This is a genomic window from Pseudomonas sp. JE3303 (assembly GCF_056312565.1).
Window position 1 is genome coordinate 675,422 of the sequence record NZ_JBWGIF010000001.1, and the last position, 55,860, is coordinate 731,281.

Consider the following 55,860-nt stretch of genomic DNA (forward strand, 5'->3'; position numbering starts at 1 on the left):
TCGCAAGCGCAAGGGCAAGGCCAACGGCATGGTGGGCCTGGGCGCCTGTAGTGAAACAGCCGGAGGGGAAGTTGTACTGGTCATGAGCTGCGTCGCGGCCGACGCGCCCGAGTCGGAAAACGATCTCCTTGGGATCGAGTGGACCATCACCTCATCCGAGTTCTATACCGGCACAGCCGTGCTGTCCTTCAACAAGGCTCTCTACGAGCGTGTGCGCGAAACGGTGGAAAGCAAGCTTGAGGATCGCAGTGTCAGCAACGTACTGGAGTACGAAATCTGACCGGCGAGCGGGCGGCGCACTGCCGCCCGGTTTTCTTTCCTTTCAGTCGATGAGATTACAATCATGGATAACCGAGAATGCCGCGTAAGACTGGTGGCCGGCAGCGTGCTGCTGACAGACGAAACGCTTGCCCAATCGCAATATCAGGACATTGCCGACTCACTGCTGTACGCCCAACTACGGGCTGACAAGATCGCCTCCTCCCGGTTCGAAGACTATTCCCTGTGGTACAAGTCCTACCGCGAATCCCTTTCTGGTCTTGGCTGGATGGCGGTTCGTCAGTTCAACGAGGCCAAGCCCGCAGCCGATATCAGCTACCTGGAGGCTTCTCAGCCGCTGCGGGCGTGGCTGGGGCAGCGCGAACCGGATGCCGACGATCTGCTGACGTATGCCCTCGATGCGGTGCGTGCCGACGCAAACGCGAAGAGCCATCTCAGCGGGTTTACCCAACGCACGAACGACGGGGTAACCCAGGTCACGGTCGAAATGGGCATCGTCAGGTCTGGACCTGAGATCGACCTGTGCAGCATTGCATTTCGTACCCGCCAGCGTTCATCCCAATGGTTGATGGAGACGGTTCTGGAAGGGCACCAGTTCGAGGGCGACGTGGAGGTCAGGGGGCTGTCCCTGGTACTGAACGAGGCCTTCTACGAGGGTCAGCGCGCCACTTTGCAGGCCCTGATGCTCAAGAAAGACCGCGAGGGCCAGTACAGTCTCGAAGTTGCACACTGCCATCAGGAGGTGAGCAATGCATAAGCCACAGGCTGTCGTACTTGGCGCGAGCCTTTTGAGCTTCTTGCCAGACGTGCCCCGTCAGCAACGTGAGTCAGTCAAACTGGCGGTGGCGCTGGCCGAGCGTGCTACCCGCAACGCCTACACGGATGGGCTGATCGAGGATTGGCTCAGCTATTACCGCAATCAGCTGCGGTTCTACGGCTGGGATGCAGTGCAGCCCGGCGATGTGCATCGGCCAGACGGTGAGCGCCTGAAGCTCGTCGACAAAGCCCTGAACACAATCGCCGAGACGGGAGGGCCGCATTTCGCAGACGGTTCGCGCGTGGCGCTGCAACGGCTGGCCGCGGACACGGGCAGCCTGTTGCGGTTCGAGGACCATGCCCGTACCCATGGGCATTTCCAGCTTCTGCCGTGCGCGTCTTCTGGAGGCAACCGGATCGACATGGTGATCTATCACGAGAGTGGCGCCAGCTCGTCGTTTTCCTCGGGGTTTCTTTCCTTTGATCGGGACAAAGTAGACGTCCGTGCCGAGTTGGTGCGCTTCAACACCCTGATCTTCGACCAGGAATATCGGCCACGGGTGCAGCAATCGCTGGTGGAGGTGGCCTTGCGCAACCTCACCGAATACGAGCTCTAGCGACTATCGGGGGCCGTGCAGGGCGGCGGGCTCGCGCTGGGCCGCCCAATACTGGATCAGCTCGCGCAGCTGTGAAAGCTCCACCGGCTTGGCCATATGCCCGTCCATGCCAGCCACGCGCGCGCGTTCCTTGTGCTCGGCCAGGATGTGCGCGGTCAGCGCCACCACCGGCGTGCGCGGCCGCTGGGTAGCGGTCTCCCACGCGCGTAGCTGCTCGGTGGCCGAAAAGCCGTCCAGCACGGGCATTTCACAATCCATGAGCACCAGGTCGTAACGCAGGCGTTTCATGGCCTGCAGAGCTTCTTCGCCGTTGCTGGCGGTGTCAGGCTCCAGGTCGAGCTTGCCGAGCATGCCGCGAATCACCTTGGTCGAGATATTGTTGTCTTCGGCCACGAGAATGCGAAAGTCCGCAGGCAGGTCCAGCGGTTGGGCAATGCCGGGCAGGGCTGTAGGCGCTGAGGAAACCTTGCCACGCTGGGTCAGCTCTTCGGCGAGGGTCGTCTTGAGGGTATAGCCGGCAACCGGCTTGGCGAGAATTCGCTTGATTCCGGCGTTGCGCGCGATGATCTTGCTCGGCGCGTTGCTGATGCCGGTGAGCATGATCACCAGGATGTCATGGTTCAGGCTCGGGTCTTCCTTGATCTTGGCCGCCAACTGCATGCCGGTCATGCCTGGCATGTTCTGGTCCAGCAACACTGCATCGAAGTAGTCACGCAGGTGCGCCTTGGTGCGCAGCAAGGCCAGGGCTTCCTTGCCCGAGGGTACCGCGCTGACGTTCATGCCCCAGGCACTGCATTGCTGCACCAGGACCTTGCGGCAGGTGTCGTTGTCATCCACCACCAGCACCCTGGCGTCGCGCAGGGGGCCGTCGAGGTCGGCAGGAGGCTGCTCCAGGCGTTGTGGATCAAGCGGCAGGGTCAGCCACAAGGTGTTGCCCATGGTATTGCTGGTCTTGATGCCGAACTCGCCTTGCATCAAGCCGATCAGTTGCTTGGCGATTACCAGCCCCAGATGCCCGCCAAGCTTGTTGCTGGAGAGAAAATGACGGCTGTGCAGCTCAGCCTGCAGCAGCGCTTCTCGCTCGCCGAGCGGCATCGGATCGCCGCTGTCTTGCACGGCGATGCGCAGGCGCGGTGCTTCGCCCCGCTGGTCGAGGGCCACCACCAGCAGGATCTCGCCTTGCTCGGTGTTCTTCAGCGCATTGTCGAGCAGGCTCGACAGCGCTTGGCGCAGGCGTGTGGGATCGCCGCTGATGACCCGTGGCACCTGTGGCTGGGTAAAGCTGATCAGCTCGATGTTCTGCTGCTCGGCCTTTGCACGGAAGATGTTGAGGCAGTCCTCGATCAGCGCGTTGAGATCGAACTGCACGTCATCCAGTTCTATCTGCCGGGATTCGAGCTTGGAGATGTCGAGTATCTCGTTGATCAGGGTGAGCAGCTCGTTGCCGGCGCTGTGGATGGTCTGCACGTAGTCTCGCTGCTTGACCGACAGCGGCGTGCCGAGCAGCAGCTCGGTCATGCCCAGTACGCCGTTCATGGGCGTGCGGATCTCGTGGCTGATCTTGGCCAGGAACTCGGCCTTTGCATTGATCTCGGCATCGGCAGCGGCCAGCTCCCGGCTGGCGCTGAAGCGTTCCTCGCTCATCATGCGCAGGCGCGCGCTGACCGCAAGGTTGAGCAGCAAGCCACTGACCGCCGTCAGGCCCAGCAGAATGCACAGCAGCCATGGCGTGGGCGTGCGGGTCAGGCCGAGCAGGGCCGGCAGCAGCACCAGCCCGCCAAGGTTGAATGCCAGCATGGCCAGGGTGAACAGGCGCGCCGGGCGGTAACCCTTGTAGCTATGGCAGATGCCCACCACCAGCATGCTCACGCTGCCAAGGGCCAGCAAGACGTAGGTCGTCAGGTTCAGCGGCAGGGTGTCGACGAACAGCAGCAGCAGGGCGCTCAGGCCCACCACCAGCATCTCGATCTGTAGCAGGCGGTTTAGCCTTGGCTGCCGGCACGGCGCGAAGAAGTGCTGGGTGAAATACAGGCCGGCAAGGCCCGCCATCAAGAGCGTCAGGTAGGCCGCGGGGGTTTGCGCGGTGTGCCAGAGGTGCCACCAGGGACCTGTGAGGTTGAGCAGGATCAGGGCGCTGAGCAGCATCAGGCTGTGATAGAGAGCCAGGACCAGGCAGGTGCTGGAGCGGGAATATAGAAAGCGGATCAGGTTGTGCAGGATCAGCATCAGCAGGCAGCCAAACAGCAGCCCGAACAGCAGTGGCTGGGTCTGGTCAGCGGCAGAGGTGGCGGCCGGCTCCAGGCTGATGGCCGGGCGCAACTGGTGCTCCGAGACCAGGCGCACATAGATGTCCAGGGGCTTTGCGCTGCTCGGCAGCGGCAGCAAGTGGTCACTGCTGCGCAAGGTTGGGCTGCTATTGTCGCGCTGGCGGCCGTGGTGCATCTGGCGTACGAGCTGCCCACCGTCCAGTGCGTACAGGTCAAGGCGTGACAGGTCGGGGGCGAAGATGCGCAGCAGTTGCTCTTGCTGGCCGGGTGCCAGGCGGTAGTGCAGCCACAGCGCCTGATCGGGCATGGCGGCGTCGAGCTCGTTCAGGCGCAGAGGACTGAACTGGTTGCGGTAGCGCTCGGAGCGCACGTCGCTCAATTGCAGGCTGGCCTGTTCGTCGAGCAACACTGTCCAGCCGCCCTCGTCGGCCGATGCGGGCAGAAGGCAGAGCAAGGTCAGCAGGCTGACGGTCAGAGCAATGGCAATCCGAAGCCGACGCAAGACGAAATCCCTTCTTAGCAAAATGCCGAATCGTAACTATGCGCGGCGCGCCAAGGCCAAGGCAAGGCCCAAGCCGGGCGCTGTCGACGAGCCGCAAGCCGTGAGCACATGGCATCACGGCGTTCGGGGGCACGCTTACTGCTGGTCTTCACCGCGCTCGCGGGCAATGGCGCGATAGCCAATGTCGTTGCGGTAGAAGCTGCCGTCCCAGCTGACCTGCCCGGCCAGGCGGTAGGCCTGCTGCTGGGCGGCTTCGACGGTTTCGCCCAGTGCGGTGGCGCACAGCACGCGGCCGCCGCTGGCAACCACCTGGCCCTCGCTGAGGGCGGTCCCGGCATGGAAAACCTTGCCGGTCAGCTGGGCGGCGGCGTCCAGACCGTTGATCGCAGCGCCTTTGCTGTAGTCGCCCGGGTAGCCGCCCGCAGCCAGCACAACGCCCAGGCTCGGGCGTGGGTTCCACTGGGCTTCGACCTTGTCCAGCGCCTTGGCGAAGGCCGCCTCGATCAGCAGCACCAGGCTCGACTCCAGACGCATCATGATGGGCTGGGTTTCCGGGTCGCCGAAACGGCAGTTGAACTCGATGACCTTGGGGTTGCCCGCCTTGTCGATCATCAGGCCGGCATACAGGAAGCCTGTATAGACATTGCCTTCCTCGGCCATGCCGCGCACGGTCGGCCAGATCACCTGGTCCATGACGCGCTGGTGTACCTCGGCAGTGACTACCGGGGCAGGGGAGTAGGCGCCCATGCCGCCTGTGTTCGGGCCGCTGTCGCCGTCGCCGACGCGCTTGTGGTCCTGGCTCGTGGCCATCGGCAGCACGTTGTGGCCGTCGACCATGACGATGAAGCTGGCCTCCTCGCCGTCGAGAAACTCCTCGATAACCACGCGCGAACCGGCTTCGCCAAAGGCATTGCCCGCAAGCATGTCACGCACGGCGTCTTCCGCTTCGAGCAGGGTCATCGCAACGATCACGCCCTTGCCCGCGGCCAGGCCGTCGGCCTTGATCACGATCGGCGCGCCTTTTTCCTGCAGGTAGGCGAGGGCCGGCTCGATCTCGGTGAAGTTCTGGTAGTCGGCGGTCGGGATCTTGTGGCGCGCCAGGAAGTCCTTGGTGAAGGCCTTGGAGCCTTCGAGCTGCGCCGCCCCTTTGGTTGGGCCGAAGCAGTCGAGGTTGCGGCTGCGGAAAAGATCGACAACGCCTGCGACGAGCGGCGCTTCCGGGCCGACGATGGTCAGGTCGACGTTCTTCTCGGCGAAGTCGGCCAGTTGCTCCAGGGCAGTGACCTGGATGTCGACGTTTTCGCACTTGGCTTCAGTGGCGGTGCCGGCGTTGCCGGGGGCGACGAAGACTTTCTCGACCCGTGGGTCCTGGGCGACTTTCCAGGCCAGGGCGTGTTCACGACCGCCATTGCCGATGATCAAAACTTTCATGTCAAACCTCGATGTTCTTTAGAGCGGAAGGCGAAGCCTCCCGCGCTCTGTTCGCGGTAGGAGGTCGCAATGAAGCAGGTAGATGCAAGGCGGGGCCGGTTTCGATGAGCGCAGTTGCCGTCTGGCAATGAGCATCAGCGGAACCGGCCCCAACACAGCAGATGCCTGCTTCAGTGCGGCCGTTTGCCTATCAGTGGCGGAAGTGGCGCATTCCGGTGAATACCATCGCGATGCCTGCCTCGTCGGCAGCAGCGATGACTTCGGCATCACGCATCGAGCCGCCCGGCTGGATGACAGCAGTGATACCCACCTTGGCGGCATTGTCGATGCCATCACGGAACGGGAAGAACGCATCCGACGCCATGACCGCACCCGCAACCTGCAGGCCCGCATGCTCAGCCTTGATCGCGGCGATGCGCGCGGAGTTGACGCGGCTCATCTGGCCAGCGCCGACACCGATGGTCTGGCGGTTCTTGGCGTAGACGATCGCGTTGGACTTGACGAACTTGGCCACCTTCCAGGCAAAGATCAGGTCGTGGATCTCTTGCTCGCTCGGTGCACGCTGAGTCACGACCTTGAGGTCTTCGGCACGGATCATGCCGTTGTCGCGGCTCTGTACCAGCAGGCCGCCGTTGACGCGCTTGTAATCCCAGGCAGCGGCGCGCTCGGCCGACCACTCGCCGCAGACCAGCAGGCGTACGTTGGCCTTGGCGGCCACCACGGCGCGGGCTTCTTCACTGACGCTTGGGGCAATGATCACTTCGACGAACTGACGCTCGACGATGGCCTTGGCGGTTTGGGCGTCCAGTTCGCGGTTGAAGGCGATGATGCCGCCAAACGCCGACTCGGTGTCGGTGGCGTAGGCCAGGTCGTAGGCTTTGGCGATCCCGCCTTCTTCATCAGGGCAAACGGCGACGCCGCATGGATTGGCGTGCTTGACGATGACACAGGCTGGCTTGGTGAAGCTCTTCACGCACTCGAGCGCGGCGTCGGTGTCGGCCACGTTGTTGTACGACAGCTCCTTGCCTTGCAACTGCTTGGCAGTGGCAATACCCACCTCGGCAGGCTTGGCTTCGACATAGAACGCCGCGCTCTGGTGCGGGTTCTCGCCGTAGCGCATTTCCTGGGCTTTGACGAACTGGCTGTTGAAGGTGCGGGGGAATTCACTGCGGCCTTCGGTTTCCAGGGTTTCGCGAGCCTGGTCGATGGTGCCCATGTAGTTGGCGATCATGCCGTCGTAGGCAGCGGTATGCTCGAACGCCTTGAGCATCAGGTCGAAGCGCTGGGCGTAAGTCAGGCCACCGGACTTGAGGTTCTCGAGTACGCCGGCGTAGTCGCTGGCGTTGACCACGATGGCCACGTCCTTGTGGTTCTTCGCGGCCGAACGGACCATGGTCGGGCCGCCGATGTCGATGTTCTCGACCGCAGTCGGCAGGTCACAGCCAGGCTTGGCGATGGTCGCCTCGAACGGGTACAGGTTGACGGCGACCAGGTCGATCGGCTTGATGCCGTGCTCGTTCATGATGGCGTCGTCGGTACCGCGGCGGCCAAGGATGCCACCATGGATCTTCGGATGCAGGGTCTTGACCCGGCCGTCCATCATTTCGGCGAAGCCGGTGTAGTCGGCCACTTCCACCGCGGCGACACCGTTGTCCTTGAGCAGCTTGTAGGTACCACCGGTGGACAGGATCTCGACACCGAGCTGCTGCAGCTCACGGGCGAATTCGAGGATCCCGGTCTTGTCGGAGACGCTGATCAAGGCGCGGCGGATCGGCAGGCGGGTAGTCTGGTCGGTCATTTCAGATTCCATAACGCGGTGGAGTCAGCAAAAAAGGCGACCTCATCGAATGGGAGCCGCCTTTTCTGGTTTGGGTTCTGGTTACAACAGATCGTACTGCTTGAGTTTCTTGCGCAGGGTGCCTCGGTTGAGCCCGAGCATCTCGCTGGCCTTGGTCTGGTTGCCCTTGACGTGGTTCATCACGCTTTCGAGCAGGGGTGCTTCGACTTCAGAAAGCACCAGGTTGTACACGTCCGTGACGGTGGCCCCCTCGAGGTGGGCAAAATAATTGTGCAGCGCCTTTTCGACACTGCCGCGAAGGGTCTGACCCTCTTCGCTCGGCGTGTTCAGGTGCTGTTTGAGGTTGACGTTGTCGCTCACGGGCGTTGTTCCACTCACTAAAGTCTCGGTCATCATCGTCATGCGGCCACCCCTTGTCCGTCCTCTGTCTCAAGGCTCTGTCGACGTTCGCGGAAAAACTCGCGGACGTTGGCGCACTGCGCTTGCGTATCTTCCAAAGCGTTGAACCGGGCACGAAACTCCCTGCCGCCCGGTCGTGTTGCCAGGTACCAGCCCACATGCTTGCGGGCGATACGCACACCCATCACATCGCCATAGAAGGCGTGCAGCGCGGCCAGGTGCTCCAGCAGAATCTGTTCAACTTCATCCAGTCCAGGCTCCGGCAATTGCTCGCCGGTGCGCAGGTAGTGCTCGACCTCGCGAAAGATCCACGGCCGCCCCTGGGCCGCACGGCCGATCAGCAGGCCGTCGACGCCCGTGGCATCCAGTACGGCCCGGGCCTTTTGCGGCGAAGTGATGTCGCCATTGGCGAAAACCGGGATCGACACCGCCTGCTTGATGGCAGCGATGGTGTCGTATTCGGCTTCGCCCGTGTACAAGTCGGCGCGTGTGCGGCCATGCACCGCCAGCGCCTGGATGCCGGCCTGCTCGGCAATCCTTGCCACAATCAGGCCGTTCTTGCTCGCCCGGTCCCAGCCGGTGCGTATCTTCAGGGTCACCGGGACATCCACCGCGCCGACTACGGCATGGAGGATCTCGGTAACCAGAGCTTCATCTTTCAATAAAGCAGAGCCTGCGGCCTTGTTGCACACTTTTTTCGCCGGACAGCCCATGTTGATATCGATGATCTGCGCGCCGGCTTCGACGTTGGCACGGGCCGCCGCCGCCAGCATCTGTGCGTCACCACCGGCGATCTGGACCGAGCGCGGCTCGGGATCACCTTCGTGGATGCGGCGCAGACGCGACTTGCGGCTGTTCCAGAGGCTCATTTCGCTGGACACCATTTCGGACACCACCATGCCCGCACCCAGGCGTTGGCACAGCAGCCGGAAAGGCTGGTCCGTGACCCCGGCCATGGGCGCGAGGATCAGGTTGTTCTGCAGTGTGTAAGGGCCGATGCGTACCGCCGACATAGGAATTCCCTGTTGTGGGGCCGGATCATTGGAGTTCGAAAAAGGGATGGCATGATACCCGCTCTCGGTGACCGGATAAAGATGGATTTGGATAAAATCTGAACAGCTCGGGGCTTATTACCGAAAGCTTCAAGCGGCAGGTTTCAAGCTGCAAGAAAAGGCGGATCGGCATGCAGCCTGGCTTTTCTTGCCACTTGAAGCTTGAAGCTTGCGGCTGTCCTTACTCCGGTGAGCGGAAGCTCAGGCTGTAGTTGACCGCCTTGGGGCCTGGATCAAGGATATCCAGTGCGATGTGGATCGGGGTCTGGCTTGGCATTTCGCCGCGTCCGGCAAGTTCGCCGCTGAGATACTCGGCGGGCTTGAAGCGCCGGCTGGCGATCAACTGACCGTTGAGATCGGAAAAACGCAGTTCGAGCAAAGGGAAGGGCTGGGCAAAGGGCGCACGGTTGTAGATGATCGCGTCGACGATCAGCGCACCCTTGAAGTCCGGATGACTGCGCACCACCAGGTTGCTGCTCTTGATCCGGGCGATGTCCACGCGGGTCGGCACCGTGCAGCCTACCGCCGGGCACAGTTGCTGGAACCACGGCCGGTAGCGGTCATGGCGGGCCAGTTCGTCGAAATGGAACCACAGGTACTGGAACCCCAGGAGACCTGCCGCCAGGAGTACCAGCGCGCCCCAGATCAGCCGCTTGCGCCAGTCGGTCTTGGGTTTCTGCCAGTCCAGTTGCAGCGGGTCATCGACCAGGTCGATGAGTGGCTCCTTGCGCCCCGGGCGTTCGACATGGGCGACCAGGCCGGGCTCAAGGCGATCTCCTGGTTCATCGAGCAGGGCGTCGTGGCCGTCGCGTGCCGACAGGTGCTCCCCTGCCTCTTCGTCGTCATGGGCTGACAATCGGTCGCGCGACCGCTCGTCGTCCGAGGGCTCGGACAGCTCGAAGGTCTCAGTAAAGCCGGTGGTATCTCGTTGGCCGGCCTGGGGCTCATCATCCGCATCGAGCTCAAGGCTGCTCAGCGAGGGCTCCGTGCGATCACCGGCTTCCTGCTCCGGCTCGTCCGCCTGCTCCACGATGAGCGGCGGCGCCGGCTCTTCGGGCAGGTCTGGTTCTGACTGTGCATCGCGGGCATTGCCGAACGGGGTGTTGGCATCATCGGGCTCGTCCATGCCTGGCTCGTCGCGCCGGGCATGCAGGCGTTCGTCGGCCGCCTCGGAGCGGCGGTCGCGAACGCCGCCACGGCGCTCGAGACGGGCCAGTTCCTGGTCAAGGTCGAGATCTTCCAGCGACTGCTCTGTACTTTCCCGGTGCGGTGGATGCGGTTGCTGCTGCGCATGTGAATCCGCAATGGGCGCGAGCGCTGCTCCGGACGCTGGCTCAGCGTTCGCAGCGCCGCTCTGCTCGAGCAGCTGCTTGGCGGCATTGAATACCTGCAGGCACGCGCCGCAGCGCACCACACCCCGGGCCAGGCTCAGCTGGTGATGCGTGACGCGAAAACTGGTCTGGCAATGGGGGCACTGGGTGACGAAACTGTCAGTCATGCGGCGGTCCGGGGGTTATGCAGCGATTTATTCCAGGCCAGCCTGACGGCGGCGACCACTGATGCGCACCCAGCCGTCGCGCACGACAATCGGGTCCAGTTCGAAGGTGGCAGCGTAGGCGGCAGCCACTTCCTCGCCCTGCTCGGCGAGGATGCCCGACAGTGCCAGCAGGCCGCCCGGACGCACCAGCGTGGACAGTTGCGGTGCCAGCGAGACCAGCGGCCCGGCAAGAATGTTGGCGACCAGCACATCGGCTTGCATGGCCGGCATCTGCTCGGGCAGATACAAGGCCAGGCGGGCTTCGGCGATGCCATTGCGACCGGCATTGTCACGCGATGCTTCAAGCGCTTGAACATCGATGTCGGTGCCGACCGCTTCGCGGGCGCCGAGCAGCAGCGAGGCAATCGCCAGGATCCCTGAGCCGCAGCCGAAATCCAGTACCTGGACGCCCTCGAGCTGCTGGCCGTCAAGCCATTCCAGGCACAGCGCGGTGGTCGGATGGGTGCCAGTGCCAAAGGCGAGGCCCGGGTCGAGCAGCAGGTTGACCGCCTCGGCGTCCGGAGCTTCATGCCAGCTCGGTACGATCCACAGGCGACGGCCGAAGCGCATCGGCTTGAAGTTGTCCATCCAGCTGCGTTCCCAGTCCTGGTCCTCGATCACCTCGGCCTGGTGCTGAGGGAGTTCGGTATCGGTCAGCAGGCGCAGGTGGGCGAACACTGCCTCGGGCTCGGCATCGGCCTCGAACAGCGCCAGCAGGTGGGTATTGGACCACAGCGGGGTGGTGTTGAGATCCGGTTCGAAGATCGGCTGGTCCTCGGCATCCATGAAGGTCACGGAAACGGCGCCGACTTCGAGCAGGGCGTCTTCGTAGGTTTCGGCTTGTTCCGGGCTGATGGCCAGACGTACTTGCAGCCAGGGCATGGCGGGCACCTTTGATAAATCGTGAGGGGCAGCTCGAGGCTGCACGTAGCCCGGCAGTTTACTGCAGCGCCGCCGCCGTGTCGCGACCCCTGTGGAGACGCTGGTGGTGATCATGGCTCGGTGAAGGCAAAAAAAACCCCGGCACCAGGCCGGGGGTTTTTCATGCTCGCACCAGAATCACTCCTGGTTGGCCAGCTTGTGCTCGAGATAGTGAATGTTCACGCCACCCTTGCAGAAACCTTCATCACGCACCAGGTCGCGGTGCAGCGGGATGTTGGTCTTGATCCCGTCGACAATGATCTCGTCCAGGGCATTGCGCATGCGCGCCATGGCTTCGTCACGATCCTTGCCGTAGGTGATCAGCTTGCCGATCAGCGAGTCATAGTTCGGCGGAACCGCATAGCCGCTGTACAGGTGCGAATCAACCCGCACGCCGTTGCCGCCCGGGGCATGGAAGTGCTTCACCGTGCCTGGGCTCGGGATGAACTTGCGCGGGTCTTCGGCGTTGATCCGGCACTCCAGCGAGTGACCACGGATCACCACGTCTTCCTGGCGGAACGACAGCTTGTTGCCAGCGGCGATGCTGAGCATCTCCTTGACGATGTCGATGCCGGTGACCATCTCGGAAACCGGGTGCTCCACCTGAACACGGGTGTTCATTTCGATGAAGTAGAAGCTGCCGTTCTCGTAGAGGAACTCGAACGTGCCCGCACCGCGGTAGCCGATTTCGATGCACGCATCGACGCAACGCTTGAACACTTCCTGACGGGCCTTCTCGTCGATGCCCGGTGCCGGCGCTTCTTCCAGTACCTTCTGGTGGCGGCGCTGCAGCGAGCAGTCGCGGTCACCCAGGTGAATGGCGTTGCCCTGGCCGTCGGACAGCACCTGGACTTCCACGTGGCGTGGGTTGGTCAGGAACTTCTCGAGGTAGACCATCGGGTTGCCGAACGCAGCACCGGCTTCGGTACGGGTCAGCTTGGCCGAGGAGATCAGGTCTTCTTCCTTGTGCACTACGCGCATGCCGCGACCACCACCGCCACCGGCGGCCTTGATGATCACCGGATAGCCGACCTTGCGGGCGATCGCCAGTGCGGTTTCTTCGTCTTCAGGCAGTGGGCCCTCGGATCCCGGTACGGTCGGCACGCCGGTCTTGATCATCGCGTCCTTGGCCGAAACCTTGTCGCCCATCAGGCGAATGGTGTCAGCCTTGGGGCCGATGAAGGCGAAACCGGATTTTTCCACCTGCTCGGCAAAGTCGGCGTTTTCCGCCAGGAAGCCATAGCCAGGGTGGATCGCGGTGGCGCCTGTCACTTCGGCAGCGGCGATGATCGCCGGGATGTGCAGGTAGGAATCCTTGGATGCCGCAGGGCCGATGCAAACCGACTCGTCTGCCAGGCCCAGGTGCATCAGTTCGCGGTCAGCCGTGGAGTGCACGGCGACGGTCTTGATGCCCAGCTCTTTGCAGGCACGCAGGATCCGCAGGGCAATTTCCCCGCGGTTGGCGATCAGGACTTTTTCCAGCTTCGCAGACATCGAAGGTTCTCCCTGGGTCAAACGATGGTGAACAGCGGCTGGTCGAACTCAACCGGCTGACCGTCTTCTACCAGGATGGACTCGATCACACCGCTGGCTTCGGCTTCGATGTGGTTCATCATCTTCATCGCTTCGACGATGCAAAGGGTGTCGCCCTTCTTCACGGTCTGGCCGACTTCAGCGAAGTTTGGCGAGGCTGGCGAAGGCTTGCGGTAGAAGGTGCCGACCATTGGCGAGCGGACCACGGTACCGTTGAGCTTTGGCGCCGCTGGGGCTGCATCGGCGGCCGGTGCGGCGACAGGGGCTGCAGCGGCGACCGGAGCGGCCATCGGCGCCGGGGCGAAGTATTGCTGGGCGGCCGGAGTCTTGCTGTGACGGCTGATACGTACCGACTCTTCGCCTTCCTTGATTTCCAGCTCGTCGATGCCAGATTCTTCCAGCAGTTCGATCAGTTTCTTGACTTTACGGATATCCATTAATCATCAACTCCCAAGGTTCGGGTCAAAGGCGTAATTGAAAACGTATTGAAAAACGTTTCTTGTGAGCCCGGCCATGGTGGGCCGTGGTCTCGTCATCAGGGCTTCGCGTTGGCAGCCAGGTGTTCCAGGGCGGACTCCAGGGCCAGCCGGTAACCGCTGGCGCCCAGGCCGCAAATCACCCCTACCGCGACATCGGAAAAGTAGGAGTGATGGCGAAAAGGTTCACGCTTGTGCACGTTGGACAGATGCACTTCGATGAATGGGATGCTCACCGCCAGCAACGCGTCACGTAATGCGACGCTGGTGTGGGTAAAAGCCGCCGGATTGATCAGGATGAAGTCGACGCCTTCGTTGCGCGCGGCGTGAATGCGGTCGATCAACTCGTACTCGGCGTTGCTTTGCAGATACTGCAGATGGTGGCCGGCAGCCCGGGCGCGCTGTTCCAGGTCCTGGTTGATCTGGGACAGGGTCACGGCGCCATAGACACCAGGCTCGCGAGTACCCAGCAGGTTCAGATTGGGGCCGTGCAGGACCAGTAGGGTTGCCATCTGCGGATTCCTTGGATTTCATAGGGCAAGTTAACTAGCGCGGCGACTATGCCGCAAGCCGTCGCGAGTGTCCAGTTCCCGGCAGTAGTCAGCACGATTCCCGAGATTCGCGCAAAGTATGTGACCGTCTTTCAAGATTTGGTCACTGTTGGCGAGAATCTGCAGCCACGGGAAGTTATAGACCCAGATTTGCGCGCACGCGCGAGAGATGTTCGGCGAATTCCTCGGCGTTGACCTCGCCCACTACCCTATCGGCGCGCTGTTCGCCGCCGTTTCCCGCGAAGAACAGCAGTGCAGGGGGGCCGAACAGCTGATAACGGTCGAGCAAGGCACGTTGTTCGGCGTTGCTTTCGGTGATGTCGAAACGCAACAGCCGAAGGCCATTCAGCTTCGACTTGACCTGGGGAGCCTGCAGAACCTCGCGTTCTATCACCTTGCAGCTGATGCACCAGTCGGCATACCAGTCCAGCACCACGGGCTGGCCTGCCGCCTTGGCGTCGGCCAGGGCAGCGTCGAGCGCGGCGGACGTGGAAAGGGTCTGCCAGTCATCGGCTGTCTTGCCGGGGGAGGCCACGGTGGCGCTGGCGAGGTTGGCCTGGGGCAGCGGACGCAGCGGGTCACCCTGACCGCTGAGGGCGCCATACCAGCAGGCCAGGCCGTAGCATAGCAGCGCCAGGCCGAGCAGCTGCGCCAGGCGTTGGCGTGGCGTCCTGACGGTGAACTCCAGGGCGCCGAGAAACAGCGCGACCCCCACAGACAGGAGGCCCACCAGCAGCAGAGTCACCGGCCCAGGCAGCACCCGGCTGAGCAGGCCGATGGCCAAGGCCAGCAGTAGTACGCCAATGGCATTCTTGACGGTCTCCATCCACGGACCGCTCTTTGGCAGCCAGGCGGCGCCTCCCGTGGCGACGAGCAACAAGGGTGCGCCCATCCCCAGCCCCAGGGCGAACAGCTTGAGTGCACCGCCCACGGCATCGCCGCTGGCACTGATATACAGCAAGGCTCCGGCCAGCGGCGCCGATACGCAGGGCGATACCAGCAGGCTGGAAAGCACCCCCAGTACCGCCGCTCCCAGCAGCGAGCCGCCTTTGGTCTTCCCGGCCACCCGGTCCAGGCGGCTGCTCAGCGCCTGCGGCAGCTTGAGCTCGAACAGGCCGAACATGGCCAGGGCGAACAGCACGAAAAACAGCGAGAAGGGCACCAGCACCAAGGCCGATTGCAAACGTGCCTGCAGGTTGAGCCCGGCACCGAACACGCCCATCAGCGCGCCGAGCAGGGCAAAGCAGGCGGCCATCGGCAGCACGTAGGCCAGCGACAGACTAAGTGCGCGCCAGCCGCCGACTTGGCCGCGCAGCACCACGCCGGTGAGAATCGGCAGCATCGGCAGCACGCAGGGGGTGAAGGTCAGGCCCAGGCCCGCCAGGAAAAACAGCAGCAGCGATTGCCAGGTCCAGCCGGCGCTGGCCGTGGTGGCTGCCCCGCCTTGGCCATCGATGCTCAGGCGCTGGGTCTCGGGTGGGTAGCACAGGCCCTTGTCGGCGCAGCCCTGGTAGGTGACCAGCAGGGTAAACCCACGTTGTTCGGCGGCCGGGCGGGGCAGCTCGATATCCAGAACGCCGTGGTAGACCTCGACATCGCCGAAGAACTCATCGTGCTTGGCCTCGCCTGGCGGGATCTGCGGCGTGCCCAGCGCGACGTCGGCTGGCTCGCTGCGGAACTGGAAGCGGTGACGGTAGAGGTAATAGCCGTCGGCGGCGACGAAGCGCAGCTTGAGTGTCTGGGCATCGCCCTCTACCAGGCTCAGCTTGAAAGCTTCGCGCACCGGGAGAAAGTCGGCGCTGTTGTTCAGCGACGCGGCGCCCAGGGTGGCGCTGGGGCGGGTGTCCAGCAGGCCTGAGGCCAGGGCGGGTGTAGCCACAAGCAGGAACAGCAGGAAAAACAGGCGGCGCATGGCGGTCTCGCGAGGGTAAAACGTGCGGGCATGATAGCGGAGTTGCACTTGAATGGGGCCGCACCGCTTATCCCTATCCCCACGCTTGCTTTATAGTGCCTGATGCGCGCTTGCCGCGGCACCCTCGCCGACGACTGCGGTCCAAGCTCCTGAACCGACGTGACTCACAAGGACAATGCCATGCTGGACTGGAAAAACCGTACCGGAAAAGCCGACGCGCGCGAGCGCGCCGACACTCGCACCACCGCGACCCGCAGCTACTTCGGCGGCTTGTTCAGCCGGGCATTGGGCACCCTGATCGGCCTGTACCTCCTGGTGTGTATCGGCCTCGGCTGGTACTGGAGCCAGGAACCGGACCTGTTCCCGGTTCAGCAGACCGCGCAGTCGGAGGCGCAGCGCAGCAATCAGCAGATGGTCATTGGCTACACCACCATCGAGACCCTGAAGACCGTCGCTGGCACCCTGCTGCAAAAGCCGGGCGGCTACATTTCCAACGACCGCTTCCCGCCTGGCCTGTGGATGGACAACATGCCCAGCTGGGAATACGGCGTGCTGGTGCAAGTGCGTGACCTGAGCCGCGCCTTGCGCAAAGACTTCGCCCGCTCCCAGTCGCAGTCCACGGAAGACGCGGACCTTGCCAGGGCCGAGCCGCGCTTCAACTTCGACAACAAGAGCTGGATCCTGCCGTCGAGCGAATCGGAGTTCCAGGAAGGCATCAACTCCCTGAGCCGCTACCAGGGGCGCCTTGCATCCGGTGACAACAATGCGATCTTCTATACCCGTGCCGACAACCTGAACAACTGGCTCGGCGATGTCGCCACCCGTCTGGGGTCCTTGTCCCAGCGGCTTTCGGCCAGCGTCGGCCGGGTCAAGCTCAACAGCACCCTGAAGACCGAGACCGTGGTCGCAGGCCAAGCGCCGCAGCTCGACGAGGAAGTGGTCGAGACGCCATGGATGCAGATCGACAACGTGTTCTATGAAGCCCGTGGCCAGGCCTGGGCGCTGTCGCACCTGCTGCGCGCCATCGAAGTCGACTTCGCTGACGTCCTGGCCAAGAAGAACGCCACGGTCAGCGTTCGTCAGATCATCCGCGAGCTCGAAGCTTCCCAGGAGCCCCTGTGGAGCCCGATGGTGCTGAACGGCAGCGGCTTCGGCATGTGGGCCAACCACTCGCTGGTGATGGCCAACTACATCTCTCGTGCCAATGCCGCAGTGATCGACCTGCGTCAGCTGCTGTCCCAAGGCTGAGGCCGGTGAACCCTGGAGAGGCCGCACACCGTGCGGCTTCGGACGCCGAGCTGATCGCCTGGGTGGACGAGCTCGACAGGCCCCTGGGGGCCTTGCCACGTGCGCAGTTGCGCGAGCGGGGCCTGATCGGACGCGGCACTTATATCCTGTTGTTCAACAGCGCCGGTGAGTTGTGTGTGCACCGGCGCACCCTGAGCAAGGCGATCTACCCGGGTTACTGGGACGTCGCCGCAGGCGGCATGGTGACGGGCGACGAAACCTACGCCGAGTCGGCTGCCCGTGAGCTTGAGGAAGAGCTGGGCGTCTCCGGCGTCGAGCTGCGTTTTCACGAGAAATTCTTCTTCGATCAACCGGGCAACCGGTTATGGTGCGCAGTGTTCTCGGCCGTCTCCGATGGGCCTTTGCACCTGCAACCAGAAGAGGTGATGGAAGCACGTTTCCTGAGCCTGGCGCAGGCTCTCGCGGATAGCCGGCAACGGCCGTACTGCCCTGATTCCCTGTCGGCGCTGCAACGTTATCTCGACCGTCGGGCATGACGTCGCGAAAGCTGCGAAAAATGGCGCAATCCAGGACTTAGCAGACGGCGGATTTCTCGTTACACTGCGCGGCCTTTTCGGGCTGCCGCAACATTTTCGGCAGTAGCGCTGCCCCTGCCAGAGTGGGGCTTCGCGGTCGGTCTCAACTGTGAACCGGCCGGTTTTTTGTCCTCAAGCAAGAGGAACAAAAGTGGCCAAGAAAGCCTCATCCTTTTCCGCCCTTGGCGGCCTCGTGTTTTCCACCGACGCTGGCCGGCACTGTCCGGACTGCAGCAAGCCCGTGGATGACTGCATCTGCAGACAGACGCTCATTCCCGAAGGGGATGGCATTGCCCGTGTGCGCCGCGAAAGCAAAGGCCGCGGCGGCAAGACCGTGACCACCATCAGCGGTGTCCCGCTGCCCCTCGAGCCTCTCAAGGCGCTTGCCGCTACGCTCAAGCGCCGTTGTGGCACAGGCGGCGCTTTGAAAGACGGGGTCATCGAGATCCAGGGTGACCATGTCGAGTTGCTGATCGCCGAGCTGATCAAGCAGGGCTTCAAGGCGAAGAAGTCCGGCGGCTGAGGCCGTTGCGCGACTTTTTAACCAACGCTTTCTAAACTCGTTCCGTCAGCATGGGTCTACCCCTGGGCACGGATCGATCGTCATTTTCAGCTTTTACACCGCTCAGGCCTTCAGGCCAGGCAGTGTCCGACTTTTCAGATAGGGGACTTGAATGTCCGTACGACGCACACGCAAAGATGATGGCAGCCAGTGGACCGTGGCCGACAGCCGCAGTGTTTACGGAATCCGCCATTGGGGCGCCGGTTACTTTGCCATCAATGAGGCCGGACGCGTCGAAGTGCGCCCGAATGGCCCGGATAGCTCGCCGATCGACCTGTTCGAGCAGGTCGACGAACTGCGCCAGAGCGGCCTTTCGCTGCCGCTGCTGGTACGCTTCCCTGACATCCTGCAAGACCGCGTGCGTCAGCTGACCGGCGCTTTCGATGCCAACATCGCGCGCCTGGACTACCAGAGCCAGTACACCGCGCTCTACCCGATCAAGGTCAACCAGCAAGAAGCGGTCGTCGAGAACATCATCGCCACGCAAGACGTGTCCATCGGTCTTGAAGCCGGCTCCAAGCCCGAGCTGCTGGCAGTTCTGGCGTTGGCGCCCAAGGGCGGCACCATCGTCTGCAACGGCTACAAGGACCGCGAGTTCATTCGTCTGGCACTGATTGGCCAGAAGCTCGGCCACAACGTGTTCATCGTCATCGAGAAAGAATCCGAGGTCGCCCTGGTGATCGAGGAGGCCGCCGAGCTCAAGGTCAAGCCACAGGTCGGCCTGCGCGTGCGCCTGTCGTCCCTGGCCTCCAGCAAGTGGGCCGACACCGGTGGCGAGAAGTCCAAGTTCGGTCTGTCGGCCGCGCAGCTGCTCTCTGTGGTCCAGCGCTTCCGCGATGCCGGTCTTGACCAGGGCATCCGCCTGCTGCACTTCCACATGGGATCGCAGATCGCCAACCTGGCTGACTACCAGCACGGTTTCAAGGAAGCGATCCGTTACTACGGCGAACTGCGCGCCCTGGGCCTGCCGGTCGATCATATCGACGTCGGCGGCGGCCTGGGTGTCGACTACGACGGCACCCATTCGCGCAACGCCAGCTCGATCAACTACGACATCGACGACTACGCGGCGGTGGTGGTCGGGATGCTCAAGGAGTTCTGCGACGCCCAGGGTCTGCCGCATCCGCACATCTTCTCCGAGAGCGGCCGCGCCCTCACAGCGCACCACGCGATGCTGGTAGTGCAGGTGACCGACGTCGAGAAACACAACGACGAAGTGCCGCTGATCGAGAACAAGGAGAGCCTGCCCGAGACCGTGCAATGGCTGGTCGACCTGCTGGGTCCGACCGACATCGAGATGGTCACCGAAACCTACTGGCGCGCCACCCACTACATGGGCGATGTGGCGGCCCAGTATGCCGACGGCAAGCTGACCCTGGCAGAGAAGGCACTTGCCGAGCAGTGCTACTTCGCCGTCTGCCGGCGCCTGCACAACTCGCTCAAGGCCCGTCAGCGCTCGCACCGCCAGGTGCTCGACGAGCTCAATGACAAGCTTGCGGACAAGTACATCTGCAACTTCTCGGTGTTCCAGAGCCTGCCCGATACCTGGGCGATCGGCCAGGTGCTGCCAATCCTGCCGCTGCATCGCCTCGATGAAGAGCCGCTTCGCCGCGCCGTGCTGCAGGACCTGACCTGTGACTCCGACGGCAAGATCAACCAGTACGTCGACGAGCAGAGCATCGAGACCAGCCTGCCGGTGCATTCGATCAACGAAGGGGAGGACTACCTGCTGGGGATCTTCCTGGTCGGCGCCTACCAGGAAATCCTGGGTGACATGCACAACCTGTTCGGCGATACCGACTCGGTGAACATCTACCAGAATGCCGACGGCAGCGTGTACCACGCCGGGATCGAGACCCACGACACCATCGAAGACATGCTGCGCTACGTGCACCTGTCGCCTGAAGAACTGATGACGCACTACCGCGACAAGGTCGCCAGTGCGAAGATCACTACGCGCGAGCGCACGCAGTTCCTCGATGCGTTGCGGTTGGGGCTGACTCGGTCGTCTTACCTGTCGTCCTGATAGGGACTGGGGGCCCCTTCGCAATGAAGGGGCCCGTCCAGGCAACCTCTAGATCCAGGCCCCGCGCTGCTGCAATCTCCACCCCATCCATCCCAGGGTCAGCGCCCGCAACCCCATGAAGCCCAGAAACGCCAGCCACAACCCATGATTCCCCAGCCCGCTCGCCATCCAGGCGAACGGCAGCGCAATCACCACGCTCACCAGCATTGCATTGCGCATCTCCCGCGCACGGGTTGCGCCAATGAACAGCCCATCCAGCAAGTAGCTCCACACAGCAATCAGTGGCAGCAGCGCCAGGTACGGCAGGTACGGATAAGCTGCCTCGCGAACACTGTCGATGTCGGTCTGCAGATCGATGAACAGATGCCCACCCACCAGAAACAACCCGGCAAACCCGACACTCACCAGCAATGACCAGCCACAGGCAACTACCAGCGCGCGGCGCAGGGCATGGCGGTCGTGGGCGCCGATGGCGTGGCCGCAAAGTGCCTCGACGGCGTGCGCCAGGCCGTCGAGGGCATACGCGGTGAGCATCAGGCCGTTGAGCAGCAGGGCATTGGCGGCAACCGTCGATTCACCCAGGCGCGCGCCCTGGATGGCGATCAGCAGGAACACCAGTTGCAGCGCCAGGCTGCGCAGGAAGATGTCCCGGTTGACCGCCAGCAGTGGGCGCCAGGCCTGCCAGCGCTTGAGCGCCGCCCAGGCAATATGCCCCGGATAGGCGCGCAGCGCCGGGCGGGTGAGGGCCAGGCCAAGCAGGGCGGCGCTCCATTCGGCAATCACCGAGGCGCGCGCCGAGCCGACCACGCCCCAGTCGAGTCCGAGCACGAACCACAGGTTGAGCGCGATATTGAGCAGGTTGGTGGTTAGCAGGATGGCCAACGGCGCGCGGGCATTCTGGGTGCCGAGAAACCAGCCGACCAAGGCGTAGCTCGCCAGCGCGGCGGGCAGGCCCAGCAGTCGGGTGTGGAAAAAGTCCTCGGTCGATCGATGCAGCGCCGCGCTGGGGTCCATCAGTTGCAGGGCCAGCTGGCTGAAGGGCAGGGCGACCAGCCCCAGCACGATCGCGAATACCATCGCCAGCAGCAGGCCTTGCACCAGCACCTGGCGCAGCGCCGCGCCATCGGCACGCCCGGCGGCCTGGGCAGCGAAGCCGGTGGAGCCCATGCGAAGGAAACCCATCATCCCCATCATGAAGGTAAAAAGCGTGGCACCCACGGCCACGGCGCCCAGTTGATGGGCGTGGGGCAGGTGACCGATCACGGTGCTGTCGACCAGCGCCACCAGCGGCACGGAAATGTTGGACAGGATCATCGGCGCCGCCAGGCCCCACACCTTGCGGTGGGTGGCCCGGTCGCTCCAGTCATTGGAAACTCGAATCATGCGGACTCCTTGAGGGCCCGCATTGTAGCGCCACAGGCACCCGACGGCGCGAACCCGAGCTCGGTTGTCGCCTGCCAGGCGGTACGGCATTGCTTCGGTACGCTATAGTTGCTGCCCTCACGAACACGCTGCCAAAGAGTTTCCCATGCTCGACAAAGGATTGTTGCTGGCCTGCGCGCTGGCCTTGCTCAGTGCCTGCGATTCATCGTCGCCTGACAGAACCGCGCCCGTTGAAAAGCCCATCGCCAGTGCGGCCCAGGCCGAGGCGCCCAAGCGCGAGGACCAGGCGCTCCTGGCCAAGCGCTACGCCGACCGCGAGCTGAGCGTGCTGGACGTCTCCGAGGTGCAGCTCGATGGGGCCAGCACCTTGTCGATCAGCTTCTCGGTACCGCTCGATCCACAGCAGGATTTCGCCGGTAGAGTACACCTTGTCGACACGCTCAAGGGCAAGGTCGACGGCGCGTGGGAGCTTTCCGATAACCAGATGGAGCTGCGCCTGCGCCACCTGGAGCCGCAGCGCAAACTGGTGCTGACGGTCGATGCCAGCGTCCTGGACGTCAATGGCAAGCGCTTGGCCAGCGAGTCTGTCAGCCGCCTGGAAACCCGCGACATGCAATCCACTGTGGGTTTCGCGAGCCGCGGCTCGCTGCTGCCGACGCGCCTGGCGGAGGGCCTGCCTGTCATCGCCCTGAACGTCGACAAGGTCGATGTAGAGTTTTTCCGCGTCAAGCCCGAAGCGCTCTCGACCTTCCTTGCCAGCTGGGGCCGCAACAGCAGCCTGTACGCCTACCAGTCAAAGGAAACACTGGACATGGCCGACCTGGTCTACAGCGGCCGCTTCGACCTGAATCCTGCGCGCAATACCCGCGAGACCGTGCTGCTGCCGATTGCGGGGATCAAACCGCTGCAGGAGCCGGGCGTATACCTTGCGGTCATGCGCGCCTCGGGCACCTATGACTACTCGCAGCCTGCGACCCTGTTTACCTTGAGTGACATCGGCGTGTCGGCGCATCGCTACCGTGACCGCCTCGATGTGTTCACCCAAGCCCTCGAGGGTGGCAAGGCGATGGGCGATGTTGCGCTCCAACTGCAGGACGCCCAAGGCAAGCTGCTGGCCCAGGCGACAACCGACGGCGGCGGCCACGCGCAGCTGCCGATGCCGCCCAAGGCAGAAGTGCTGATCGCCCACCAGGGTGTGCATACCACCCTGCTGCGCCTGAACACGGCGGCGCTGGACCTGGCCGAGTTCGACATCACCGGCCCGCAGTCCAATCCGCTGCAGTTCTTTGTGTTCGGCCCGCGCGACCTGTATCGCCCTGGCGAAACCGTGCTGCTCAACGGCCTGCTGCGCGACCAGGACGGCAACCCCGTCAAGTCCCAGCCGGTCACCGTCGAGGTGCGCCGGCCCGATGAACAGGTCAGCCGCAAGTTCGTATGGCAAGCCGACGCGAACGGACTGTTCCAGTACCAGCTGCAACTGGCCAGCGAAGCCCCGACCGGACGCTGGCAGCTGCTGCTGGACCTGGGCGGCGGGCGCAAGCAGGTGCATGAGATTCTGGTCGAGGACTTTCTCCCTGAGCGGCTGGCGCTCGAACTCAAGGGTAGCAGTACGCCGTTGCGCCCGGACCAGCAGGCAAGCGTGGAGGTGAACGGGCGCTATCTGTATGGCGCGCCGGCCGCGGGCAATCGCTTGAGTGGGCAAGCCTATGTGCGGCCGCTGCGCGAGGCGGTCCCGGCCTTGCCCGGCTACCAGTTCGGCTCGGTCACCGAGACCGGGTTGAGCCAGGATCTGGAGCTTGAGGAAGTCACCCTCGACAATGCTGGCAAGGCCACGCTGGATATCGAGAACCGCTGGGGCGAGGCCCGTTCGCCGTTGCAGCTGACCGTCCAGGCAAGCCTCCAGGAGTCCGGCGGCCGGCCGATCACTCGCCGCCTTGAACAGCCTATCTGGCCCGCCGAGCGGCTGCCGGGCTTGCGCGGGCTGTTCGATGGCGAGGAAACCGACAGTGACGGCCCGGTCGAATTCGAAGTGCTGGTCGCTGACCGCGAAGGCCGCAAGCTGGCCGCCGACGACCTCAAGGTGCGCCTGGTGCGCGAGCGTCGCGACTACTACTGGAACTACTCCCAGAGCGATGGCTGGAGCTACAACTTCAACGAGAAGTTCCTGACCCAGAGCGAGGAAACCGTCAGCATCAAGGCCGGATCCACCGCCAAGCTGAGCTTCCAGGTCGAGTGGGGCCCGTACCGCGTCGAGGTCGAAGACCCGCAGACCGGCCTGGTCAGCAGCGAGCGGTTCTGGGCAGGCTACCGGGCCCAGGACAACGCCGAGGGCGGCGCGGTGCGGCCGGATCAGGTCAAGCTGGCGCTGGACAAGCCCGCCTATGCCGACGGGGCAATCGCCAAGGTCACCGTGACACCGCCTGCGGCGGGCAGCGGTTACCTGATGGTCGAGTCCAGCGACGGGCCGTTGTGGTGGCAGCAGATCGACGTGCCCGCCGAGGGCAAGACATTCGATGTGCAACTGGATGAAAAGTGGGCCCGCCATGACCTGTACATCAGCGCCCTGGTGATTCGCCCAGGCGAGCGCAAGGTAAATGCCACGCCCAAGCGCGCTGTCGGCGTCCTGCACCTGCCCCTGCAGCGGGCCGGGCGCAAGCTGGCGCTTACCCTGCAAGCCCCGGAGAAGATGCGTCCCGGACAACCGCTCACCGTCAGGTTCAAGGCTGCCAATGCCGACGGCAGCGTGCCCGGACAGGTGCATGTGCTGTTGTCGGCCGTGGACGTGGGCATTCTCAACATCACCGACTTCAAGACCCCCGATCCCTTCGCCAGCCTGTTCGGACGCAAGGCCTACGGCGCCGACCAGCTGGACATCTACGGCCAGCTGATCGAAGCCGGCCAGGGCCGCCTGGCAAGCCTGGCCTTCGGTGGCGACGCGGCCATGGCCAAGGGCGGCAAGCGGCCGAACACCACGGTGACCATCGTCGCCCAGCAAAGTGTGCCGGTGACGCTCGATGAACAGGGAGAAGGCCAGGCGACGGTGGAGATTCCCGATTTCAACGGTGAGTTGCGCTTGATGGCCCAGGCCTGGAGCGATGATCGTTTCGGCATGGCCGAAGGCAAGACGGTGGTGGCGGCCCCGCTGATTGCCGAACCGTCGGCGCCGCGTTTTCTGGCCGGGGGCGACCGCACTGATCTTGCGTTGGATCTCTCCAACCTTTCAGGAAAACCCCAGCAATTGAGTGTGCGAGTGATCAGCGAAGGTCAGCTCAGCCTGCTCGCCGCTGGCCAGCAGGACCTCAGCCTTGCCGAGGGCCAGCGCACCACCTTGAAGATCCCGGTCCAGGCCCAGGGTGGCCTGGGGCAGGGCAAGGTGCGGGTGCAGGTGAGCGGGCTGCAGCTGCCGGGCGAGACGGCCGCCGTGTTCGAGCGCGAATGGACGCTGGGCGTGCGCCCGCCTTATCCGGCCGTTCTGTCGCATTATCGCGTGGCCCTCAAGGACCAGTCCTGGACCCTGCCGCCAGCTGATCTGGAGGCATATGAAGCGGCTGGGCTCGAGGGCAGCCTGGCGCTCTCGAGCCGGCCACCACTGAACCTTGCCGAGCAGATCCGCGCCCTCGAAGCCTACCCCTACGGCTGCCTGGAGCAAACCGCCAGCGGCCTCTATCCCTCCCTCTACGCGGATGCCGATAGCCTCAAGCGCCTTGGCATCAAGGGCGAACCGGCCGAGGTGCGCAAGCGCAAGATCGAGATGGGCATCGAGCACCTGCTCGGCATGCAGCGCTATAACGGCAGTTTCGGCCTCTGGGGTCCGGATGACGAGGAGGAGTTCTGGCTGACCGCTTATGTCACCGACTTCCTGCTGCGTGCTCGCGAGCAGGGTTTTGGTGTGCCGGCCGAGGCGGTGAAAAGGGCCAGCGAGCGACTGCTGCGGTATGTGCAGGAGCGCAACCTGATCGAGGTCAATTACAGCCAGGACGATGCGCACACCCGCTTTGCCGTGCAGACGTATGCGGCGCTGGTGCTCGCGCGTAGCCAGCAGGCGCCGCTGGGTGCCTTGCGTAGCCTGTTCGAGCGGCGCAGCGATGCACGCTCGGGCCTGCCGCTGGTCCAGCTGGCCATTGCCCTCGACAGGATGGGCGACAGGCCTCGCGCCCAACAGGCGCTGCAGGCTGGCCTGGCCGCCGGGCGCAAGGACGGCTGGATGGCTGATTACGGCAGCGCGCTGCGGGACCAGGCGCTGATTCTTGCGCTATTGCAGGAAAACAGCATGGCCAGCGATCAGGTCGACTCGCGTCTGTTCGCGTTGTCCGATGAACTCGCCGCCAACCGCTGGCTGTCGACTCAGGAGCGCAATGCGCTGTTCCTCGCCGGCCGTGGCCTGCTGGGCAAGCCGGAGGGCAGCTGGCAGGCGCGTCTGAACAGTGCTGGTGAGGTACGCGAGCTGAGCAACGCCGAGTCGGGCATCAAGCTTGAAGGCCGGTTGCTCGCCTCGCCGCTGACCGTGCAGAACCTGGGCAGCGAAACCCTGTATCAGCAGCTCACGCTGTCCGGCTATCCACGACAGGCTCCGGTGGCCGGTGGCAATGGCCTGTCGATCCGCCGCGAATACCTGGGCATGAACGGCCAACCGCTGGATACCGGCAACTTGCACAGCGGCGACCTGGTGCTGGTGCATCTTGCGCTCAAGGCCGAAACCCAGGTGCCCGACGCTTTGGTTGTCGACCTGCTGCCCGCGGGGCTGGAACTGGAAAACCAGAACCTCGCGCAAAGCGCCGCGAGCCTGGAAAACGCCAGCAGTGCAGTGAAGCAGTGGCGCGATTCGATGCAGAACGCCAACGTGGTGCATCAGGAGTTTCGTGACGATCGTTACGTGGCCGCGCTCAAGCTGGACAGCTACGGCACCACGCACCTGTTGTACCTGGCGCGTGCGGTTACCCCAGGCAGCTACCGCGTGCCGCCACCGCAGGTCGAGTCGATGTACCGGCCCAACCTGCAGGCGGTGGGGGAAACCCAGGCAGAGATGGCCATCAAGGGCCGATAGCGCTCAGGGCACGTCGCGGCCAGGGCCGCGCGTGCCCTGTGGGTCTGCGTCAGTGCACTACCCAGCTCAACACCCACAACCCCAGCAGCATCCAGATGACTCCCATGATGACCGACGCGCGCATGAACGCCCGGACCGCTGAGAACAGCAACAGCAGTCCGACGATCAGGGCCAGGATGCTGACCAGGGAGGTGTCCATGCCCAAGGTGCGCGCCAGGCCGTCGATGAAATTGCTTCCGGCACTGGCCAGCCAGTTGAATATTCCGCTCAGCGCATCGACGATGAAGCGGATCAACGAACCCAGTGCCTGGCCCAGCCACTCGAAAAAACCTTCTACATGCATAGTCACTTCCTGATCTGCGCTCCGGCGTACGTGCCGTTTCCAAGTCTTGGGCCATTACCGGGCCATGTCGGTTCCCTGGTCCAGGGGTTTCGATGCTCAGCTTAGCCCGCCCACGCACCCGCTGCGGCAGGCTGCTGCGTGCGGTGCTCGCCAGCGGCCTGCTTGTCCTGGCATTGCTGTGGCTGGCCGACCGCCTGTGGCCATTGCCGATGCCCGCCGACGACCTGGCGCGGGTGGTGCTTGCCGAGGATGGCACACCGCTGTGGCGGTTCGCCGATGCCGACGGCGTGTGGCGCTACCCGGTCAGCCGCGAGCAGGTCTCGCCGTTGTACCTGCAGGCGTTGCTGACCTACGAGGACCGCTGGTTCTACCGCCACCCCGGGGTCAATCCGCTGGCCCTGGCGCGCGCCGCCTGGCTCAACCTGCGGGGCGGGCGGGTGGTGTCAGGTGGCAGCACCTTGTCGATGCAGGTCGCGCGCCTGCTCGACCCGCACCCACGCACGCTGCCGGGCAAGCTGCGCCAGCTGTGGCGCACAGCGCAGCTTGAGTGGTACCTGTCCAAGGACCAGATCCTCGAGGTCTACCTCAATCGCGCCCCCTTCGGCGGTACGCTTCAAGGGGTCGCAGCCGCCAGTTGGGCGTACCTGGGCAAATCGCCGCAGCACCTTACCCCCGCCGAAGCCGCGCTGCTTGCCGTGTTGCCCCAGGCGCCCAGCCGGTTGCGCCCGGACCGGCACCCGCAACTGGCCCAGCAGGCCCGTGACAAGGTCCTGCAACGTATGGCCGACTATCAGGTGTGGCCGGCGCGCCAGGTGACCGAGGCCCGTGCAGAGCCGCTGCTGCTCGCGCCGCGCCAGGAACCGGCACTCGCCCCGTTGCTCGCGCGGCGCCTGAATCACCCCCACAGCCCGCCCCTGATCCGCACTACCCTCGACGCTTCGCTGCAACGCCGCCTTGAAGACTTGCTGCTGGGCTGGCGTACCCGGCTGCCCGAGCGGACCTCGGCGGCGGTCCTGGTGGTCGAGTCGCAGAGCATGGCTGTGCGCGCCTACCTTGGCTCGCTCGACCTCGGCGACGAGCGCCGCTTCGGGCATGTCGACATGATCAGCGCCCTGCGCTCGCCCGGTTCGACCCTCAAGCCGTTCCTGTATGGCATGGCCATGGACGACGGCTTGATCCACTCCGAATCGCTGCTGCAGGATGTCCCGCGACGCTATGGTGATTACCGGCCAGGCAACTTCTCCATGGGCTTCAGCGGCCCGGTCTCGGCGAGCTCCGCCCTGGCCTTGTCGCTCAACCTGCCGGCGGTGCAGTTGCTTGAGGCCTACGGTCCCAAGCGTTTTGCCGCACAGCTGCGCAGTGCTGGCGTGCCACTGATACTGCCGCCGCTGGCCGAGCCCAACCTCTCGCTGATTCTGGGAGGGGCGGGCAGCCGTCTCGAAGACCTGGTCGGCGGGTATGCCGCGCTCGCCCGCGACGGACATAGCGCCAGAATCCGCCTGCAGCCCCAGGATCCGTTGATCGAGCGGCGCCTGCTGTCGCCCGGCTCCGCATGGATCATCCGGCGGATACTCGCAGGCCAGGCCCGCCCTGATCGCGACCCTGCCGCCGAGCTGGTGCAGCGCCCGCAGCTTGCCTGGAAAACCGGCACCAGCTACGGCTTTCGCGATGCCTGGTCGATTGGCGTGGGCCCGCGCTACCTGATCGGCGTCTGGATTGGCCGGCCCGACGGCACCCCCGTGCCCGGCCAGTTCGGTCTGGCCTCGGCAGCGCCGCTGATGCTTCAGGTCCATGACCTACTGAGCAACCGCGACCGCCAGCGCGGCATCGCCTTGCCCGTATCGGCGGTGCCGCGCAGTGTCGGGGTCGCCGCGATCTGCTGGCCGCTGGGCCAGTCGATGAACCGGCAAGATCCCAACTGTCGGCGCCAGCGTTTTGCCTGGACCCTGGACGGCACCACGCCGCCCACCTTGCAGGCTGCCGACCAGCCGCTGGGCCTGGGCCTGCGTGAGAGAGTCTGGGTCAGTGGCCACGGCCTGCGCGTCGACGAATCCTGCTCAGGCGCGCGGCCCCGTGAAACGGCCCTGTGGCCGGCGCCCCTGGAGCCCTGGCTGCCCCGGCAGGAGCGGCGTGCGGCTCGTCTGCCAGCCTCCGACCTCGCCTGCCCGCCTCGAGTGCCTGCCACCGCACCGCCACTGTCCATCGTCGGCATCCGCAATGGCGACCAGCTGCGCCGCCCCGCCACCAGCACCGAGCCTTTGCAGCTGCAGGTCTCGGCCCTGGGCGGGGCGGGGCGCAGATGGTGGTTTCTCAATGGCCAGCCCTTGGGCGAGACCCTGGCGCAGCAGAGTCTCGCGGTGCATTTCGAGCACGTGGGGCGGATCGAGCTGAGTGCGCTCGACGAAAGTGGGGAAACCGCGCGGGTAGAGTTTCAGGTGACTCCCTGAGGCGCTCACCTGACAGGCGCGAGGCTAGTGCGTGACGAATCGCTGATGCAACGGCGAACTGTGCGGCGTCAAGGCCAGCGCCAGTTGCGTGCGGTTGTGCATATGGGTCAGCCGCAACACTTGCGACACATACAGCTTGACGGTGTTCTCGGTGATCCCCAGCTCGCAGGCGATCTGATAGTTGGTCTTGCCCTGGCTGACCAACTTGGCCACCTCAAGCTGCCGCGGAGAGAGCTTGTCGAACATCTCCGGAAGCTTATCGTCCGCCACCACAGGCACCACATCGGTTGCCCGCCGGTAGGGGCCTTGGCCCCGGGCTTTTTCCAGGTCGTGATAAAGGCCATCTACGGAGTCGGCCAAGTCTTGCAGTCGCTGATTGAGCGTGCCGAGCTCTTCGAGATTGCGTTGGCGCTCCTGCAGCGCCGCTTCCTGGCGCTGCACCGCTTGAAGCAGCTCGGCCAGCGCGACGGGTTTTTCGTAGCAGTCGGAAAATCCTTCACGCATCGCGCGGATCACATCGCGCTTGTTGGCATGAGCGGTCAGCATGATCGTCTGGAAAGGACGCTGCGGGCCAGCGATGCCCTTGAGCGCGCGGACCAGGTCGATACCGTCAAGCCCAGGCATCCGCAATTCGCACAACACCAGGCCAATCGCCGCTTCGCTCTGGAAACGCTCAATGGCATCGACACTTGAATGCGCAGCGATGCAAAGGTAACCGCTGGCTTCAAGAAACTCGCACACTCCTTGCACGGCTTCCGGCTGGTCATCGACGACCAGGATATTGACGGCATTGTTGGTTCCGTTCACGTGCAACTCCCTTTGTAAACAGCCTGGCTCCCGTAGCCAGACGGGCTGGCTGCTGAAACGGTAGTCGCAATTCGCGACGCTGTACATGATGCGTACAGCTATTCGACCGCAGGCATGCTCAATGGATCCATACAGATGCCAGAAGAAACCCAACCAGTACATAGGGCGCGAAAGGCTGCTTGTTGGTGGCATCCTCGGCAAGCTTTTCCAGGCGTTTTCTTACCTTCAGGTTGAGCTTGGACCACAGCCAGCGTTTGCCGGCCATCCAGACCAGCACCGATACACCGGCACCGATGAATGTCCCCAGCACATGATGATGGTCAGTGGCCAGGGCCAGCGCGGCGAGCAATTTGACGTCATCCGCGCCGAAGCGCCCAAGCATGCACCCGGGCAGCGTCAGCGCCATGACTATCACCAGCGCCCAGCCGGCGTCCTCGGGCTCGGAACCGATCCAGGTGTGACCGGTGGCGAACAACCAGGCCAGCGCGCAGGCCGCGCCGCCGATCGTGAGAGTGTTGGCAATCTGCCGTTCACGGATATCTTGTTCGGTGCACAAGGCAAGCCACAGCAGGAGAACAATGCTTTGCATTGGCAAGTCGCCATCCCTGTTCGTTGAAGGAAACCACGCTGTCGGTCAGGTTCCCTGTCAGGGTAGACGCGAACTTGCAAGCGAGCCTGCAAGGACGGCAAAAACGTCTCGCGCCAACCTGGCCAGGCTTCAACGTGGCGGATAGTTCCCCATCAACTGTGACACCGTCTCCTGGATCGCCGTGCTGCGCTCCTGCGGGCTGGGCGGGTAGTTGTTCATGACCTGCTCGGCGCTGCCGCGCCAGACCAGCTTGCCGTCATGGCCGTCGAACAGGTCGACCTGGATGGTCGCGACCTTGTAGTCGACGCTGCGGGTCTCGTTGTACATCGGCCCGCCCCAGTAGCCTCCCCAGTAACCACCCCAGGCGCCACCGTAATTGGTGGTGATCTGCTGCTGGCGCTGCTCGACGATCAGGTAGGTGCGCACTCTGACATCGGCGTGGGCGCTGCCCTGTGCAGGGCGCAGGCCGCGCTGGTCGAGCTGACCCTCCACTGCCTGTCGGATGCGCTGCTCGGTGAGATCGCTCTTGATGCGGGGATCATCCGGCCGATACTGCAATGCCGGCTCCTGCCAGGCCCAGCTGCGGTAGGCGGCGAAATCACGACTGGCGTCGAAGTCCTGGGTGACATTGTTGCTCGAACAGGCCGCGAGCATCAGCGTGAGGCTAAGCACAACGTGTCGGCGCAACATGATGGTTCTCCTGGAACGTTAGCTGGGAGGGTAGCCGCTCAGGGCTTTGTTCACGGATTCGCGCAGGGCGTTCTCGCGTTCGCGGGCCGAGTCCTTGCTGCTGCCGCTTTCAGCGCTGGCGCTCCACACCGGCTGGCCGTCGCGGGCATCGAACAGATCAATGCGCACCACCATGACCTCGACCTCATAGGTGCGCACGATCGGGACACTGCCGTAGGCGCCGTAGCCATTGTGGTAGCCGCCATAGCCGACGCCGCCGTAGGGGTAGCCACCATAGGGGTAGCCGCCATAATCATAGTCGCGCACCTGCCGCACGCGGCGCTCGAGGCGCAGGTCTGCGCTGACCAGCAGATCAGCGTCCGCGCCGCGTGCCGGGCGCAGGCCATGCTGGTCGAGGCCATTGCTGATGGCATCGGCCAGTTGCGCAGGATCAGCCGTCGCCGTGCCAGGCGGCAGTTGGCCGTCGCGCCAGCTCCAGCTGCGGTAGCGTCCATAGTCACGTGGCGTTGCCGGATAGGCACTGGCGTCGAAGGTCTGCGCGGCCTGCGGGGGCGCAGGCGGCAACGGCCGGGAGCTGGCAACGTAGGGATTGGAGCCCTGGCAGCCGGCCAGGGCCAGGACGCACAGGGCCAGGAGCAATCTTTGATACGGCATGTGTTCCTCCCGGCGGGTGAGGTCAACGCGGTCGGCAGATCCAGTGCAGGTAGCGGCCCAGGCCGGCGAAGGCCGGATGGCGACGATGGGCCAGCTCCATTTCCAGCAGGTCGGCAAGTTGGGCCTTGGCCTGGAACTCGCGCGGCATGTAGTCGTGAAACACCCGCACACCGCTTTCCTTTTCGACATGCCAGATGGGTTCAAGTTGCGCCCGCAACTCTCGCGGATCAAGCGGTTTCTGCGGGGTCAGGCTTTGCTTTTCGCCAGCCAGGCTGTCGCTGCGCAGCTTGCGCAGGTGCCCCTTGAGCAGGTTGCGGTAGACCAGCGCGTCGCGGTTGTAGAAGGCCAGCGACAGCCAGCCATCCGGGCGTGTGAGCTGGTGAAGCGCCGGCAGGATGGTCTCGGGCTCGGCCAGCCATTCCAGCACCGCATGGCAGATCACCAGGTCGTAGGGCTCGGTAAGCTGGCCGGGCAGGTCCTGCCATGGCGCCTGGATGAACGTCGCCTGTTGCCCGGCTTCGGCAAAGCGCGCGCGGGCGCCGTCCAGCATGGGCGCCGCGGGTTCGGCGAGGGTCACCTGATGGCCGCGCTCGGCCAGCCACAGCGACATGTGGCCCAGGCCCGCGCCGACGTCGAGGACGCGCAGCCCTGTGCCTGGCAGTAACTCGGCAAGGTCGGCCTGCAGCACCTCCAGGCGGATTGCGCCCTTGGCCCCGCCATAGATCTTCTGGGCGAAGCGGCTGGCCAGTTCATCGAAATGCCGGTCGTTCATCGGGCGAAGCGCCTTTCGCTGTCGGCCAGTTTGGCCCGCACCACCTGCTCCATGTCCAGGCCCAGTTCGCTGCACAGCAGCAGCAGGTAGAGCACCACATCGCCGACTTCCTGGCCTGCGTGGGCGAGTTGCTCGGGCGGTAGCTGGCGCGACTGGTCTTCGCTGAGCCACTGGAAGATTTCCACAAGCTCGGCCATTTCGACGCTGGCGGCCATGGCCAGGTTCTTGGGACTGTGGAAGCCGCGCCACTCGTTGGTGTCGCGGATCTGGTGCAGGCGTTGGGTGAGTTCTTGCAGGTTCATCGGGGCTCTCCTGGAAGCGCATAGCTTCGGGGGAGCGGGGATGCAAAGCAAGAGCGGCACAGGGCCGCTCCTGCAACGGGCTGAGCTACAGCGCTCGCCAGCCTCCCACCATATGCTCGATCCCATCGTGCCCTTCCAGCCGCAGCTTCCCCTCGGAGCCCGCCTCGCGGGCCTTGAGGATCACCTCGCTGGGCAGCCGTACCGGTTTGCGAAAACCTGACTCGAAGGCATAGCCGCTGGCCGGCAGATGACCGCGCAAGGCCGCCAGGGCCATGGCCTGGGTCCACATGCCATGGGCAATCGCCCGCGGGAAACCGAACAGCCGGGCGCTGGCGCCACTGAGATGGATCGGGTTGTAGTCGCCGCAGACCTTGGCATAACGCCGGCCAATATCCGTGTCGGCGTACCAGCGGGTCAGTTCGGCCAGATCCTCCGGCTGATCCTCGAGTGGTTCGCTGGCCGTGCCGTCCAGGCGCAGGCCGCGCACCAGCATGCGGCTGGTCTCGCTCCAGAGCAGGCCCAGGCCATCCTGCGCCTCGGTGATCAGTTCGAAGGTGCCGCCCTTGGCGTGGGGCTGCAGGTTATCGGTGCGGACCGTGAAACGCAGGCTGTCGATGCCGCCCAGAGGACGGTGTACGCGGATTTCGTTATCCAGGTGTACCAGTCCGAGCAGCGGGAAGGGAAAGTCATGGACCGTCAGCAGCTGCAACTGGAGAGTAAAGGCCATGACATGCGGGTAGGTGCCGGGCAGGCGGCCGTCATCGGTGAAGAGACACAGCTTGCGATAGGCCGCGAGATTGTCACGATCGACCCGCAGCATGCAGCGCAGACCCCGCGCAGGCAGTGTGCTGCCGGTGATCTTGCGCTTGCCGACTGCGCGCAGGTAAAGGCTGGCGCGCGATTCAGGGCTGTGCAGGTCGTGCCATTTACGGTCCATGTTCACGCCCCCATCACCGCCTGCCCGCAGATGCGCAGCACCTGCCCGTTGACCGCGCCGGAGCCCGGCTGGCCCAGCCAGGCCACGGCTTCGGCCACGTCCTGGGGCAATCCGCCCTGGCCCAGCGAACTCAGCCGCCGTCCTGCTTCGCGCAGGGACACGGGAATGGCGGCGGTCATGTGGGTCTCGATGAACCCGGGCGCGACGGCATTGATGCTGGCGCCGCGCTGGGCGAGCCTGGGCGCCCAGGCCTGGGCAAAACCAATCAGGCCTGACTTGCTCGCAGCGTAGTTGGACTGGCCTCGGTTGCCAGCGATGCCGCTGACCGAGGACAGCAGGATGATCCGCGCGCCGTCGTGCAGGGCGTTGCCGTCATACAGCGCCTGGGTCAGGCGCTGTGGGGCCTTGAGGTTGACCGCCATGACCGCGTCCCAGTATTCGGGGGTCATGTTGGCCAGGGTCTTGTCCCGGGTGATACCTGCATTGTGCACCACGATGTCGATTCCATCCGGCAAGGCAGCGAGCAGTTGCTCCGCGGCGTCGGCGGCGCAGATATCCAGCGCCAGACTGCGCCCGCCCAGGCGCGAGGCAAGTGCATCGAGATCAGACCGGGCCTGGGGCACGTCGAGCAGCACCACCTCGGCACCGTCCCGTGCCAGGGTCTCGGCGATGGACGCGCCGATGCCACGAGCGGCGCCGGTGACAAGCGCCCGGCGCCTGGCCAGGGGGCGCGTCCAGTCCTGTACCTGGTCGGCGCAGGCTTCCAGGCGCAGCACCTGGCCCGAGATGAACGCGCTCTTGGGCGACAGGAAAAAGCGCAGGGCGCCTTCGAGCTGGTCTTCGGCTTCAGGGCTGACATACAGCAGCTGCACGGTGGCGCCGTTGCGCAGCTCCTTGCCCAGTGACCGGCTGAAGCCTTCGAGCGCGCGCTGGGCGACGCTGGCCAGCGGGTCTTCGAGTTGTTCAGGTGCCCGGCCGAGAATGACCACGTGGGCGCTGGAGGCCAGGCTGCGCAGCAGCGGCTGGAAAAATTCGCGCAACTGCGAAAGCTCGTCGGTGTCGGAAAGGTGACTGGCATCGAACACCACGGCCTTGACCTTGGGTCCCAGGCCCGCCACCCAGGGCGGCGATTGCAGGCCTTGACCCGCGAAGCCGTAGGGCTCGTCGGTCAGGCGTTGGGCGAAACCTTCGACCTTGTTGGCCAGCGGGCCGCCGCCCAGCAGCAGGGGCCCCTCCACCGGACGCAGGCGGCCCGCTTGCCAGCGCTCGAGATGCGCGGGGCGGGGCAGGCCGACGGCATCGACCAGGCGCCGGCCGAGGTTGGAGTTGGCAAAGCCGAGATAACGATCGCTCATGTACGGTTCTCCCTGATGGCAAGCATGCAAGTGTGGACCAACTTTGCATCACGGTCGTTCGGATGCGAAAAAAACACCTAGGCTGTACGAATCATTGATAGCAGGAGGACATCACATGCGTCCAACGCGCCGGGTCGCGATCATAGGCGGCAATCGAATACCCTTCGCTCGTTCCAACGGCGCCTACTCCACTGCCAGCAACCAGGCGATGCTCACCGCAACCCTTGAAGGCCTGATCGAGCGCTACGGCCTGCATGGCGTGCGCCTGGGCGAGATGGTGGCGGGCGCAGTGCTCAAGCACACGCGCGACATGAGCCTTGCCCGTGAATGCGTGCTGGGCTCGCGGCTATCGCCGCAGACCCCGGCCTACGACCTCCAGCAGGCCTGTGGCACGGGTTTGGAGGCCACCTTGCTGGCGGCCAACAAGATCGCCCTCGGGCAGATCGACAGCGCCATTGCCGGAGGCGTCGACACCACTTCCGACGCGCCGATAGCGGTCAACGAAGGCCTGCGTCACCTGTTGCTCGAAGCCAACCGTGGCAAGTCCACGGGAGAGCGCCTCAAGCCATTCATCAAGTTGCGTCCCGCTCACCTCAAGCCCGAGCTGCCGCGGGTTGCCGAAGCGCGTACGGGTCTGTCGATGGGCGATCACTGCGAGTTCATGGCCCAGGCCTGGCAGATCCCCCGCGCCGAGCAGGACGAACTGGCCCTGCTCAGCCACCAGAATCTGGCGGCGTCCTATGCCGAAGGCTGGCATGACGACCTGGTGACGCCCTACCTGGGCCTGAACCGAGACAACACCCTGCGCGCCGACCTGACCCTGGACAAGCTGGCCAAGCTCAAGCCGGCCTTCGAGCGCAGTGAGAAGGGCACACTTACCCCCGGCAACTCCACCCCCCTGACCGACGGCGCCTCGCTGGTGCTGCTGGGCAGCGAGGACTGGGCCCGCGAGCGCGAGCTGCCGGTGCTGGCGTACCTGGTCGACGGCGAGACCGCGGCGGTGGACTTTGTCAAAGGCCAGGAAGGGCTGCTGATGGCACCTGTCTACGCCGTGCCGCGGTTGCTGGCGCGTAATGGACTGACTCTGCAGGACTTCGATTACTACGAGATCCACGAAGCGTTCGCCGCCCAGGTGTTGTGCACGCTCAAGGCCTGGGAAGACCCTGAGTACTGCCGCACCCACCTGGGGCTGGACGCGCCGCTGGGAGCGATCGACCGCAGCAAGCTGAACGTCAAGGGCAGCTCGCTGGCGGCGGGGCACCCGTTCGCCGCGACGGGCGGACGCATCGTGGCCAACCTTGCCAAGCTGCTGGACCAGGCAGGGAAGGGACGCGGGTTGATCTCGATGTGCGCCGCCGGCGGGCAGGGGGTCACGGTCATTCTCGAACGATAGGCCGCAGGCCGGGCGGCCTGCGGCGGCCATGGTCAGGTCCGGAAGCGCCGCACCAGGTTGTCCAGCTCGTTCGACAAACCCGCCAGGCTCTGTGAGTCCTGGCGCGCGGCGGTGGCCAGTTCGGCGACAAGCTGAGCATCGCCGTGGATCTGGCTGATGTGACGGTTGATATCCTCGGCGACCTGGTGCTGTTCTTCGGCGGCCGTGGCGATCTGGGTGTTCATGTCGCGGATGATGTCCACCGACTCGCGGATCTGCCCGAAGCTGTCGCGCGCCAGGCCAATGCGGCTCACCGACTGCTGCGAGACCTCAAGGCTTGCGTGCATCTGATCGGCCACCTGGGCGGTGCGTGAGGCGAGATTGCCGAGCAGCCCGTCGATCTCGGCGGTGGAGTCAGCCGTGCGCTTGGCCAAGGCCCGGACCTCGTCGGCGACCACGGCAAAGCCCCGGCCCTGCTCCCCGGCGCGGGCTGCTTCGATGGCGGCGTTGAGCGCCAGCAAGTTGGTCTGCTCGGCGATCGAGCGAATGGTGCCAAGGATCGACTGGATGGCGTTGCTGTCGCGCTCCAGTTGCTGGATCGACTGGGCCGACTGCTCGATCTCCTGGCTCAGGCGGTCGACGCTCTGCACGGCGGCATCGATCTGCTGCTGGCCTTCACGGGCCTGCTGCTGGCCGCTGTCGGCGGACTCCGCCGCCTGGCTGCACGAGCGAGCCACTTCGTTGGCGGTGGCGACCATTTCATGGAAAGCGGTGGAGACCATGTCCACGGCCTCGCGTTGACGCCCGGCCGCTTGCGCCATGTCGCCAGAGACCCGGGTGGAACTGGCTGACGTATCGAGGATCTGGTTGGCCGCCTGGCCGATATTCTGGATCAGGCTGCGGATGGCGCCGAGGAACTGGTTGAACCAGCTGGCCAGTTGCGCGGTTTCATCGCGTCCGCGCACATCGAGGTTGCGGGTCAGATCGCCTTCACCTTGGGCAATGCCTTCCAGCCCACTGGTCACACTGTTGATGGGGCGAACGATGACCTTGGCGAAGGCGGCGCCTACAAGGGCGAACACTGCAGCGAGGACCAGAGCGATGATGCCGATCAGCCAGGTCAGGCGCGTGGTGCTCTGCATCACTTCTTCCTGCTGGATCAGGCCGATGAAGGTCCAGCCCAGGCTGTCGTCCGGATAGACGTTGGCCATGTAGCGCTGGCCGTCGAGTTCGACTTCGACAAGGCCTTTTCCGGCCTTGGCCAGCGCGTCATAGCCAGGTCCAAAGCTTGCGAGCTGCTTGAAGTTGTGGCTGGCATCGCGCGGATCGACCATCACGTTGCCGTTTTTCTCCACCAGCATCAGGTAGCCGCTTTCCCCCAGCTTGATCTGCTTGACGATCTCGGTCAGGCCATTGAGCGACACATCGATGTTCACCACACCGCCTGGGCTGCCCAGGGAGTTGGCGACTGTGCGCACGGTGCTGATCAGCACGGTATCGTCGGCGGCCCAGTAGTAGGCGCCGGTGCGCACGGTCTTGCCCGGGTTGGCCATGGCCAGCTGGTACCAGGGGCGTTGCCGCGGGTCGTAGTTGGAGAACTTCTGTCCGGCGGGCCAGGTGACATAGCCGCCGTCGAGCACGCCGTACGACAGGTAGGCGTAGCCAGGATGGGTTTGTGCAAGCCGGGTGAAGAAGTCCAGCACTTGCGTGTCCTGTTCCCCAAGCTCGCTGGACACGTCGGCACCGAGGTATTTGTTGAGATTGCCGGTGTTGGCGATCAAGGGCTGCGCGGCAAGGTAATCGACATTCTGGTCGATGGCCTTGAAGAACAGGTTCATGGCATTGGCGACCTGGCGGATCTCCCTGCTGCTGTTGTCCAGGAAGTCGTCACGGGCTTCGCCGCGCAGGTTGATAACCACCAGGGTGGCTACCAGGACTATGGGCAGGCCAGCTATCACGGCAAAGGCCCACGTCAGTTTTTGCTTGATGTTCATCCACGCTCCCGGAAATTTTGTTTTTGTCACATTGAGGCAGGTGATAAAGGCATCGGCCGGGGCGGGCGTTTTTGTAGGTCAGGATATGTATTTATTGGATTTACGGGTTGCAGCAACTCTTTCCGCTGGCCAGGTCCTTGAGAATCGGGCAATCCGGCCGGTCGTCCCCTTGGCAATGGGCGACCAGCTCGCTCAGCGTGTCACGCAGGCTCACCAGTTCCTCGATCCGACGGTTCAGTTCGCCGATGTGCTGGGTGGCCAGCTCTTTGACGTCGGCGCTGGCGCGCTGGCGGTCCTGCCACAAGGTAAGCAGGCGAGCAACTTCCTCCAGGGAAAACCCAAGGTCGCGGGAGCGTTTGATGAAAGCCAGACTGTGCAGGTCTTCGGGCTGATAGAGGCGGTAGCCGCTGTCGGTGCGCGTGGCCGGGCGCAACAGGCCGATCGCCTCGTAGTAACGGATCATCTTGGCGCTGAGCCCGCTTTGCCGGGCGGCTTGACCGATGTTCATGGGATCTCCTGATGCTGCGTGGGTTTCCAGGTTTTCAGCCACAGGGCGTTGCTCACCACGCTGACGCTCGACAGGGCCATGGCCGCGCCGGCCAGCACCGGGTTGAGATAGCCCAGGGCAGCCAGCGGGATGCCTATGAGGTTGTAGATGAACGCCCAGAACAGGTTCTGACGGATTTTCGCGTAGGTCTTGCGGCTGATTTCCAGGGCGGCGGGCACCAGCCGTGGGTCACCGCGCATCAGTGTGATACCGGCTGCCTGCATGGCCACGTCGGTGCCGCCACCCATGGCAATGCCGATATCAGCCGCGGCCAGGGCAGGGGCGTCGTTTATGCCATCCCCGACCATGGCGACCACGCCGGTCTGTTTCAGGACCGCGACGGTGGCGGCCTTGTCGGCCGGCAATACTTCGGCGTGGACATCGTCGATGCCCAGCGCCTGCGCGACTACCTTGGCGCTGCCGCGGTTGTCGCCGGTCAGCAGGTGGCTGCTGATGCCGTTGGCGCGCAATTGGTCGATGGCCTGGCCGGCTCCAGGCTTGAGGGTGTCACCAAAGGCAAAGAGGCCCAGCACCCGGGCATGCGGTGCACGCTCGATCAGCCATGAGAGGGTGCGCCCTTCAGCTTCCCAGGCCTGAGCCGTGGCTGCGAGCTCACCTTCCTGCAAGCCGCTTTCGGCCAGCAGGCGATGGTTGCCCAGCGCCAGGTCGCGCTCCTCCAGGCGCCCGGCAATGCCCCTGCCCGTCAGTGACTGGCTGGCACTCACCGTTGGAACTTGCAGACGTTGCTCGCCACAGGCGTCCAGTACGGCCTTGGCCAGAGGGTGTTCGCTGCCCCGCTGCAGGGCGCCTGCCAGTTGCAGCAGCCGCGCAGCGTCACCAACCACGGCCTGGCTGTGAACGATGCGCGGGCTGCCGGAAGTGAGGGTGCCGGTCTTGTCGAACACCACCCGGTTTACGGCGTGGGCGCGTTCCAGTGCCTCGGCGTCCTTGATCAGGATGCCGTGGCGCGCCGCAACGCCGGTACCCGCCATGATTGCCGTGGGGGTTGCCAGGCCCAAGGCGCAGGGGCAGGCGATGACCAGTACAGCGACGGCATTGATCAGTGCCGTGGCCGCAGGTGCCCCCGTCATCCACCAGCCCACCAGGGTGATCAGCGCCAGCACCAGCACGGCCGGGACGAATACCTGGCTGACCCGGTCGACCAGCTTCTGGATTGGCGCTTTGGCGGCCTGGGCGTCCTCGACCAGCCGGATGATGCGCGCCAGTACGGTCTCGGTGCCCAATGCCAGGGTCCGCACCAGCAGCGGGCCTTCGCCGTTGATCGCGCCCCCGGTGACCGGATCTCCGGCCTGCTTGGCTACGGGCAGGCTTTCGCCGGTGATCAGGGCTTCGTCTGCATGGCTGTTGCCTTCGAGCACCTGCCCATCGACCGGGAAGCGCTCGCCCGGCTTGACCAGCACCTGGTCACCCAGGCGCAGCAGGCTGATCGGCACGTCTTCCTCGCGCCCGTCCATCACCCGCAAGGCGCGCTCGGGGCGCAGTGCCTCGAGGGCGCGGATGGCGCTGGCGGTCTGGCGCTTGGCGCGGCTTTCCAGGTATTTGCCCAACAGCACCAAGGCGATCACGACGGCCGAGGCCTCGAAGTACAGCTGAGGCATGCTCCCCGCGTCTGCCATGGCCCATTGATAAAGGCTCAGCCCATAGCCGGCGCTGGTACCCAGGGCCACCAGCAAGTCCATGTTGCCGGAGCCGGCCCGCACGGCCTTGAAGGCAGCGCTATAAAAGCGTGCTCCCAGAATGAACTGCACAGGCGTCGCGAGCACGAACTGCGTCCAGGCGGGCAGCATCCAGTGAACACCGAACGGCTGCAGAAGCATCGGCAGCACAAGCGGCAGGGCCAGCAGCAGTGCGGCAATGACGGCCAGGCGCTCGTGCTGCAGGCGGCGATGGGCGGCGGCGGCCCCGTCGTTGGCGGCCGCGGGCAGACGAGCGCTGTAGCCGGCGCGCTCCACGGCCTGTACCAGCTCGCTGTCATCGATGCTGCCCAGTGCCTGGATATGCGCGCGTTCGTTGGCAAGATTGACGCTGACCTGCTGCACGCCCGGCAATTTGCCGAGGGCACGCTCGACGCGGCCAGCGCAGCTGGCGCAGGTCATGCCGCCGATCAGCAGCTCGAGATGGATGGATGCGGGCATGGCTTACCTCCTTGGACAGGCCTCCAGCATCAACCTTGCCATGCTGGCAAGGTCAATAGCCCAGAACGACGCGCTTCAACGTGAGGCCGGCGTGGTCCATGGCGATGCGGTATTTGTTGATCTCCCCCGCCTGCAGATTCAGCCGCATGTTGTGCTGGTTCTCGAGGCCAGGGCGGCAGCCGGGAGCCTGGCCCGGCAGCAGGCGCAAGCGCACGTCCACGGGGCCGGGCGGCAGGTTGAACGAGGTCGACTGTTCCTGGAACAACCGGCCGGAAAGCTGATCGTTGAGGTAGACGCCGATTTCGCAGCTGGTCGCCACTTCGAGGCGTTCCCGCGAAATGATCAGCACGCTGTAATCCGAATTGCCTTCGGCACTGGCCGACGGCACCACCGCCAGTGCACCCAGCAATCCGGCAAGGCCCAATGCTGTCCTGACCATGAAATATCTCCTGCTAGCCAAATCGTCAAAGGCGCAGCTTGGCCGACCCTCGCCCGGATTTCCAGCCCAAGCGCTTGACCTTGCCGTGGTGGCAAGGTTGAAACTTGGGGAAAAACCACCAGGAGAGCGTTCCAATGCAGGTATTCACTGTACAAGGCATGACGTGTGGCCATTGCTCGAAAGCGGTAACCCAGGCTGTCCAGGCACTGGATGCCCAGGCGCAGATCAAGGTTGACCTGGCGGGCAAGCAGGTGAGCGTTGAAAGTGGACTGGGAACGGAGCAGATCCTGGAAGCCATCCGGGAAGAGGGTTACGAAGCGCAGGCCCTGTGAGCTTGATGTAATTGTTGCAAAGGTTTTCCGCGAGAACCCATGGGCAGGTAAACTAGGCAGCTTGCTTAGCCTGCTATGGATTCTTCATGAACCTGCGAATGCTCCTGATCCTCGGCGCCTTGAGTGCGTTCGGGCCGTTGGCGATCGACTTCTACCTGCCCGCCTTCCCGGCCATGGCGCAGGCGTTCGTCACTGACGAGAAACACGTCCAGACCACCCTGGCTGCCTACTTCCTTGGCCTGTCCATCGGCCAGCTCGCGTATGGGCCGGTTGCCGACCGATTCGGGCGGCGCCTGCCGCTGCTCTTCGGGGTCGGCCTGTTTACCCTGGCATCGGTGGCCTGCGCCTACGCGCCGAGCCTGGATGCGTTGATTGTTGCGCGCTTCGTCCAGGCCTTGGGCGGCTGCGCAGGCATGGTGCTGTCGCGGGCGATCGTCAGCGACAGATGCGACGCGGTGGCCTCGGCCAAAGTGTTCTCGCAACTGATGCTGGTGATGGGCCTGGCGCCAATCCTGGCGCCGATGCTCGGCGGCGTGCTGGTCAACGTCGGCGGCTGGCAGTCGATCTTCCTCGTCCTGAGCCTGTTCAGCGCCCTCTGCCTGGTCGCGGTTGGCCTGGGCCTGCCGGAGAGCCTGCCGGCCCATCAGCCCCGGCAACCTTTGTCTGGCGCCCTGCGCTCGTATGGGCGGTTGCTGGGAGATCGTGTGTTCCTGGGCCATGCCCTGACGGGGGGTATCGCCATGGCGGGGATGTTTGCCTACATCGCAGGTTCACCCTTTGTCTTCATCAAACTCTACGGCGTGCCGGCCGAGCACTATGGCTGGCTGTTCGGCGCAAACGCGGCGGGCTTCATTCTCGTGGCCCAGGTCAATGCGCGGCTGCTGGCCAAGCGCGGCCCGGCCTGGCTGCTGGTGCGTGCGGTGTGGTTCTACCTGGCGGCTGGCGTGGCGCTGATGGCGGTGGCTTCCATGCGTCCGACGCAGCTGTGGCCGCTGCTGGTGCCACTGTTCGTCTGCATCGCGAGCCTTGGTTGCATCATTCCCAATGCCTCCGCTTGTGCCATGAATGGGCAGGGCGCGCGGGCGGGGAGCGCGTCAGCGCTGCTCGGATGCCTGCAGTTCAGCGTCGCCGCGGGCGCGGCGGCACTCGTAGGCGTGTTGCACGACGGCAGCGCTGTGCCGATGACGCTGGTCATCAGCCTGTGTGGTGCGTTGGTGGTTGGCGTGGCATTGCTGACCCGCCGATTACAGCTCAGCCGGTCTGCCTGAGCACATGGGGCGCGTGCAAGCGGCTCTGCAACGTGGCCGCGAAGCTGCGCGCCTCGGCCTCGCTGCGGAAACTCACCACGTGCTGATCGAGCTGGACTTGCCACGGGCACTTGGGATTACGGTTCGACGCACTGACGACAATTTTCATCGTGGGCTGCCTCCGGTTAGCGAGCGCTGATCAATTGTAGCGCTGCCATTGCACGGTGGTATGACTGCCGACATTCTCCTGACTGACGGTCACGCGGGACTGCGTGCAATCTGGTCACTTCAAATTTTCTCCCTGACGTACGCCGTGTTTGCCGCTAACAGGGGCAAAAGGCAGGTGGGCCCGAGGAATCTTCGCTTTTTCTTGCCTTCCTTTTTTTCCCTCGGCGTCGGCGTTGTCCTACGCAGCTAGCTGCGCCGTGGCTTGCCCAAGAGGCTTTTTCCATCCGTGAAGCGGGGGTGTTGTGCTGATGAGGCGGGCAAGACCCAACGTCCGGCGCGCTGCATTGACGGTCGTCAAAGGTAGCCGACCCTCGGTATCTCACTTCCCAGAGGCAGCCGATACGCGGCTTATACTGCGCTCGGCAGCGGTGCCAGCGAGAGATGCTTCCATGCCAAGGGACAGCGAGGTCTCTGATGCGGTTGACCGCAGCGCCTGCCTGAAACCATGCCAGGCCCGATTCCGGGGCCACGCGCGGGTGCTTCGCGACGCATGCTGCCCACACGCTCAGTCAACCGATTCCAGACGTGATCTCGCAGGGAGTAGAGATATGAAAGCTGTCACCAGTATCAGTCAGATCGCAGGCCTGCTGGCCGACCCCAAACGCTGTGCCATGCTATGGGCGCTGATTGACGGCTCGGCGCGCCGCGCCGACGAGATCGCGGTCATGACCGGCCTGACCTGTTCGTCTGCCTGCGCGCACCTCTCACTGTTGTCGGCAGGGGGCTTGCTGCGCCTGGAAGCCCGGGGCCGCAAGCGCTACTTTCGCCTGGCCAATCCGGAGATCGGCGCGGCGGTCGAAGCGCTGGCAAGCGTACAGATCGAGGTGCGCAGCCCCAAGGGCGGCGGCACGGTGCTGGCACCCTTGAACATTCCCTTCTCGATGCGCAGGGCACGGCGGTGTGGGGATCACCTGGGCGGTGAGCTGGCGGCCGACCTCTACCAGCGGCTGCTGGAAGCGGGCTGGCTCGTGAGCAATGACGGCCACACGGTGGTGAGTGTCGTGGGGCGCGACGCCCTGGCAGGCATAGGCTTCTACATCGATGCCCTGGCGCCGGGACAGCAGAGCCATTGCGTGACCTGCAATTGCTGCAGCGAATGGACGGACAGACGCCCACACCTGGGCGGCAGCCTGGGCCTTGGCCTGTTCAAGCTGTTTCTGCAATCAGGCTGGATCCGCGAGCAAAAAAACTCGCGTGCCTTGCAGATCAGCGCGGCCGGGTTGGGTCATATCAACCGCATTGCCCGGCCGGCACTGATGTCTGCGCTCGTCTAGCGCAACCAAGGGTCACTTGACCAGGCGTGCGTCCAGGCTGTTCTGTGCCAGGCGGCGCGCCTGATCCTCGGTCATGCCCAGGTGGGTGTGAAGCGCGTGGAAGTTCTCCGTGACATAGCCGCCGAAGTAGGCCGGATCGTCGGAGTTGACGGTCACCTTCACGCCACGCTCGAGCATGTCGAGGATGTTGTGCTGGCCCATGTGCTCGAACACGCAGAGCTTGGTGTTGGAAAGCGGGCAGACGGTCAACGGGATCTGCTCGTCTATGATTCGCTGCATCAGGCGTTCGTCCTCGATGGCGCGCACGCCGTGGTCGATGCGCTGGATCTTCAGCAGGTCAAGGGCTTCCCATATGTATTCGGGCGGGCCTTCTTCGCCAGCGTGGGCAACGGTCAGGAAACCCTCGCCGCGGGCACGGTCGAACACGCGCTTGAACTTGCTTGGCGGATGGCCTTTCTCGGAACTGTCCAGGCCCACGGCAACGAAGGCATCGCGGAAGGGCAGGGCCTGGTCGAGGGTTTTCTGGGCTTCGTCTTCGCTGAGGTGACGCAGGAAGCTCAGGATCAGGCCGCTGCCGATGCCCAGCTGCTCGCGGCCATCCTTGAGGGCCTGGTTGATGCCATTGAGCACCACCTCGAAGGGCACCCCACGGTCGGTGTGGGTCTGCGGGTCGAAGAAGGGTTCGGTATGAATGACGTTCTGCGCCTTGCAGCGTTGCAGGTAGGCCCAGGTCAGGTCATAGAAGTCCTGCTCGGTGCGCAGCACGTCCGCCCCACGATAGTACAGGTCGAGAAACTCCTGCAGGTTGTTGAAGGCGTAGGCGCCGCGCAGTGTTTCGACGTCTGCCCAGGGCAGGGCGATCTTGTTGCGTTCAGCCAGGGCGAACAGCAGCTCGGGCTCGAGCGAGCCCTCGAGGTGCAGGTGCAGTTCGGCCTTTGGCAGGGCATTTAGCCAATCGTACATGGTGTTGAAATCTCGATCAGGAACGGTTGCGGCCATTCTACTAGAGGTTGCCCGGAAAGCGGGCACCGGCCGCCCGGAACCCTGGGGTTGCCGCCGCAGTCCCTATCCTGGATCTGGAGGACGCTCAATGCTCGAATTACTGAAACAGGAAAGATTTCTGCTGCTGGCGATCATCCTCGCCGTCGTCGCCTGGCCCCTTGAGCCGCAGCTGGTCGGACACGGCCATGGCATGGCGCTGTTGGCCGGCGTGGTGCTGGTGGCAGCCATCGTCTTCGCGTCGATGCGCGTGGCGCACCACGCGGAGGTGCTCGCCGAGCGGGTAGGTGACCCCTACGGGACCATGATCCTGACCCTCTCCGCCGTGCTGGTGGAGGTGTTGATCCTGGCGATCATGATGAGCAACCAGGCCTCGCCGACGTTGGTGCGCGACACCATCTACTCGGCGGTGATGCTCGATATCAACGGCATTCTGGGCCTGGCCGCGCTCATGGGCGGGCTCAAGCATGGCGAGCAGTCGTACAACGATGATTCGGCGCGTACCTACAGCGTGATGATCATGACCGCCGTGGGCGTTTCGATGGTAGTGCCGGAGTTTATCCCCAAGGGAGACTGGAAGCTGTATTCAGGCTTCACTATCGCCGCGATGCTGGTGCTCTACGCGCTGTTCCTGCGTATGCAGGTCGGTCCGCACAGCTATTTCTTCAGCTACAGCTACCCGGAGAAAAAGCGCCGGGCTCCGCAGGAGCCCGGCCCCGTGGACAGCAAGACGCGGTCCATCGCGATCCTGGTGGGCGGTGTAGTGGTCATCGGCGTACTGGCCGAGGTGATGTCGCAAGCGCTCGAGTACGGCCTGGAAGGGAGCGGCGCACCTCCCGTGCTGATGGCGATCGTGGTCGCGGCGATTTCCGCTGCGCCCGAGATCCTCACGGCCCTGCGCGCGGCGCTGGCCAACCGCATGCAGTCGGTGGTCAACATCGCGCTTGGCGCCTCGCTGTCGACGGTCATCCTTACCGTACCGCTGATGGAGGCGATGGCGCTATACACCGGCCAGCCCTTCCAGATGGCCATGACGCCGGTGCAGACAGTGATGATCTTCATTACCCTGATCGTCTGCGCCATCAACCTCAACGATGGGGAGACCAACGCGATCGAGGGCATGACCCACTTCGTGCTGTTCGCCACCTTCATCATGCTGGCCATGCTCGGGCTGTAAGTCTCAGCCTGCGACCAGTTGGGCCGCAGCCTGGCGGTGGTCGGCGATCAGGCCCTTGATGTCCAGGCCTTCGATCTGCCCATCGATGACCCGCCACTCGCCGCCGACCATCACCCGGTCGGCGCGGTCGGCGCCGCAGAGCAGCAAGGCCGACAGCGGGTCGTGGCTACCTGAGAAGCGCAGTTCATCGAGCTTGAACAGCGCCAGGTCGGCCTGCTTGCCCACTGCCAGTTCACCGATGTCCTGGCGGCCGAGCAACTTCGCCGAGCCGCGGGTCGCCCAGCCAAGCGCCCGCTCTGGGGTAATCTGCTCGGCGCCGAAGCGCAGGCGTTGCAGGTACAAGGCCTGGCGCGCCTCAAGGATCATGTTTGAGGCGTCGTTGGAGGCAGAGCCGTCGACTCCCAGGCCGACCGTCGCACCGGCGGCTTCAAGGTCCACGGTAGGGCAGATACCCGACGCCAGGCGCATGTTCGAGCTTGGGCAATGGCAGATACCCGTGCCGGCCGCGCCCAGGCGGGCGATTTCATCGGGGTTGAAATGAATGCCATGGGCCAGCCAGGTACGTGGCCCGAGCCAGCCGACGCTGTCGAGGTAGTCAACGGTGCGCAGGCCGAAGCGCTGCAGGCAGAAATCTTCTTCATCGAGGGTTTCGGCGAGGTGGGTATGAAGGCGTACGTCTAGCTGTTCGGCCAGGGCGGCGCTATCGCGCATGATCTGCGGGGTCACCGAGAAGGGTGAGCAGGGCGCCAGGGCAATCTGGATGCGCGCGCCGTCGCCGCGCTCGTGGTAGCTGTGGATAAGCCGCTGGCTATCGGCGAGGATCACCTCGCCCTGCTGCACGGTCTGCTGCGGCGGCAGGCCACCGTCGGCTTCGCCCAGGCTCATCGAACCCCGGGTGAGCATGGCGCGCATCCCGAGCGCGCGCACGCTCTCGACCTGCACGTCGATGGCGTTGTCCAGGCCTTCGGGAAAGAGGTAATGATGGTCCGCCGCGGTAGTGCAGCCGGACAGCAACAGCTCGGCCAGCGCTACGCGGGACGCCAGCTCGAGCTTGGCTGGAGTCAGGCGTGCCCAGACCGGGTACAGCGTCTTGAGCCAGGGGAACAGTGGCTGATTGACGACCGGGCCCCATGCACGGGTGAGGGTCTGGTAGAAGTGATGGTGGGTGTTGATCAGCCCGGGCAAGACTACGTGCTCACGAGTGTCGAAGACTTGCGCGACAGCGGCGCTGGGGCTTTGGCCCTGGGCCAGGAGTTCACTGATACGGCCGTCTTCGATGACCAGCCCGCCACGGGCGTCGAGGCTATTGGCGGTGAAGATGGCGAGGGGGTTTTTCAACCAGATGCGGGTCGCAGGCATGGTGCCGGCTCCTCTGAAAGTGGGTTCAGGTAAGCCAGCTCAGTGTTGCCCTGTCTGCTGATCCAGGTCCGCCGCGGGGGCGAGGCACCGAGTCTACTGCCTCGCCGGGCGGCTTTCAATTCACCAGGTGAGGGCTTCACCTTTGTAATTGATGAAGCGAAGGCCACCATTGCCGCTCTGCGCCTTGATCTGTTCAAGCATGCCACGGGTGCTGGTGAGCACATCGATCTCGGCGTTTTCACCGCCCATGTCAGTCTTTACCCAGCCCGGGTGCATGGCAAGTACGCAGAGGTCGGGACGCTGCAGTTGTACGACGAAGCTGTTGATCATCGAGTTGAGCGCCGCCTTGCTGGCCTTGTACAGGCAGACCTCGACGCCATCGGGGATGGCCACGCTGCCAAGGATGGAACTCATGAACGCCAGCACGCCACTGCCTTCGCGGACCTGGCCCACCAGGCGCTGGGCGACGCGTATTGGCGCCACCGAGTTGGTCATGAACAGGTCGCCGACGTCCTTGAGTTGCGCAACCTCAGGATCCTGTGGATGAGGGCCCATCACCCCGGCGTTGACGAATACCAGGTCGAAGACTTCGCCTTGCAGGCGGCTCTGCAGGGCGTCGAGCTGGGCGCTGTTGTTCATGTCGAGAGTTTCGATGCGCACGCCGGCCTCGTCGCAGAGCTTGCCGGGACTGTGCTGGTCACGCACGGTGGCGGTGACCTGCCAGCCGTCTTCACGCAGGCGTTGCACCAGGCCAAGGCCCAGACCGCGGGATGCACCAATGATCAGGGCGGTTTTGGAAGACATGAGGGCAGTCCTTGAGTAGGTGGGAGGGGAGTTGAGCATAGTGCAGAGCAGGGACAGCAATCCACGCGCTGGTGGATTTGATCAAAAAACGAACAGTTCGGCCGGAGCCCAGCGCTGTCAGGGCCTGACGCGATGGCTAACGGGTTATCCACAGGGTGCTCCACAGGAACTGTGCGCAAGCATATGGAGTTGTAAATGCCACGTGGCCGCCGTTCTCGAGGCTGGAATGCTGGGGATAACTTGACGGTATTCAATCAGTTGACGCGCGGTCATCAAACTGTGATCAAAATATGATCAGAGGTCTGTAGGGCGCGCCGTCAAAGGCCTGCAAGGGTATGCCCCAAGCTTATCCACAGGCAGGCCCACAGTAGTTGTGGGCAAGAGTCAGCGGGATTCCAGTCGTATGCGACCGCGGCTAAGGTCCGCCAGTTGCTGTTGCAGGGTTTGAAGGTGTGCCAGGCCGATCGCCAATGTGAGGTCGACGCCGTTGGACGTGAACTGTTCGTCCAGTACGCGTCCATCGATTTCGGCCAGACGCAGCTTGAGCAGGGCCAGCTCGCTGAAGGTACAGCTGCAGGTGAATTCGCTGCGCTCCACCAACTCCCGCCTTGGCGCCTGCTGCAGGCACTTGTTGGCGCCGCCGCCGTAGGCCCGCGCCAGACCGCCCGTTCCAAGCTGGATACCGCCGTACCAGCGGATCACCAATACCACGACCTGGTCAAAGCCTTGTGCCTCGATGGCGGCCAGGATAGGCCGCCCTGCGGTACCGCCAGGCTCACCGTCGTCGTTGCTGCGGTATTGGCCGCCGAGCTTCCAGGCCCAGCAGTTGTGGGTGGCGGCAAGGTCGCTGTGGCGCTCGATGAATGCTGTTGCCTCGGCGGCACTGTCGATCGGGCCGGCCAGGGTAATGAAACGGCTCTTGCGAATCTCTTCGCGGTATTCGCACAGGTCGAGCAGGGTAGAAGGCATAAGTCCGGTTCAGGCGGGCGGGGTCAGGCCGCAGCCCTTGAGAATGATGTGGATAAGATTGCGGCTCGCATCTTCCATGTCCTGCTTGGTGAGGCGGCTGCGGCCAGTGACTTGGCAGATCTGCGTGGCGAAGTCGGCATAGTGCTGGGTGCTGCCCCAGAGCAGGAAGATGAAGTGCACGGGGTCGACCCGGTCCATCTTGCCAGCGTCCATCCAGGCTTCGAACACCGCCGCGCGGCCACGGAACCAGTCGCGATAGTCGGCGCTGAAGTACTCGCTCAGGCATTGTCCGCCGCTGATCACTTCCATTGCGAAAATGCGTGATGCCTGTGGATTGCGCCGGGAAAACTCCATCTTGGTGCGAATGTACTGGCTCAGCGCCTGGGCGGGATCGTCATCCACGCTCAGGGCATTGAAAGTGCTGTCCCACAGCTCGATGATGTTGCTCAGCACGGCGATATACAGGCCGAGCTTGTTGGTGAAGTAGTAGTGCAGGTTGGCCTTGGGCAACCCGGCCTTCAGCGCGATGGTCTTCATGCTGGTGCCCTTGAAACCATGGCGGGCGAACTCGTCTTCGGCGGCCTGGATGATGGCCTGTTCGTTTTTCTGACGGATTCGGCCGGCGGGCTTGCCCGAGGAGGGGATGCGATGCGCAGGGACTTCAAGGGTCATGGACGGATTCCGGACGGTCAGTGGCAACGAGTGCCGACAGATTACCTGCCTGGGGCGCAGTGACAAGTCTTAGCGCGTGGCAGCCAGGCTTTCGAGAAAACTTTCCAGCACCAGATTGGGTCTGCGGCCCTTTCGCGTTACCCAGCTCAGCCCCAGGTCATAGAAGCGCTGGGTGGGCTTGAGCGCGCGCAGGCGGCCTTGCTGAACCCAGGCGTTGGCATAGTGGTCGGGCAGGTAACCAATGTAGCGGCCGGTCAGGATCAGAAACGCCATGCCTTCCCGGTCTGAGGCGCTGGCGGTGCAGTGCAGGGCCTGATAGTGCGCTTGAATGTCGGCCGGCAGGCGGAAGGAAGGAGCTATGGCGTCCTGGGCATTGAGGCGCTCGTCGTCGATCTGCCGGTCATCGGCGTAGAACAGCGGATGGCCGACCGCGCAGTAGAGCAGCGAGCGCTCGCTGTACAACGGTTGGTATTCAAGCCCCGACAGCAGGCTGGCCTGCGGCACGACGCCAACATGCAGGCTGCCATCGAGCACGCCCTGCTCGACCCGGCTGGGGGCAATCATGCGGATCTGGATGCGCACATCAGGACCGCGGTCCTTGAGTTCAGCCAAGGCATGAGTGATGCGCATGTGGGGGAGGGTCACCAGGTTATCGGTCAGGCCGATGTTCAACTCGCCGCGCAGGTGCTGGTGCAGGCCGTTGACCTCGGTACGAAAGGTCTCCAGGGCACTTAGCAACTGCAGGGCCGACTGATAGACGTCGCGGCCTTCCTCCGTCAGCGAAAAGCCCGCGCGCCCGCGCTGGCAGAGACGCAGGCCAATTCGCTGCTCGAGGTCGCTCATCTGTTGGCTGATGGCCGAGCGGCCGATGCCCAATACGTTTTCCGCCGCCGAGAAGCCGCCACATTCGACAACGCTGCGGTAGATCTTGAGTAGACGGATATCGAAATCGCTGACTTGTGCGAGAGGATCGGGACGACGGCTCATAGTTTAGTCCGCAGCTGACTGAAGATTAGAAAAGCAGGATTTTTCAAACTTTATCTCCATGCCAACGTAGCTGCAACAACACCCATCGTTGCCTAATCGTCTCGCGAGGAACCGCCCGATGAACATGCCTGAACCCGCTCACGCAGGGATAGCCAGCCAGCTCAAGCTGGACGCCCACTGGATGCCCTACACCGCGAACCGCAATTTCCAACGAGATCCGCGGCTGATCGTGGCGGCAGACGGCAGTTATCTGGTCGACGACAAGGGTCGCAGGATCTTCGATGCGCTGTCCGGGCTCTGGACCTGCGGCGCCGGGCATACCCGCAAGGAAATCCAGGAAGCCGTCGCCCGTCAGCTGGGCGTGCTGGACTACTCGCCAGCCTTCCAGTTCGGTCACCCGCTGTCGTTTCAGCTGGCCGAGAAGATCACTGAACTGACGCCGGGCAACCTCAATCACGTCTTCTATACCAACTCCGGCTCCGAATGTGCTGATACCGCGGTGAAGATGGTGCGTGCGTACTGGCGCCTGAAGGGTCAGGCCACCAAGACCAAGATGATCGGCCGCGCCCGTGGCTACCACGGCGTGAACATCGCGGGGACGAGCCTGGGCGGCGTCAACGGCAACCGCAAGATGTTTGGCCAGCTGCTGGATGTCGATCACCTGCCGCACACAGTGCTGCCGGGTAATGCCTTCACCCGGGGCATGCCGGAAGACGGTGGCATTGCCTTGGCCGATGAGATGCTCAAGTTGATCGAGCTGCACGATGCGTCGAACATCGCAGCGCTGATCGTCGAGCCGCTGGCAGGCTCCGCCGGTGTGCTGCCGCCGCCCAAGGGCTACCTTAAGCGCCTGCGTGAAATCTGCGATCAGCATAATATCCTGCTGATCTTCGACGAAGTCATCACCGGCTTCGGGCGCATGGGTGCCATGACCGGTGCCGAAGCTTTCGGCGTGACCCCGGACCTGATGTGCATTGCCAAGCAGGTTACCAACGGCGCCATCCCGATGGGTGCGGTGATCGCGAGCACCGAGATCTACCAGACCTTCATGAGCCAGCCAACGCCTGAGTACGCCGTGGAATTCCCGCACGGCTATACCTACTCGGCACACCCTGTCGCCTGTGCCGCCGGCATCGCTGCGCTGGACTTGCTGCAGAAAGAAAACCTTGTGCAGTCGGCCGCCGAACTGGCGCCGCACTTCGAGAACGTGCTGCACGGCATCAAGGGCACCAAGAACGTCATCGACATTCGCAACTACGGCCTGGCTGGGGCGATCCAGATCGCCCCGCGCGACGGCGACGCCATCGTACGTCCCTATGAGGCGGCGATGAAGCTTTGGCAAGCCGGCTTCTATGTCCGTTACGGTGGCGATACCCTGCAGTTCGGACCGACCTTCAATACGCACCCGCAAGAACTCGATCGCCTGTTCGACGCGGTGGGTGAGGCGCTGAACCAGATCGACTGATTTTCCTGACTTCGTCCGCAGGTGTGCGTGGGCACGCCTGCCTGATCCTCTTTATATGGAGTTCTGCATGAGCACTGTTCAGCACCTGATCCACGGCGAGCTAGTTTCCAAGGGTGAGCGCAGGGCCGACGTCTTCAATCCCGCCACTGGCCAGGCCATTCACCAGGTCGAGCTTGCCAGCCGGGCGACCGTGCAGTTGGCGATCGATTCCGCCAAGTCGGCGTTCCCTGCCTGGCGTAATACGCCGCCAGCCAAGCGCGCCCAGGTCATGTTCCGTTTCAAGCAACTGCTGGAGCAGCACGAGGCGCGAATCTCGCAGATGATCAGCGAGGAGCATGGCAAGACTTTGGAAGACGCGGCAGGTGAACTCAAGCGTGGCATCGAGAACGTGGAGTTCGCCTGCGCCGCGCCTGAGGTGCTGAAAGGCGAGTACAGCCGTAACGTCGGCCCGAACATCGATGCCTGGTCCGACTTCCAGCCGCTGGGCGTGGTTGCAGGTATCACGCCGTTCAACTTCCCGGCGATGGTGCCGCTGTGGATGTATCCACTGGCGATCGCCTGCGGAAACTGTTTCATCCTCAAGCCGTCCGAGCGCGATCCGAGCTCGACCCTTTATATAGCCCAGCTTCTGCAGGAAGCTGGCCTGCCCAAGGGCGTGCTGAACGTGGTGCACGGTGACAAGGAAGCCGTTGATGCGCTGATCGAGGCGCCTGAGGTAAAAGCGTTGAGCTTTGTAGGCTCGACGCCGATTGCCGAGTACATCTACGCCGAGGGTACCAAGCGCGGCAAGCGCGTGCAGGCCCTGGGCGGCGCCAAGAACCACGCGGTGCTGATGCCGGATGCCGATCTGGATAACGCTGTCAGTGCCCTGATGGGGGCGGCGTACGGTTCGTGCGGTGAGCGTTGCATGGCCATTTCGGTCGCTGTATGCGTGGGCGATCAGGTTGCCGATGCGCTGATCGCCAAGCTGCAGCCGCAGATCAAGGCGTTGAAGATTGGCGCGGGTACCCAATGTGGCCTGGACATGGGGCCCCTGGTGACTGCCGCCGCACGTGACAAGGTCGTGGGCTACATCGATGACGGTGTTGCCGCCGGCGCGCAATTGGTAGTCGATGGCCGGGGCCATCGTGTGAGTGGCTATGAGGACGGCTACTTCGTGGGCGGTACGCTGTTTGATCGCGTAACCCCTGAAATGCGCATCTACAAGGAAGAGATCTTCGGTCCGGTGCTGTGCGTGGTGCGGGTGAACAGCCTGGAAGCGGCCATGCAGCTGATCAACGATCATGAATACGGCAATGGGACGTGCATCTTTACCCGTGACGGTGAAGCGGCCCGCCTGTTCTGCGACGAGATCGAAGTGGGCATGGTAGGGGTCAACGTACCGCTGCCGGTTCCGGTCGCCTATCACAGCTTTGGCGGCTGGAAGCGATCCCTGTTCGGCGACCTGCATGCGTATGGCCCGGATGGCGTGCGCTTCTATACCCGCCGCAAGGCTATTACCCAGCGGTGGCCACAGCGCGCCAGCCATGAGGCTTCGCAGTTCGCGTTCCCAAGCTTGTAAGTGGTATCACTCAAGAGGCGGCCTGTTGGCCGCCTTTTTTACTTGCATCGAAAGTTACTGAAATAAAGGTTGACGGCGTTTCGAATCCCCTTATAATGCGCCCCACTTCCAGCGTAGTTGGAACGGAAAACTCCTTGAGAATCAACGAGTTGGATGTTCAGGACAGCAGCCGGAAGTGGCTCCGGTCGAAAGATCGGTAGCGGTGAAAAAGGTGGTTGACAGCAGATTGAAACGCTGTAGAATTCGCCTCCCGCTAGCAGTGATGCAGCGAGTCAAGTGTTTGAAGTTAAACAGCTTTCTGGTTAAAAACTTCAAAATAAACGCTTGACAGACACAGAGGAAAGCGTAGAATGCGCACCTCGGTTCAGCAAGCCAAGCGCTTCGGACCAACCGCTCTTTAACAATTGAATCAAGCAATTCGTGTGGGTGCTTGTGAGTACGGACTGATAGTCTGCAAGATTATCAGCATCACAAGTGACCACATGAGCAATCATAGTAGTCATTTGAGATTGC

General features: G+C 63.9%; 48 protein-coding genes and 2 pseudogenes (1 of these 50 running past the window's edge). 16 read left to right on the forward strand and 34 right to left on the reverse strand.

Annotation, left to right across the window (positions count from 1 at the left end):
* The 3 genes from AC0ZZU_RS03185 to AC0ZZU_RS03195 form a co-directional block, all read left to right on the forward strand.
* Positions 1-280: the 3' portion of a hypothetical protein gene (locus AC0ZZU_RS03185; RefSeq protein WP_476339008.1), read on the forward strand. Its footprint begins 410 nt before the window's first position; 280 of the gene's 690 nt are visible here — the last part of the coding sequence; its start codon lies beyond the left edge, outside the window; it ends in the stop codon at positions 278-280.
* Between the two features lie 63 nt (positions 281-343).
* Entirely contained in the window at positions 344-1,036 is a 693-nt protein-coding gene (locus tag AC0ZZU_RS03190) for a hypothetical protein (RefSeq protein WP_476339010.1), read from the forward strand.
* A complete protein-coding gene (locus AC0ZZU_RS03195; RefSeq protein WP_476339012.1) occupies positions 1,029-1,652 on the forward strand; it encodes a hypothetical protein in 624 nt (207 codons plus the stop codon). The genes AC0ZZU_RS03190 and AC0ZZU_RS03195 overlap by 8 nt, the downstream gene beginning before the upstream one ends.
* A 3-nt stretch (positions 1,653-1,655) precedes the next feature.
* On the opposite strand, the gene AC0ZZU_RS03200 is transcribed toward AC0ZZU_RS03195, so the two are convergent.
* The 11 genes from AC0ZZU_RS03200 to AC0ZZU_RS03250 all read right to left on the reverse strand — a co-directional run bounded on the left by AC0ZZU_RS03200 (position 1,656) and on the right by AC0ZZU_RS03250 (position 16,031).
* On the reverse strand, positions 1,656-4,421 hold the full coding sequence (locus AC0ZZU_RS03200; RefSeq protein ID WP_476339014.1) for a hybrid sensor histidine kinase/response regulator: 2,766 nt from the start codon (positions 4,419-4,421) through the stop codon (positions 1,656-1,658).
* A gap of 135 nt (positions 4,422-4,556) precedes the next feature.
* Positions 4,557-5,852 carry a phosphoribosylamine--glycine ligase gene (gene purD, locus AC0ZZU_RS03205; RefSeq protein WP_476339016.1) on the reverse strand — a complete coding sequence of 432 codons (1,296 nt, stop codon included), beginning with the start codon at positions 5,850-5,852 and terminating at the stop codon, positions 4,557-4,559.
* A 190-nt stretch (positions 5,853-6,042) separates the two neighbouring features.
* Complete coding sequence (gene purH, locus AC0ZZU_RS03210) at positions 6,043-7,650, reverse strand: bifunctional phosphoribosylaminoimidazolecarboxamide formyltransferase/IMP cyclohydrolase (protein ID WP_476339018.1); 1,608 nt, start codon at positions 7,648-7,650, stop codon at positions 6,043-6,045.
* A gap of 81 nt (positions 7,651-7,731) precedes the next feature.
* Positions 7,732-8,052: a DNA-binding transcriptional regulator Fis gene (gene fis, locus AC0ZZU_RS03215; RefSeq protein WP_158461106.1), complete on the reverse strand. Its 321-nt coding sequence runs from the start codon at positions 8,050-8,052 to the stop codon at positions 7,732-7,734.
* A complete protein-coding gene (dusB, locus tag AC0ZZU_RS03220; RefSeq protein ID WP_476339021.1) occupies positions 8,049-9,062 on the reverse strand; it encodes a tRNA dihydrouridine synthase DusB in 1,014 nt (337 codons plus the stop codon). Before dusB ends, fis begins: the two co-directional genes overlap by 4 nt.
* 220 nt (positions 9,063-9,282) lie before the next feature.
* Positions 9,283-10,599 (reverse strand): DUF3426 domain-containing protein, encoded by a 1,317-nt coding sequence (locus AC0ZZU_RS03225; protein WP_476339023.1) that lies wholly within the window; start codon positions 10,597-10,599, stop codon positions 9,283-9,285.
* Between the two features lie 27 nt (positions 10,600-10,626).
* Positions 10,627-11,520, reverse strand: a complete 894-nt coding sequence (prmA, locus tag AC0ZZU_RS03230) for a 50S ribosomal protein L11 methyltransferase (RefSeq protein WP_476339025.1) — start codon at positions 11,518-11,520, stop codon at positions 10,627-10,629.
* 177 nt (positions 11,521-11,697) lie between these two features.
* Entirely contained in the window at positions 11,698-13,053 is a 1,356-nt protein-coding gene (gene accC / locus AC0ZZU_RS03235; RefSeq protein WP_476339027.1) for an acetyl-CoA carboxylase biotin carboxylase subunit, read from the reverse strand.
* A gap of 17 nt (positions 13,054-13,070) precedes the next feature.
* Complete coding sequence (gene accB / locus AC0ZZU_RS03240) at positions 13,071-13,529, reverse strand: acetyl-CoA carboxylase biotin carboxyl carrier protein (protein WP_476339029.1); 459 nt, start codon at positions 13,527-13,529, stop codon at positions 13,071-13,073.
* Between the two features lie 98 nt (positions 13,530-13,627).
* Complete coding sequence (gene aroQ / locus AC0ZZU_RS03245) at positions 13,628-14,080, reverse strand: type II 3-dehydroquinate dehydratase (RefSeq protein WP_476339031.1); 453 nt, start codon at positions 14,078-14,080, stop codon at positions 13,628-13,630.
* A gap of 175 nt (positions 14,081-14,255) precedes the next feature.
* Positions 14,256-16,031, reverse strand: coding sequence for a protein-disulfide reductase DsbD (locus tag AC0ZZU_RS03250; protein ID WP_476339033.1), 1,776 nt, complete (start codon positions 16,029-16,031; stop codon positions 14,256-14,258).
* A 180-nt stretch (positions 16,032-16,211) separates the two neighbouring features.
* On the opposite strand from AC0ZZU_RS03250, the gene AC0ZZU_RS03255 reads away from it, so the two are divergent.
* The 4 genes from AC0ZZU_RS03255 (at position 16,212) to speA (ending at position 20,442) form a co-directional block, all read left to right on the forward strand.
* Positions 16,212-17,279, forward strand: coding sequence for a DUF2333 family protein (locus AC0ZZU_RS03255; RefSeq protein ID WP_476339035.1), 1,068 nt, complete (start codon positions 16,212-16,214; stop codon positions 17,277-17,279).
* A complete protein-coding gene (locus AC0ZZU_RS03260; protein ID WP_476339125.1) occupies positions 17,276-17,815 on the forward strand; it encodes an NUDIX hydrolase in 540 nt (179 codons plus the stop codon). The genes AC0ZZU_RS03255 and AC0ZZU_RS03260 overlap by 4 nt, the downstream gene beginning before the upstream one ends.
* A gap of 190 nt (positions 17,816-18,005) precedes the next feature.
* A complete protein-coding gene (locus tag AC0ZZU_RS03265; protein WP_476339037.1) occupies positions 18,006-18,377 on the forward strand; it encodes a translation initiation factor Sui1 in 372 nt (123 codons plus the stop codon).
* Between the two features lie 151 nt (positions 18,378-18,528).
* Complete coding sequence (gene speA, locus AC0ZZU_RS03270; protein WP_476339039.1) at positions 18,529-20,442, forward strand: arginine decarboxylase; 1,914 nt, start codon at positions 18,529-18,531, stop codon at positions 20,440-20,442.
* 48 nt (positions 20,443-20,490) lie between these two features.
* Here the strand turns inward: speA and AC0ZZU_RS03275 are convergent, their stop codons facing one another.
* Positions 20,491-21,825, reverse strand: coding sequence for an MATE family efflux transporter (locus AC0ZZU_RS03275; protein WP_476339041.1), 1,335 nt, complete (start codon positions 21,823-21,825; stop codon positions 20,491-20,493).
* Between the two features lie 145 nt (positions 21,826-21,970).
* Here AC0ZZU_RS03275 and AC0ZZU_RS03280 point away from each other — a divergent pair, with 145 nt between their 5' ends.
* On the forward strand, positions 21,971-26,869 hold the full coding sequence (locus AC0ZZU_RS03280) for an alpha-2-macroglobulin family protein (RefSeq protein WP_476339043.1): 4,899 nt from the start codon (positions 21,971-21,973) through the stop codon (positions 26,867-26,869).
* A gap of 49 nt (positions 26,870-26,918) precedes the next feature.
* On the opposite strand, the gene AC0ZZU_RS03285 is transcribed toward AC0ZZU_RS03280, so the two are convergent.
* Entirely contained in the window at positions 26,919-27,212 is a 294-nt protein-coding gene (locus tag AC0ZZU_RS03285; RefSeq protein ID WP_476339045.1) for a hypothetical protein, read from the reverse strand.
* Between the two features lie 92 nt (positions 27,213-27,304).
* Here AC0ZZU_RS03285 and pbpC point away from each other — a divergent pair, with 92 nt between their 5' ends.
* Positions 27,305-29,659: a peptidoglycan glycosyltransferase PbpC gene (gene pbpC / locus AC0ZZU_RS03290; protein WP_476339047.1), complete on the forward strand. Its 2,355-nt coding sequence runs from the start codon at positions 27,305-27,307 to the stop codon at positions 29,657-29,659.
* Positions 29,660-29,683: 24 nt separating this feature from the next.
* Here pbpC and AC0ZZU_RS03295 read toward each other — a convergent pair whose 3' ends face one another.
* From AC0ZZU_RS03295 to AC0ZZU_RS03330, 8 genes are all read right to left on the reverse strand, one after another.
* On the reverse strand, positions 29,684-30,466 hold the full coding sequence (locus AC0ZZU_RS03295) for a response regulator transcription factor (RefSeq protein ID WP_476339049.1): 783 nt from the start codon (positions 30,464-30,466) through the stop codon (positions 29,684-29,686).
* Positions 30,467-30,584: 118 nt separating this feature from the next.
* Positions 30,585-31,055, reverse strand: a complete 471-nt coding sequence (locus AC0ZZU_RS03300; RefSeq protein WP_476339051.1) for a prepilin peptidase — start codon at positions 31,053-31,055, stop codon at positions 30,585-30,587.
* Positions 31,056-31,184: 129 nt separating this feature from the next.
* Complete coding sequence (locus AC0ZZU_RS03305; RefSeq protein WP_476339053.1) at positions 31,185-31,745, reverse strand: DUF4136 domain-containing protein; 561 nt, start codon at positions 31,743-31,745, stop codon at positions 31,185-31,187.
* Between the two features lie 18 nt (positions 31,746-31,763).
* Positions 31,764-32,399: a DUF4136 domain-containing protein gene (locus AC0ZZU_RS03310; protein ID WP_476339055.1), complete on the reverse strand. Its 636-nt coding sequence runs from the start codon at positions 32,397-32,399 to the stop codon at positions 31,764-31,766.
* Positions 32,400-32,421: 22 nt separating this feature from the next.
* Positions 32,422-33,171, reverse strand: a complete 750-nt coding sequence (locus AC0ZZU_RS03315; RefSeq protein WP_476339056.1) for a methyltransferase domain-containing protein — start codon at positions 33,169-33,171, stop codon at positions 32,422-32,424.
* On the reverse strand, positions 33,168-33,473 hold the full coding sequence (locus tag AC0ZZU_RS03320; protein ID WP_476339058.1) for a MazG-like family protein: 306 nt from the start codon (positions 33,471-33,473) through the stop codon (positions 33,168-33,170). Before AC0ZZU_RS03320 ends, AC0ZZU_RS03315 begins: the two co-directional genes overlap by 4 nt.
* An 85-nt stretch (positions 33,474-33,558) precedes the next feature.
* Positions 33,559-34,410, reverse strand: coding sequence for a MaoC family dehydratase (locus AC0ZZU_RS03325; protein ID WP_476339060.1), 852 nt, complete (start codon positions 34,408-34,410; stop codon positions 33,559-33,561).
* Between the two features lie 2 nt (positions 34,411-34,412).
* Entirely contained in the window at positions 34,413-35,765 is a 1,353-nt protein-coding gene (locus AC0ZZU_RS03330; protein WP_476339062.1) for a 3-oxoacyl-ACP reductase, read from the reverse strand.
* Positions 35,766-35,880: 115 nt separating this feature from the next.
* Here AC0ZZU_RS03330 and AC0ZZU_RS03335 point away from each other — a divergent pair, with 115 nt between their 5' ends.
* Positions 35,881-37,158: an acetyl-CoA C-acetyltransferase gene (locus AC0ZZU_RS03335; protein WP_476339063.1), complete on the forward strand. Its 1,278-nt coding sequence runs from the start codon at positions 35,881-35,883 to the stop codon at positions 37,156-37,158.
* A 32-nt stretch (positions 37,159-37,190) separates the two neighbouring features.
* Here the strand turns inward: AC0ZZU_RS03335 and AC0ZZU_RS03340 are convergent, their stop codons facing one another.
* The 5 genes and pseudogenes from AC0ZZU_RS03340 to AC0ZZU_RS03360 all read right to left on the reverse strand — a co-directional run bounded on the left by AC0ZZU_RS03340 (position 37,191) and on the right by AC0ZZU_RS03360 (position 42,273).
* A complete protein-coding gene (locus AC0ZZU_RS03340; RefSeq protein WP_476339127.1) occupies positions 37,191-37,958 on the reverse strand; it encodes a methyl-accepting chemotaxis protein in 768 nt (255 codons plus the stop codon).
* Between the two features lie 90 nt (positions 37,959-38,048).
* Positions 38,049-39,131, reverse strand: a pseudogene (locus tag AC0ZZU_RS03345) (cache domain-containing sensor histidine kinase); the annotation flags it as partial.
* A 100-nt stretch (positions 39,132-39,231) separates the two neighbouring features.
* On the reverse strand, positions 39,232-39,639 hold the full coding sequence (gene cueR / locus AC0ZZU_RS03350; RefSeq protein ID WP_476339064.1) for a Cu(I)-responsive transcriptional regulator: 408 nt from the start codon (positions 39,637-39,639) through the stop codon (positions 39,232-39,234).
* A complete protein-coding gene (locus AC0ZZU_RS03355; protein ID WP_476339065.1) occupies positions 39,636-41,834 on the reverse strand; it encodes a heavy metal translocating P-type ATPase in 2,199 nt (732 codons plus the stop codon). Before AC0ZZU_RS03355 ends, cueR begins: the two co-directional genes overlap by 4 nt.
* A 52-nt stretch (positions 41,835-41,886) precedes the next feature.
* Positions 41,887-42,273, reverse strand: coding sequence for a hypothetical protein (locus AC0ZZU_RS03360; protein ID WP_476339067.1), 387 nt, complete (start codon positions 42,271-42,273; stop codon positions 41,887-41,889).
* A gap of 134 nt (positions 42,274-42,407) precedes the next feature.
* Here AC0ZZU_RS03360 and AC0ZZU_RS03365 point away from each other — a divergent pair, with 134 nt between their 5' ends.
* Positions 42,408-42,605, forward strand: a complete 198-nt coding sequence (locus tag AC0ZZU_RS03365; RefSeq protein WP_476339068.1) for a heavy-metal-associated domain-containing protein — start codon at positions 42,408-42,410, stop codon at positions 42,603-42,605.
* An 86-nt stretch (positions 42,606-42,691) separates the two neighbouring features.
* A complete protein-coding gene (locus tag AC0ZZU_RS03370) occupies positions 42,692-43,873 on the forward strand; it encodes a multidrug effflux MFS transporter (RefSeq protein WP_476339069.1) in 1,182 nt (393 codons plus the stop codon).
* On the opposite strand, the gene AC0ZZU_RS03375 is transcribed toward AC0ZZU_RS03370, so the two are convergent.
* Positions 43,857-44,021, reverse strand: coding sequence for a hypothetical protein (locus tag AC0ZZU_RS03375; protein ID WP_476339071.1), 165 nt, complete (start codon positions 44,019-44,021; stop codon positions 43,857-43,859). The two genes, AC0ZZU_RS03370 and AC0ZZU_RS03375, sit on opposite strands and share 17 nt — an antisense overlap.
* A 607-nt stretch (positions 44,022-44,628) precedes the next feature.
* Between AC0ZZU_RS03375 and AC0ZZU_RS03380 the strand changes: the two genes are divergently transcribed.
* Complete coding sequence (locus tag AC0ZZU_RS03380) at positions 44,629-45,354, forward strand: transcriptional regulator (protein WP_476339072.1); 726 nt, start codon at positions 44,629-44,631, stop codon at positions 45,352-45,354.
* Between the two features lie 12 nt (positions 45,355-45,366).
* Here the strand turns inward: AC0ZZU_RS03380 and AC0ZZU_RS03385 are convergent, their stop codons facing one another.
* A complete protein-coding gene (locus tag AC0ZZU_RS03385; RefSeq protein WP_476339073.1) occupies positions 45,367-46,317 on the reverse strand; it encodes an adenosine deaminase in 951 nt (316 codons plus the stop codon).
* A gap of 127 nt (positions 46,318-46,444) precedes the next feature.
* Here AC0ZZU_RS03385 and AC0ZZU_RS03390 point away from each other — a divergent pair, with 127 nt between their 5' ends.
* Positions 46,445-47,530, forward strand: a complete 1,086-nt coding sequence (locus AC0ZZU_RS03390) for a calcium:cation antiporter (RefSeq protein WP_476339074.1) — start codon at positions 46,445-46,447, stop codon at positions 47,528-47,530.
* Between the two features lie 3 nt (positions 47,531-47,533).
* Here AC0ZZU_RS03390 and AC0ZZU_RS03395 read toward each other — a convergent pair whose 3' ends face one another.
* The 5 genes from AC0ZZU_RS03395 to AC0ZZU_RS03415 form a co-directional block, all read right to left on the reverse strand.
* Positions 47,534-48,889, reverse strand: a complete 1,356-nt coding sequence (locus AC0ZZU_RS03395; RefSeq protein ID WP_476339075.1) for an 8-oxoguanine deaminase — start codon at positions 48,887-48,889, stop codon at positions 47,534-47,536.
* A gap of 120 nt (positions 48,890-49,009) precedes the next feature.
* Positions 49,010-49,693, reverse strand: coding sequence for an SDR family oxidoreductase (locus AC0ZZU_RS03400; RefSeq protein WP_476339076.1), 684 nt, complete (start codon positions 49,691-49,693; stop codon positions 49,010-49,012).
* Positions 49,694-50,077: 384 nt separating this feature from the next.
* On the reverse strand, positions 50,078-50,662 hold the full coding sequence (locus AC0ZZU_RS03405; protein WP_476339078.1) for an IMPACT family protein: 585 nt from the start codon (positions 50,660-50,662) through the stop codon (positions 50,078-50,080).
* Positions 50,663-50,671: 9 nt separating this feature from the next.
* Positions 50,672-51,334 carry a TetR/AcrR family transcriptional regulator gene (locus tag AC0ZZU_RS03410; protein WP_476339080.1) on the reverse strand — a complete coding sequence of 221 codons (663 nt, stop codon included), beginning with the start codon at positions 51,332-51,334 and terminating at the stop codon, positions 50,672-50,674.
* Between the two features lie 69 nt (positions 51,335-51,403).
* The gene (locus tag AC0ZZU_RS03415) at positions 51,404-52,321 is read right to left on the reverse strand and encodes a LysR family transcriptional regulator (protein ID WP_476339082.1); all 918 of its coding nucleotides are present in this window, start codon (positions 52,319-52,321) and stop codon (positions 51,404-51,406) included.
* A 118-nt stretch (positions 52,322-52,439) separates the two neighbouring features.
* Here AC0ZZU_RS03415 and aptA point away from each other — a divergent pair, with 118 nt between their 5' ends.
* Both aptA and AC0ZZU_RS03425 read left to right on the forward strand, forming a co-directional pair.
* The gene (gene aptA, locus AC0ZZU_RS03420) at positions 52,440-53,786 is read left to right on the forward strand and encodes an omega-aminotransferase AptA (protein WP_476339084.1); all 1,347 of its coding nucleotides are present in this window, start codon (positions 52,440-52,442) and stop codon (positions 53,784-53,786) included.
* A 67-nt stretch (positions 53,787-53,853) separates the two neighbouring features.
* Positions 53,854-55,347, forward strand: coding sequence for a CoA-acylating methylmalonate-semialdehyde dehydrogenase (locus AC0ZZU_RS03425; RefSeq protein ID WP_476339086.1), 1,494 nt, complete (start codon positions 53,854-53,856; stop codon positions 55,345-55,347).
* A gap of 311 nt (positions 55,348-55,658) precedes the next feature.
* On the opposite strand, the pseudogene AC0ZZU_RS03430 reads toward AC0ZZU_RS03425, so the two are convergent.
* Positions 55,659-55,860, reverse strand: a pseudogene (locus AC0ZZU_RS03430) (hypothetical protein); the annotation flags it as partial.

Coding starts and splice junctions, on each gene's coding strand:
- AC0ZZU_RS03190 (WP_476339010.1), top strand. CDS start 344: ATGGATAACCGAGAATGCCGCGTAAGACTGGTGGCCGGCAGCGTGCTG.
- AC0ZZU_RS03195 (WP_476339012.1), top strand. CDS start 1,029: ATGCATAAGCCACAGGCTGTCGTACTTGGCGCGAGCCTTTTGAGCTTC.
- purD (WP_476339016.1), bottom strand. CDS start 5,852: ATGAAAGTTTTGATCATCGGCAATGGCGGTCGTGAACACGCCCTGGCC.
- purH (WP_476339018.1), bottom strand. CDS start 7,650: ATGACCGACCAGACTACCCGCCTGCCGATCCGCCGCGCCTTGATCAGC.
- fis (WP_158461106.1), bottom strand. CDS start 8,052: ATGACGATGATGACCGAGACTTTAGTGAGTGGAACAACGCCCGTGAGC.
- dusB (WP_476339021.1), bottom strand. CDS start 9,062: ATGTCGGCGGTACGCATCGGCCCTTACACACTGCAGAACAACCTGATC.
- AC0ZZU_RS03225 (WP_476339023.1), bottom strand. CDS start 10,599: ATGACTGACAGTTTCGTCACCCAGTGCCCCCATTGCCAGACCAGTTTT.
- prmA (WP_476339025.1), bottom strand. CDS start 11,520: ATGCCCTGGCTGCAAGTACGTCTGGCCATCAGCCCGGAACAAGCCGAA.
- accC (WP_476339027.1), bottom strand. CDS start 13,053: ATGTCTGCGAAGCTGGAAAAAGTCCTGATCGCCAACCGCGGGGAAATT.
- accB (WP_476339029.1), bottom strand. CDS start 13,529: ATGGATATCCGTAAAGTCAAGAAACTGATCGAACTGCTGGAAGAATCT.
- aroQ (WP_476339031.1), bottom strand. CDS start 14,080: ATGGCAACCCTACTGGTCCTGCACGGCCCCAATCTGAACCTGCTGGGT.
- AC0ZZU_RS03250 (WP_476339033.1), bottom strand. CDS start 16,031: ATGCGCCGCCTGTTTTTCCTGCTGTTCCTGCTTGTGGCTACACCCGCC.
- AC0ZZU_RS03255 (WP_476339035.1), top strand. CDS start 16,212: ATGCTGGACTGGAAAAACCGTACCGGAAAAGCCGACGCGCGCGAGCGC.
- speA (WP_476339039.1), top strand. CDS start 18,529: ATGTCCGTACGACGCACACGCAAAGATGATGGCAGCCAGTGGACCGTG.
- AC0ZZU_RS03275 (WP_476339041.1), bottom strand. CDS start 21,825: ATGATTCGAGTTTCCAATGACTGGAGCGACCGGGCCACCCACCGCAAG.
- AC0ZZU_RS03280 (WP_476339043.1), top strand. CDS start 21,971: ATGCTCGACAAAGGATTGTTGCTGGCCTGCGCGCTGGCCTTGCTCAGT.
- AC0ZZU_RS03285 (WP_476339045.1), bottom strand. CDS start 27,212: ATGCATGTAGAAGGTTTTTTCGAGTGGCTGGGCCAGGCACTGGGTTCG.
- pbpC (WP_476339047.1), top strand. CDS start 27,305: ATGCTCAGCTTAGCCCGCCCACGCACCCGCTGCGGCAGGCTGCTGCGT.
- AC0ZZU_RS03300 (WP_476339051.1), bottom strand. CDS start 31,055: ATGCAAAGCATTGTTCTCCTGCTGTGGCTTGCCTTGTGCACCGAACAA.
- AC0ZZU_RS03305 (WP_476339053.1), bottom strand. CDS start 31,745: ATGTTGCGCCGACACGTTGTGCTTAGCCTCACGCTGATGCTCGCGGCC.
- AC0ZZU_RS03310 (WP_476339055.1), bottom strand. CDS start 32,399: ATGCCGTATCAAAGATTGCTCCTGGCCCTGTGCGTCCTGGCCCTGGCC.
- AC0ZZU_RS03315 (WP_476339056.1), bottom strand. CDS start 33,171: ATGAACGACCGGCATTTCGATGAACTGGCCAGCCGCTTCGCCCAGAAG.
- AC0ZZU_RS03320 (WP_476339058.1), bottom strand. CDS start 33,473: ATGAACCTGCAAGAACTCACCCAACGCCTGCACCAGATCCGCGACACC.
- AC0ZZU_RS03325 (WP_476339060.1), bottom strand. CDS start 34,410: ATGGACCGTAAATGGCACGACCTGCACAGCCCTGAATCGCGCGCCAGC.
- AC0ZZU_RS03330 (WP_476339062.1), bottom strand. CDS start 35,765: ATGAGCGATCGTTATCTCGGCTTTGCCAACTCCAACCTCGGCCGGCGC.
- AC0ZZU_RS03335 (WP_476339063.1), top strand. CDS start 35,881: ATGCGTCCAACGCGCCGGGTCGCGATCATAGGCGGCAATCGAATACCC.
- AC0ZZU_RS03340 (WP_476339127.1), bottom strand. CDS start 37,958: ATGGCGCAAGCGGCCGGGCGTCAACGCGAGGCCGTGGACATGGTCTCC.
- cueR (WP_476339064.1), bottom strand. CDS start 39,639: ATGAACATCGGTCAAGCCGCCCGGCAAAGCGGGCTCAGCGCCAAGATG.
- AC0ZZU_RS03355 (WP_476339065.1), bottom strand. CDS start 41,834: ATGCCCGCATCCATCCATCTCGAGCTGCTGATCGGCGGCATGACCTGC.
- AC0ZZU_RS03360 (WP_476339067.1), bottom strand. CDS start 42,273: ATGGTCAGGACAGCATTGGGCCTTGCCGGATTGCTGGGTGCACTGGCG.
- AC0ZZU_RS03365 (WP_476339068.1), top strand. CDS start 42,408: ATGCAGGTATTCACTGTACAAGGCATGACGTGTGGCCATTGCTCGAAA.
- AC0ZZU_RS03370 (WP_476339069.1), top strand. CDS start 42,692: ATGAACCTGCGAATGCTCCTGATCCTCGGCGCCTTGAGTGCGTTCGGG.
- AC0ZZU_RS03375 (WP_476339071.1), bottom strand. CDS start 44,021: ATGAAAATTGTCGTCAGTGCGTCGAACCGTAATCCCAAGTGCCCGTGG.
- AC0ZZU_RS03380 (WP_476339072.1), top strand. CDS start 44,629: ATGAAAGCTGTCACCAGTATCAGTCAGATCGCAGGCCTGCTGGCCGAC.
- AC0ZZU_RS03385 (WP_476339073.1), bottom strand. CDS start 46,317: ATGTACGATTGGCTAAATGCCCTGCCAAAGGCCGAACTGCACCTGCAC.
- AC0ZZU_RS03390 (WP_476339074.1), top strand. CDS start 46,445: ATGCTCGAATTACTGAAACAGGAAAGATTTCTGCTGCTGGCGATCATC.
- AC0ZZU_RS03395 (WP_476339075.1), bottom strand. CDS start 48,889: ATGCCTGCGACCCGCATCTGGTTGAAAAACCCCCTCGCCATCTTCACC.
- AC0ZZU_RS03400 (WP_476339076.1), bottom strand. CDS start 49,693: ATGTCTTCCAAAACCGCCCTGATCATTGGTGCATCCCGCGGTCTGGGC.
- AC0ZZU_RS03405 (WP_476339078.1), bottom strand. CDS start 50,662: ATGCCTTCTACCCTGCTCGACCTGTGCGAATACCGCGAAGAGATTCGC.
- AC0ZZU_RS03410 (WP_476339080.1), bottom strand. CDS start 51,334: ATGACCCTTGAAGTCCCTGCGCATCGCATCCCCTCCTCGGGCAAGCCC.
- AC0ZZU_RS03415 (WP_476339082.1), bottom strand. CDS start 52,321: ATGAGCCGTCGTCCCGATCCTCTCGCACAAGTCAGCGATTTCGATATC.
- aptA (WP_476339084.1), top strand. CDS start 52,440: ATGAACATGCCTGAACCCGCTCACGCAGGGATAGCCAGCCAGCTCAAG.
- AC0ZZU_RS03425 (WP_476339086.1), top strand. CDS start 53,854: ATGAGCACTGTTCAGCACCTGATCCACGGCGAGCTAGTTTCCAAGGGT.